This window comes from Variovorax rhizosphaerae, assembly GCF_037889975.1.
GTDB classification, from domain to species: domain Bacteria; phylum Pseudomonadota; class Gammaproteobacteria; order Burkholderiales; family Burkholderiaceae_C; genus Variovorax; species Variovorax rhizosphaerae.
The window spans coordinates 684,564-740,724 of the sequence record NZ_JBBKZT010000001.1 but is presented as its reverse complement, the minus strand read 5'-3'; the positions used below and the strand labels follow the sequence as shown (position 1 = coordinate 740,724).

Genomic DNA, 56,161 nt, shown 5'->3' with positions numbered 1-56,161 from the left:
GGATTTGCAACGCCGCCATGGCACGAGAGGCGCGGTTTCATGTGCTCGTACTCATGAAGCGGGGTACTCATGCGGGGTTCCGCAGGGCGGCCAACAATGATTTGCTGGGGGCGGTCCAGCCGACGATGGCGCCCTGGGCGCGGATCATCTCGACGGCGGCGGCCTTGAATTCGGGAAAGTAGCTTTCGGTGCAGTCTTCGAGCAGGAGGCTGTCGTAGCCGCGGTCGTTGGCTTCGCGCATCGTGGTCTGGACGCAGACTTCGGTGGTGACGCCGGCGAACAAGAGATGGGTGATGCCGCGCTCCTTCAGGGTCACGTGCAGGCCGGTGGCGTAGAAGGCGCCCTTGCCGGGTTTGTCGATGACAAGCTCGCCGTCGATGGGCGCGAGGGCGTCGATGATCTGGTTGCCGGGCTCGCCCTTGATGAGGATGCGGCCCATGGGGCCTTGGTCGCCGATGCGCAGCTTGGGGTTGCCGCGGCCGAGTTTGGCGGGCGGGCAGTCGGAGAGGTCGGGCTGGTGGGCCTCGCGGGTGTGGACGACGAGGCCGCCGGCCTGGCGCCAGGCTTCGAGCACGGCTTGCGTGGCGGGGACGATGGCTTCCAGCAGCTTGACGTCGTTGCCCAGGGTTTCACCAAAGCCGCCGGGTTCGATGAAGTCGCGCTGCATGTCGATGATGACGAAGGCGGTCTTGCTGACGTCGAAGGGGTACGGGAAGGGGGCGGCTTCGATTTGCACTGGGGTCCTTTGGGGTGGTCAGGCGCGCTTGTTCGGGCTTCGGGCGTTCAGGACGCGGCTATTCGAAGTGCGAATGGTTGAGGTGCAGTGACTCTTCGAAGTGCTGCGAAGGTCTGGGGCGCGTCGGCGGGCGGCATGCGAAGTGCTCCGGGCGCCTTCACTGTGCCGGCCCCTTCGGGGCTCCCCTGCAGTGCTCGCGTTCGGCGGGGTCCACATGAACTCGCTTCGCTCAAACAGCATGTGGCCCTGATCCGCCAAACGCTGCGCGCTTCGGCGGCACAGAGGCGGCTCCCGGAGCACTTCGCATACCACCCACCGCCGTGGGCACGCTCGTTGGGATTTGAATGCCTCCCTCTGGCCCCGGGAGAGGGCTGCTGGGATGAGGGCCCGGGCCGTCGACCACCACCGCCCCATGATGATGGTGCTCCCCTCCCCCCATATGCGCACCCAGCACATGCCGCTCCGCCGTAGCCGCATCCGTCTCGTAGACGATGCGGCCCTCGCTCATCACGACGATGCGGTCGGCGAGTTCCAGCAGTTCGTCGATGTCCTCGCTGATCAGCAGCACCGCGCCACCCTTCTCTCGCACTTGCACGATGCGGGTGTGGATCTCGGCGACGGCGGCGAAGTCGAGGCCGAAGACCGGGTTCGCGGCGATCAGCACGTTGATGTCTCCCGCGAGTTCACGGGCCAGCACGGCGCGCTGCACGTTGCCGCCGGAAAGGCTGCGGATCGGCGCGCCCTCGCCTTGCGTCTTCACGCCGTATTCGGTGATCCATTCGCGCGCACGGCTTCGCCACTTGGGGAAGCGCAACAGGCCGCCGCTGGCCAGCGGGGCCTGGTCGAAGTCGCGCAGGGCCATGTTCTCGGCCACGCTGAGGTCGCCGACACAGGCGTTGCGCAACGGCTCTTCCGGCAGGCTGCGGACCTTGAGTCTTCGGTTCTCCTCGCGCTTCGCGTCATAGCGCTGGCCATTGACCGTCACCTTGCCTGAGAGGCGCGGGCGCTGGCCGACGAGTGCCTCGACCAGTTCGCGCTGGCCGTTGCCTGAGACGCCCGCCACGCCGAGGATCTCGCCGGCGCGCACTTGCAGGCTCAGCTCGTGCACCGCGAGCGTGCCGCGGTCGCCTTGAGCCACCAGCTTGTCGACGCTCAAGGAGATCGCGGCATCGGCGGCCACGGGCTTGACGCCGTGGATCGCGCGGCCGGTGAGGGCGGCCTTCTCGCCGTCGTCGCCGAGGGCCAGTTCGGGGGGTGGCGCGTCGCTCTCGCCCATCATCGCGGCGGCGAGTTGCTTGGGACTGGTCTCGGCGACGCTGCAGTGCTTGACGGCCTTGCCACGGCGCAGGACCGTCACGTTGTCGGCGTAGGCCATTACCTCGCGGAACTTGTGCGTGATGATCAAGACCGTGCACTGGCCGCTGCGCGCGAACTCACGTACATGGCCCAGCACTTCGTCGGCTTCCTGCGGCGTGAGCACCGAGGTGGGCTCGTCGAGGATCAGCAGGCGGGGCTTCAGGTAGAGCTGCTTGAGCAGTTCGAGCTTCTGCTTCTCGCCGGCCGCGAGCGAGGATGGCGTCACGTCGAGGTCGAGGGTGAAGGGCGTGGTTGCGAGGAACTCCTTCAGCTCGGCGCGCTTCTGCTTCCAGTCGATCAATGCAGGGGTCTTGCCGCCGGCGAGCAGCAGGTTCTCGGCCACCGTCATGCCCGGCGCCAGCGTGAAGTGCTGGTAGACCATGCCGATGCCGAGCTCGCGCGCGATGATCGGGTTGCTGATGTGCTCCTCGCGGCCATCGATCAGCACCGCGCCCTCCTCCGCAACCTGGAAGCCGGCCACGCACTTCACCAGCGTGCTCTTGCCCGCGCCGTTCTCGCCGAGCAGCGCATGCACTGTCCCGGGCTCGACGCGCATGGTCACGCTGTCCATCGCGGTGAAGGCGCCGAAGCGCTTGGTGAGCTGGAAGGTGTCGAGCGCGAGTGCACCGGTGTTGCGGGGCAAGGCGCCGATGGGTTGGGTGGGGATGTCGTCAGCCATGGTGTCCTTCAGGTCGGATGTCGTTCACGCGACGGCGGCCAGCAGCGCGGCGGAATCGGCATGTGCGCCGAACACGCCGCCCTGCATGGTGATCATCTTGAGTGCGGCCAGGTGGTTGCCGTGGTCGGTGGCCGCGGTGCAGTCCGACAGCAGCAGGCATTCGAAGCCGCGGTCGTTGGCGTCGCGCATGGTGGTGTGCACGCAGACGTCGGTGGTGATGCCGGCGAGGATCAGGTTCTCGATGCCGCGCGTGCGCAGGACCAGTTCCAGGTCCGTGGCGTAGAACGAGCCCTTGCCGGGCTTGTCGATGACGACTTCGCCGGGCAATGGTGCGAGCGCGGGGATGATGTCCCAGCCGGGTTCGCCACGCACGAGGATGCGACCGCAGGGGCCGTCGTCGCCGATGCCCACGCCGTTCGCGCCGATCTGGCGCGAGCGCCAGCGCTTGTTGGCGGGCAGGTCGGCCAGGTCGGGGCGATGGCCTTCGCGCGTGTGGATGATGGTGTAGCCCAGCGGTCGCAAGGCCGCGAGGGTGCGCGCGATGGGTTCGATGGGCGCCTGCACCAGCGACAAGTCGTAGCCCATCACGTCGACGTAGCCGCCCTTGCCGCAGAAGTCGGTCTGCATGTCGATGACGATGAGCGCGGTGTTGTCGGGGCGCAGGTCGCCGTTCCAGGGCCAGGCATACGGCTGTGCGTTGACGTGCCGTGCTGTGTGGATTGCGGTGATGGCGTTCATGCGGGTGTCGTCAGTTCGTCGGGTTCGCGGGGGGCCATGGCGGGGATGTGGGGCACCAGGGGATGCGACTCGATGCCCTTGTAGGCCCGCACCGGCGCGGTGAAGCCGCAACTCGTGCCGTCGACCACTTGCACCTTGTCGCTCCACGGCAGCTTGTAGTTGCCCGTCGCCATGTCCTGCATGTAGGTGTACGGGAAGTCCTGTGCGCCGCCCTTCACCGCGACGTAGCCGCGGTGGTAGAGCTGGTAGATGTTGTTTTCCACGCCCCAGCCGGTACGCGCCTCGCGCACCAGGTCGGGACGCAGTTCGCAGGTGATGATCTCGTCGACGCGGCCGCCGCCTTCGACCATGACCGTGCCGTCGAAGCTGCAGAACATCCCTTCGCCCATCGAGTCGAAGGTGCCGTCGCTGCCGCACATGCAGACGCTGGCGGTGTAGGCGAGGTTGCAGAAGGCGTTGGCCTGGTTGGTGATCCGCCACGCGTGGCGGATCGGTGCGGTGTAGCCTGCTGTGCGGATGATGATCTCGGCGCCCTTGTAGGCTGCCTCGCGCGCCATCTCGGGCAGCATGCCGTCGTGGCAGATGATCAAGGCGAGCTTGCTGCCGTTGGGGCCGTCGCATACCGGCACGCCGATGTTGCCGGGCTCCCAGGGTTCGACCGGAACCCACGGATGCATCTTGCGGTAGTAGAGGCGGATCGCGCCCGTGTCGTCGATGATGAGCCCGCTGTTGTACGGGTTGCCATCGGGGTTGGCTTCCATGATCGAGAAGCAGCCCCAGATGGTGTTGTCGATGCAGGCCTTGCGGAATGCGGCGACCTCGGGGCCATCGAGCGTGCACATGATGTCGGGCGAGGTGTCCATCGACAGGCCGTGCAGCGAATATTCGGGGAACACGACGAGGTCCATCGTGCCCTGGTTGCGCCGCGCCTTGCCGACCAGGTCGACGATGCGCCGCGTCTGCGCCGCGAGTTCATCGGGCGTGCGCACCACCGGCAGTTGCAGCTGCACCAGGCCGATGACGACGCCGTTCGCCGACTTGTTGAGACCGCCGAGGCCGCTCATGGACTGGACTCCATGCGATTCGTTCCGAGCCTCATTCGAAGCGAATGGGGCAACACGAATTGGGCAAGCATCGGACAGGCCTATCTCGTCGAAGAGAGTTCGCCGGGGCTGCCAATGGCCACGCTGCCCGGCTTGCAGGTCAGCACCAGGATTACCAGCGTCAGCACATAGGGGACGGTGTTGAACAGGTGATAGCCCCAGCCCACGCCGACCGACTGCAGCGCCGGCCCGAGCGCGCCCGCGCCGCCGAACAGCAGGGCCGCAACCACGCAACGCAGCGGACTCCAGCGCGCGAAGATCACGAGAGCCACGGCGATCAGGCCCTGACCGCTGGAGATGCCTTCGCTCCAGCTGCCCGGATAGAACAGCGTGAGCGATGCGCCGCCCAGGCCGGCGATCGCGCCGCCGGCGGTCGTGGCCGCGATGCGGATGCCCGACACCGAATAGCCCAGCGCCCGCGTCGCATTGGCCGAGTCGCCCGCCATGCGCACCAGCAGCCCGGCCCGTGTGCGCGCGAAGGCCCACCAGAGGAACACCGCGAGCACCAGGCCGATCGGCACCAGCGCATTCACTTGCAGCGCGGCACGCACGGCCGAGTTGTCGCTCCAGTCGCCGAGCGGAATCGCCGGGATCTGCGGCGCCTGCGGCTGGATCAGCGGCTTGCCGAGGTAAAACGCGAGGCCCGTGCCGAACAGCATCAGCGCGATGCCGGTCGCCACGTCGTTGACGCGGTCCAGCGAGCACAGCAGGCCATGCAGCAACGCCAGCGCCGCGCCGGCCGCCGCGCCGATGAGCACGCCAAGCCAGGGCGACGCAGTGAGGTACGCGCCACCGAAGGCCGACATGGCCGACAGCACCAGCACGCCTTCCAGGCCGAGGTTGATGCGGCCCGATTTCTCGGTGAGGCATTCGCCGAGGCTCACGAACAGGAAGGGTGCACCCACGCGAAGAGCGCCGCCAACGATGCCGGCGATCAGCGCGATCCATTGGTCAGCGGTCATTTGAATCCCTCCGTATCACGCAGCGTGGTGAGGCCTTGCCTGGGGCGGTCATGCGCTCCCCTTCAACAGCTTCGGCTGCATCGGATGCGGCATGCGGTTCCTGATCAGGTTCTTCCAATCCACCAGACGCAAGCCTTCGCTCGCGAGGATCAGCACGAAGGCGATGCCCTGCAGCACCTGAACCGACGCATCGGGCAAGCCGAGGCGACGCTGCAGCAAGCTGCCGGCTGCGCCGAAGCCGCCGAACAGGATCGCCACCGGGATGATGGCGAGCGGGTTGTGCCGCGCGATGAACGCGACCAGGATGCCCGCGTAGCCGTAGCCTGCGATCAGCGAGGCGTTGGCATTGGTGTGCACCGCCGCCACTTCCACCGCGCCGGCCAAGCCCGCGCAGGCGCCACCGACGGCGCACGCGCCAAGGATCAGTTGCGTCGCGGGCAGGCCGACCAGTTGCGCGGTGCGCGGATTGCCACCCACCACGCGCACCGAGAAGCCCGAGGCCGTGACGCGCAGCCACAGCCCCAGCGCAACGCAAGCCACCACGCCGATGGCCAGCCCCCAATGCACGTCGGATCCGAACATGCCACCGATCAGCACGCCTTCATTCAACGGATAGGTCGACGGCTTGTTCAAGCTCGACGGATCGCGCAGCGGCCCTTCGACGATGTGCTTGAAGATGCCGATCGCGATGTAGGCCAGCAGCAGGCTGCTGATGGTTTCGTTGATGCCGCGGTACTGGCGCAGCCAGCCGGCCAGCATGATCCACAGCGCGCCGGCGATGGCGCCGGCAATGCAGACCATCACGGTGCCGATGATGTTGGCCGGCAGCGGCATGGCCCAGGCCAGCGCGGCGCAGGCCAGGCCGCCCAGCACCATCGCGCCTTCGCCGCCGATGATGATGAGGCCGGCGCGCGCCGGGATCGCCACGCACAGTGCGGTGAGCATCAGCGGCGCGGCGCGCTGCAACGTGTTCTGCCAGGCGAACCAGCTGCCGAAGGCGCCCTGGAACAGCGTGGACCAGACGTCCAGCGGACTCACACCGGCAAACCAGACCAGCACGCCGAACACCAGCAATGCCGCTGAGATCGCGATCACCGGCAGCGCTGTTTCTTTCAACCAGGTGGGCATGGCGAATCGCTCAGAGGGAACCAAGAACGCCCTCGACGAGGTAGTTCATTTTTTCCAGTTCGAGGTCGGTCTGCTGCAGCGTCTTCGGCACGACAACCGTGCCCTTGCCGTCCTTGAGACCGGCCGTGAAGATGTCGAACTTGCCTTCGATCATCTTGGCCTTGATGTCGTCGGCCTGCTTCTTCGCGGCGTCGGTGACCATCGGGCCGTAGGCCGACATCTTCACGTAGCCTTCCTTCAGGCCGCCGCGCAGGAAGTTGGGATGCGGCTTGCCGTTCTGCGCCGCGTCGATGATGGTCTTGTAGGCGGTGAGCCAGTTCCATTCGGCGCCGGTGAGGTACGCGTTCGGTGCGAGCTTGGCCTGGCTCGCGTGGTAGCCGCAGACCATCTTGCCGCGCTTGGCCGCGGTCTCGACGATGACCTTCGGGCTGTCGACGTGCATGGTGAAGACGTCGCAGCCCTGGTCGGCCAGGCTGTTGGTGGCTTCGGCCTCCTTCACGGGCATCGACCAGTCGCCGGTGAAGATCACGTTGCAGGTGATGCCGGGCTTGACCGAGCGCGCGCCCAGCGTGAAGGCGTTGATGTTGCGCAGCACCTGCGGGATCGGCTTGGCCGCGATGAAGGCGATCTTGTTGCTCTTCGTCATGTGGCCGGCGATCACGCCGTTGAGGTACTGGCATTCGTCGATGTAGCCGAAGTAGCTGCCGACGTTCGTCGGGTGCTTGCCGGCGGTCCACATGCCGCCGCAGTGCGAGAAGCGCACGTCGGGGTTCTTCGGCGCGAGCGCGAGGATGTGCGGATCGAAGTAGCCGAAGGACGTGGGGAACAACACCTTGGCGCCGTCCTGCGAAATCATGCCGGTCATGGTCTTCTGCACGGCCGCGGTCTCGGGCACGTTCTCTTCCTCGACCACCTTCAGGCCGGGCATCTTCTTGACCTCGGCCGCGGCCTGCGCCTGCGCCTGGTTGTAGCCGTAGTCGTCACGCGGGCCGACGTAGATGACGCCGATGGTCAGCGGCTTCTGTGCGCTTGCCAAGGAGCTCAGGCCGCCGAGCGTGCCGGCAGCGCCGAGCGCGGCGAGGGTCTTGAGGGAATCGCGACGGTTCAGTTGGGACATGTTGGGGCTCCATCAGTTGGAAAGAATCCGGTCTTGGATACAAGACGGTGTGCATAAACCGTACCAACCGGGGCTTTTGCTACTTCAGCGCAGCCACGGGCGCATGCACGACACCCGCCGCCTCCAATGAAGCGGCCACGCGCAGCACGTGGTCCTCGCGCCACGGCGCACCGATCACCTGCACGCCGATCGGCAGGTGCGCATGCGCGCCCCACACCGGAACGGCGCACACCGGCAGGCCGATGCACGAAATTGGTTGGGTCAGGAGCCCCATGTTGGGACGCACCGGCAGTTTCTTGCCGTTGAGTTCGAACCACTCGGCGCCGATGGGCGTGGCGGCGCAGGGCGTGGCGGCCGCGAGCAGGATGTCGAAGCGCTCGAAAACGCGGGCCACCGCTTCGGCATAGGCACGGCGCACGCGCTGGGCACGCGCGACCCATGCGGCAGGCAGCAGCGCACCGGCAAGGAAGCGGTCGCGCGAGAGCGGTTCGAAGTCGTGCGGGCGCGTGCGCAGGTCGTGCAGGTGCAGCGCGGCGCCTTCGGAATTGGTGATGAGGAAAGCGGCGGCTCGGCCAGCCTCGACCATCGGCAGTTCGACCCCGCGGGTGGCACCGAGTGCTTCGGCCACGCGGTCCACCGCCAGGATCGCCTCGGGTTGCACATGCTCGCGGAAGTAGCCGGTCAGCACGCCGATGCGCAAACCGGTGGTGCCCTGCGTGAGCAAGGGCGTCACGGCTTCGATGGCGCGTTGCGCGCAGCCGGGGTCGTGCGGGCCATCGCCTTCCGGGCCCTGCATCGCGTCGTAGCAGAGCGCGAGGTCGCGCGCCGATCGTGCGAAAGGACCGAGGTGATCGAGGCTCGACACGAAGGGATAGCTGCCGGTGCGCGGCAGGCGGCCGAAGGTGGGCTTGAGGCCGAACACGCCGCACAGCGACGAGGGCACGCGGATGGAGCCGTTGGTGTCGGAACCGAGCGTGAGCGGCACCTGGCCGGCCGCCACCGCGGCGCCGGAGCCGCCCGAAGAGCCGCCTGCGATGCGCTTCAAGTCGTGCGGGTTGTGTGCGGGGCCGACGTGGCTGTTCTCGGTCGTGAAGCCGTAGGCGTACTCGTCCATGTTGAGCGCGCCGACCAGCACCGCGCCTGCGGCTTCGAGGCGGTGCACCAGCAGGCCGTCGCGCACGGCGGGGGCGGTGCCGCGCTCGATCTTCGAGCCGGCCAGCGTCGGGAGGCCGGCGACGTCGAACAGGTTCTTGACGGCGAAGGGCACGCCGAGCAAGGGCAGCGCGCGCGTGCGGTCGCCTGTCGCCGAAGCGAGCGATGCATCGGCCTGGGCGGCGCGACGCAACGCGCGCTCGGCCACGACGTCGGTGAAGGCGTTGATGCGCTTGTCGGTGGCTGCGATGCGGTCGAGGCTGGCTTGTACCAGTGCGGTGGCGGTGGTGGCGCCGCTGCGCACTGCCTCGGCCATTGCGGCTGCGTCCTGGGCGAGCAGAGCGTCGGGGTTCGCCGGCGGCGAGTGGGGGCGATCGGAGACGGCGCTGATCGCGCCCCCCGTGCTCGCCATTTCGTGTCCTCGCTGCCCCGCCAAGGCAACGCGAGTCAGCGTGGGGCGACCTGGCGCGGCGCTCATGTCAGCCCCCACGTTGGGCACTTCGTGTCCTCGCGGTCCCCCGAAGGGGCACGAGCTTGCTTGGGGCGGCCCGGCGTTGCACTCATTCCTCGGCCTCCCGCGGCTCGACCGGCGTGAACGTGGTCGCAGCCTCGTCATGCGGCTGCAGCGGCACCGCATCGATGATCGTGGCGAACTCGGAGGCCAGCGTGAAGTAGCGCAGCACACCGGGCCGATGATCCTGCCGCAGACGGATGCCGAGCGCGGCCGAAGCCGCGTCAACGTAGTTCGATACCTCTGCTGGCGTCATTGCGCTTCCCTTCGTGGAACACCGCGGAACCGGCTTTGCCGGGCCGCTGGTGATGCCCCCGGCGAGGGGGTTGGAGGAGCGACACAAAGTGCGCGGATCCTGGGAGAGAAGTCTTTCATCGCCGCACCTCGCGCTGGAAGATGTCCAGGCTCAGCTTCTTCATCGCGACGAAGCTCTGCGAACTCAGCGTGTCGAGCGTGCGCGGGCGCGCGTCGCCGTAGCGCAGGATCTCGGCCACCTTGGTCGGCCGCTTGGTCAGCAGCAGCACCTGGTCGGCGAGGTACACCGCCTCCTCCAGGTCATGCGACACCAGCAGCATCGTGGTGCCGGTCTGGATGAACACCTCCTGCAGCTTCTCGCGGATGAACAGCGTCATCTCGAAGTCGAGCGCGGAGAAGGGTTCGTCGAGGAACAGCACCTCGGGATTCGGCGCGAGCGCCCGCATGATCGACGCGGTCTGCTGCTGCCCGCCGGAGAGTTCGTAGGGGTAGCGGTTCAGGTCGAACTTCACGTCGAAGGACGCGACGAGTTCCGCCATGCGGCGATCCACCTCGGCCTTGCTGCGGCCTTCCAGCTTCAACGGGTAGGCGATGTTGTCGATGGTGCGCATCCACGGGAACATCGCCTCGCGGTAGTTCTGGAACACGTAGCCGATCTTGGTGTCCTTGAGCGACTTGCCGTCGAACAGGATCTCACCCGCGTCGATCGGGATCAGGCCCGCGATCATGTTGATCAGCGTGCTCTTGCCGCAGCCGTTGGGGCCGAACACCGAGACGATGGCGTTCTTGGGAATGTCGAGGTCGAAGTTCTCGTAGAGCGGCCAGCCCGCGAAGTACTTGGTCAGGCCACGGATGGTGATGTGCGTGCCGGTCGGTCCGGGCACGAACACGGGCTTGGGCACATCGGCGTACACCGGGCCGTTGAGGACGACGTCGGAGGTGGCTCTCATCTTCCGCTCCAGTGCACGATGCGCCGCTCGGCGACGAGGAACAGGATGTTGAGCGCGTAACCCAGCGCGCCCGCCGCGAGGATCGCGGCGTACATGCTCTTGACGTTGAGCACCTGCTGCGCATCGATGATGCGGTGGCCGAGGCCCGCGTCGGAGCCGATGAACATCTCCGCCACGATGACGATCACCAGCGCCATCGACACCGCGGAGCGCAGGCCGACGAAGGAAGGCTGCAGGCTCTCCCAGATCAGCACGTCCTTGAACACCTGCCAGCGCGATGCGCCCATCACCTTCGCCGCCATCACGCGCTGCTTGCGCGCGTTGATCACGCCATAGGCGCTGTTGAACACGACGATGAGGAACGCGCCGAAGGCCGCGATCGCGATCTTGTTGATGTCCGACACGCCGAAGATCAGCAGGAACAGCGGGATCAGCGCCGACGACGGCGTGGAGCGAAAGAAGTCGATGAGGAACTCGACGCTGCGATAGAGCCGCTCGTTGCTGCCGAGCAGGACGCCCAGCGGCACGCCGATCACGGCCGCGATGATGAAGGCCTGCACCGTGCGCCACACCGTCACCGCGAAGTCGGTAAGCAGCGGCCCGCCGGCCAGGCCGGTGATGAGCGTCAACACGGTGTCGGCCGGCGCAGGCAGCAGGATCGGCTTGATGAAGCCAAGCCGCACCACCAGGTCCCAGAGGATGAACAGCACGACGGGGCCGATGGCGGGAATCCAGCGTTCCCATTGCGGCGTCTTCGGTACGGCGCTGGCGGCGCCGGTGGCAGCGGGCGGCGCCCAGGGGGCAGCGGCGGTGGCGGCGGGCTCGGCCATGGCTATGCCTTGTAGAGAAGCGTGTCCACGGCGACCTTCTTCTCGAAGATGCCCTTGTCCGTGAACAGGTCGTAGAACTTCTGGAAGTACGCCACGTCGCTCGGCTTGAACTCGTGGTGCAGCATGTATGAAGCCAGCGGCACCTCGGCCGTGAGCGGACCCTCGATGGCGGTGTAGCCCTTCATGTACTGCCGCGCCTCTTCCGGCTTGGTGCGCACCAGCTCGACGCCGCGCGCATAGGCAGCGATGTACTTCTTTGCCGCGTCGGGGTTCTTCTTGATGAACTCGGTGGTGAGGCTGGCCGCGCCGCCGTGCCACGGCGCCATCGGATCGCCGAGGATGTACTTCGCCACCACGCCCGCCTCGATGACGCGCGTGGTGCCATTCATGCGGCCGATGGTGCCGGTGGGCTCCAGCGTGTAGCAGGCGTCGACCTGGCCCGCGACGAGTGCGGCAATGTGCTGGCCGATCGGCAACTCACTCACCATCGCGCCCTTGGCGCCGGCGCGTTCGAGCATGGTCTTGGCCAGCGTGACGTTCTGGATGCCGGGGCCGGAGGCGACTTTCTTTCCTGCGAGGTCGGCGGTGACCTTGACCGGGCTGTCCTTGGCGACGATGAATTCGTCGAGCACGAACTTCGCGTTGCTCGGATTGGTGCAGAAAATCTTGAAGAGCCCCGGCTGCGCGATCTCGCCGATGGCCAGGTTGGCCGAGCCGGTGCCGTTGGAACTGCCGTCGCCGCGGCCCGAAAGCATCGCTTCCATGACCTGCTGCGCACCCGCGAACTTCAGCGGCTCGACATCGACGCCGGCCTCCTTGAAATAGCCGCGCTCGACGGCCGCGAAGAAGGGCAGCCCCGCGGCCACGGGCCAGTAGCCGATGCGGATCTTCGTCGGCGCCTGTGCGCGCACGATGGCCGGTGCGGCCAGCACGCCGAGTCCGGCAACGCCGGCCTGCAGCAGCTTGCGTCGCGAGGTGGAGAGAGAGGTGTTGCGCATTGATGAAGCTCCTGCAGAAATGAATTCGGATGGACGCAGGGATCAACCTGCGGAGGCTTGTCTCGATGCGATGTACCGGCGCCAGCCGCCGTGATGGGTGATGTCTTCCGCGCCTTCGAGCGCCAGCGGCTCGCAGACGAATCCCTGCACGCTGCTGCCGTCGGCCAGCGTCAGCGTGCCGATGCCGAGCGGCGCTGGAATGAGTGCGACGAAGCTGCCGTAGTGCGCAGAGGGCAGTTCCCACACTTCCAGCTTGATCGGGGCGCCGGTGCCGGGCGCGACGCGCAACATGCCGGGCTTGGGTGGCACCGTGCCGGGCAATGCGTAGAGGCGGTAGTCGGGCGAACTTTCTGTTTCCAGCACCAGCCGCGCACCGCGTTCGCGCAACTGACCGTTCAGTGGCATGCCCGACAAGTGGGCACCGACGACCGCGACGCGCACCGTGTCGGCGCTGGCAGGCAACAGTTGCACCATCGGCGGCAGCGCGCGGCCGGTCGCACCGATGGTGAGCCCGGTCGCGTGGTGGAAGCGCTGCCCCAGCTCGGCCAGTTGCAGGTCGCTGGCGCAGGGGCCGATCAGCGTGATGCCGAAGGGCAGCCCATCGGGCCGGATCGAGCTCGGCACCGACAGCGCCGCATAGTCGAGCAGGTTGACGAAGTTGGTGTACGCGCCGAGCTCGCGATTGCGCTCGACCGGATCGGCGCGCATTGCCTCGATGGTGCAGTGGCAGGGCGCGGTCGGCACCAGCAGCACGTCGATGTTGTTCCACATCGGTGCGACGCGCTGGCGGAGCGCACGCAGCTTCACCTGCGCGTCGTAGAGGTCGGCGGCGCTGAAGTCGCGGCCGCCGGCGAGGATGCTGCGCACCGGCTCGATCACCTCGTCCTCGTGCGCGTCGAAGAATTCGCGCACCGCGGCGTAGCGCTCGGCCACCAATGCACTGCCGTAGAGCAGCGATGCGGCCTCGGCCAGCGGTGCGTAATCGATGGCCACGCGCTGGCCTCCCAGCGATTCGAGGCGCTCGATGGCGTCGTCGAAGGCTTCCGCCGAGAGCGCGTCACTGTAGAACTCCAGCTGCGACGGCACCCCGAAGCTGAAGCGCGCCGGCAGCGGCATGCGCCTGAGTTGCAGCGACCGCGAGAACGGGTCTTTCGCATCGAGGCCCATCGCCGCCTGCAGCGCCTTCACCGCCATGCCCACCGTCGGCGCGAAGATGGAAACGCAGTCCACGCTCTGCGCGGCCGGCACCACGCCGTGCGCGCTGATCAGGCCCTTGCTTGGCTTGAGCCCGACGATGTTGTTGAGCCCGGCGGGCACGCGGCCGGAACCCGCCGTGTCGGTGCCGAGCGCGAAGTCGACCTCCCCCGTCGCGACCACATACGCCGATCCCGAACTGGAGCCGCCCGACACATAGCGCGCATCGAAGCTGTTGGGCACCGCGCCGTAGGGCGAGCGCGTGCCGTTGAGGCCGCAGGCGAACTGGTCGAGGTTGGTCTTGCCGACGAGGCTCGCACCGGCATCGAGCAGGCGGCCCACGACGTGTGCATGCTGCTTCGCGGTGCGCCCGAAAGCGGGGCAGCCGGCGGTGGTTTCGACGCCTGCCGCGTCGATGTTGTCCTTGATCGCGAATCGAAGGCCGTCCAGCGCGCCCCGGCCCGTCGCCTGCATCGGCGCGCTGAAGCGCGAAATCCAGGCCGCGGCCGGCGTGGCATCCGTCGTCGAATCGGGCTCGGCGAGCGAGACCTTGTCATGCACCATCATCAAGCATCCTGTCTTGTGTACAAGGCTCGATGCAAACGGCGTGCCAGTCTGCGCGGCTGTTGGCCGGCAGCACGTTTTCGCAAGGCCTGCCTATGATGCGCAACGCCGATTCCGCACGGAGTACGCATGGCCCAACGCTGGACTTTCACGGTGCAAACGCCGCTTGGCGAGACGCATTCGACGTACACGATCACCGACGACGCGCTGTTCTACGAATCCGACGATCCGCTCGCGGGCGACAACGCGACGGTGGGCTGGCGCACCATCCAGGAGGGCAGCACCGCCACAATGCAAGGCATGGGCGGCCGCGGCGGGCCCGACCTGCCGAAATGGGTGCCGACGCAGATGGAGTGGCTGGTGCTCACGCGCAGGGACGATGTCGAAATTGCCTTCATGCGCCGCCTGCCCCCACCCGGCGCCGACCGCGATGCCCTCCTGGCCGCCGTGCGCGAACGCCTCGGCACACGCTGGCTCGGCGAAGGCCTGCCGCTGAAGGAAGCGCAGCAGCGCATGGGCACGCAGTCGCAGGAATGGAGCGGGCTCAAGGTGGCCGGCATCGTCGTCGCCGTGCTCGGCATGCTGGTGCTGGCGATCCTGCTGCTCGCGCTGCTGCTCACGCCCTTCGTGCTGGTTCCCGCGGGGCTCGTGGGCGGCGGATGGCTGCTGCGCCGCGGCCTGCGCATGCTGGGCGATTGCAAGGCTGCGGAGGGCATGGCGGCGGCGAAGGTCGGTCGCGCGCGCGTGGGACTGGTGCATATCGAGGCGCCCGCCGAGACCGCCACGCCGACCCGCGCTGCCATCACCGGCCGCGCGTGCGCCTGGTGGGACGTGGCGGCGTGGGTCTGGTACGAGAGCGACAGCGAAGACAGCGGCGGCTGGCGACGCGTGGCCTCGCGCCACGGCGGCAGCGTCGAGTCGATCGACATCGGCGACGAGACCGGCACCGCGACCGTGTGGCTCAACGGCGCGGAACTGCTGCTGGACCTGCGCAGTTGGGAGTCCGACAAGGACACGCTGCCGCCGCGCGGCATCGCGCTGCTCGACACGCTGGGCTTCCCGTGGCATGGCGGGCAGCGGCTGCGCGTGACCGAGGAGTGCGTGGAGGTCGGCGCCACGCTCTACGTGATCGGCACGCTCGACCTGCGCCGCAATGTGCCGGCGTCGCTGGCGCCTGGCCGGCTGGAGCGCATCGTCGACGCGATCCGCACGGGCGCATGGCGGCGCAATGTCGTGGCGGCTGCGCCCGCATTCATGCGCATCGTGCTGGCGGTGTTCATCGGCTTCATCGACATGCTCACCGGGATCGGCACGGCGCGCATGCGGCCGCGTGCCTCTCGCGATGCGGCACCGCCCGTGCTGCCGCCGGATGCACGCGTCGTGTGGAAGGGCCATGGCGACCGGCCCTTCCTGGTGTCGGACCGCCCCGGGCAAGGCGCGCTCGCGGCACTGCGCAAGCGCGCATGGATCACGGGCGGGATTGGCGCGGCAATCCTCTGCTTCGTTGTCTACGAACTCGTGGCCTGAAGTGCCGCGGCTCAAGTCCTCCGCGGAGCGGTGGCGTGCGGCCTTGCGGCAGGCTTGATCGGCGCCACCCGCGGCGAGCGAGCATTTACGATCGCTGCATGCTCCGCTACCAGACCGTCCCCGTCACCCCGTTCCAGCAGAACTGTTCCATCGTGTGGTGCGACGCCACGAAGAAGGCCGCGATCATCGACCCCGGCGGCGATCTCGACCGGCTGCTGGCCGCCATCGACAAGCTCGGCGTTTCGCTCGAGCAGATCTGGCTCACCCACGCGCACATCGACCACGCCGGCGGCACCGGCGAACTCGCGCGCAAGCTCGCGCTGCCCATCGTCGGCCCGCATCCCGGCGACCAGTTCTGGATCGACGGCCTCGCGCAACAAAGCCGCATGTTCGGCTTTCCGCCAGCCGAGCCCTTCGTGCCGACGCGCTGGCTGGCCGATGGCGACAGCGTGACCCTCGGCGAAGAGACGCTGTCGGTGCGCCATTGCCCGGGCCACACGCCGGGCCACGTGGTGTTCCATTCGGCGAGCGCGCAGCGCGCCTTCGTCGGCGACGTGCTCTTTGCAGGCAGCATCGGCCGCACCGACTTTCCGCAAGGCAATCACCAGCAACTCATCGACAGCATCACGCAGCGGCTGTGGCCGATGGGCGACGCAACCGTGTTCATTCCGGGGCATGGCCCGGAGAGCAGCTTCGGCCGCGAGCGGCGCAGCAACCCTTACGTGAAGAACACCTGATTCAACGCCGTTCGAGGAACGCGGCGGTCTGCTGGTCCACCAGCGACAGCAGATTGCCCATCGCAAGGTGCACATCGACCAGATGCAGCCCCCAGGCCTTGAGCACCACACCCCCGACCGTGACGTCGCCCGCGATGTGGTCGATGCGCTGTTCGGCGGCGCTCGCATGCGTCGTGACGGCCAGGTAGTCGCCCTGCTCGTTGGACACGCATTCGGCCGTGAGCAGGCCGGGCGTGGTCACGAAGGGGGTGTCGATCTTCTGCCCGTTCTTCAGCCATGACGCGATGCGCGACGGCATGCCGACGATGTCGGTGTTGCCGCTGCTGAAGTACGGCATCAGCGCGCCCTCGCCGCCCGCCAGCGCCGCGGGGTTCACGCAGGCCGCGGATTGCCCCGGCTCGGCGACCCGGCCGAACAGGGTCTGTGCGGGCGGTGGCGCATTGGCCCGAAAGCTCGCATAGGCCACCACGCAGCCGGTCTGTCCGGCCTTGCGGCACAGCGGCACGTTCTTGAAAGCGCCGCCCACATCAGCGCCCTTCGGCACTGCCAGGTTGCTGCCCATCAGCAGCGCCGACACCATGCTCGACTGCACCGGCTGGCCATCGATCTCCTCGCGGATCAGGCGCGTGAGCCAGCGCGCGCCCTGGCTGTGGCCGATCAGCACGAAACCGCGGCCCTGGTTGTCGCGGGCCAGGTAGTCATTCCATGCGGCCTTGACATCGCCGTAGGCCAAGTCGCCCTCGGCCGCGAAGTTGCGGCTGGCGGCGGGGGTCATCAACGCGTGCAGCGTCATCTGTCGGTACAGCGGCGCAAAGAGCCTGCAGCGCGAGGCGAAGCGCGCGAACTGTTGATGGACCACCTCGCGTTCTGCAGCGCTCGCGTCGAGTGAGCTGTTCATTGCGCGCTGGCGACTGACGGTGGGGTAGACGTAGAAGCAATCGACCTGTGGCGTGTCGGCGGGCTTGAAGGGCTCGACGGTGAGCGTGCCGTCGGCCTCGACACGCGTGGCCGTCTGGTCGCGGCTGCAGGCGTCGGTGCGGCCGGGGCGGCAGAGCCAGGAGGCGTCGGCCCGGTACTCGACGGCGGCGGGTTGCGCAGCGGCGGCGAGCGGCGCCAGCATGCCCGCCAGCAGCGCGGCGGAGAGGACGAGGAATCGCGTGTCTTTCATGCGCGCACTGTAGTGCGAGGCGGCGGCCTCGCACGACGACATCGCGCCCGCCTCCAGGCGCGCGTGCCGTTCAACCCTTCGGGCTCGCGGCCTTCACCGGTTCGCTCAGCGCCACCGTGTCGATGCGCAAGCCGTCCTCGACCGCCTTGAGCGCGAGGTTGGCCTCGTAGTACTTCTTCTCGCCCAGCAGCCGAGTGGCCTCCGCGACGTTCTTCGCGGTCGCGTCGATCGGCATCAGCACACGGGTGAAGGCGGCGTCCACTTCGGCCAGGCGCAGTTCATCGCGGCCTTCCTTGGCGCGGCCCTTCGAGAAGTGCTCGTTGGCCTTGTCGATGTGCGCACGCTTGGCCGGCGTGTCGATGTAGTTGTCGGCCAGCACGATCTGGCCATCGATGGGAACGAGGTTGGCACGGTCGACCGAGGTGGTGTCCTTGACGACCTTGCCGTCCATGCCGGTCTTGACCTCGACGATGAACATCGGCGCATCCTTCTTCGCTGCGGTCAGCGACGCATTCGCCCTGGCCAAGAGGTCGGTGGCGCCCTTGATGTTGCCGTTGAAGATGTCCATGCGTGCACCGCGCGCGGCACGCACCGCCATGTAGCCGTCCTGCGAGACCTTCATCAGCGCCTGCTCGGCCGTCGGTGCCTTGGCCATCTCGGCGGACTTGGTCATCTCCGCAGGCTTGGCTTGCGGCGCTTGCGCGAGGGCCGCCTGGCCGAACATCGTGAAGCCGACCACCGTCGCGACGGCGACCGGTGCCAGATGGAAGTTGCGTGCATTCATTTTGATTCCCCTGATGGTTCGCGCCCGGTTTGGGTATGGACATGCATCAAGCCTTCCATCACCCTGGTGCCACCGACGCTTTCGTGGACGCCATGGAGGGAAGAATGAACCGGCCAGCTTAGGCAGGACTGAATGCGGGGTTGGCCCGGTCCGCCGAATCATTGAAATGGGCGGTGAGGGACGCCCGAGACGGGATGCGATGCAAGGCGCAAAGCGCAGCGATAGCCACAGACATCGCGAGCATTTGCAACGCCGCAGTGCGCCCGTATCGGTTGGACAGCACCGATACGGTTTCAGTGATTCAGTGGACTAGGAGGCGCGCTTCGACATCTCGCGCTCCCACGCGCGCAAGCCGCTGTTCCAGGCACGCAGGCGCTTGTCGGAGGTGCCGCCGTCGCCGGATGTGGTCGCCAGCAGCTGGTCGAGCAGGATCTCCTGGTCGGCGGTGAGATGGTCCGGGAAGATCGGTTGCACCGTCACCTGCTGGTCACCGCGCGGGCCGCCGCGCGACACCGGAAAGCCATGGCCCTTGAGGCGGTAGGCCACCTGGTCGCGCTTGAGCTTGAGCGACTGCAGGCCAGCCACGGTGGGCACCTGGATCACGCGGTTGGCGATCCATGCGAAGCCGTCGACCGGGATTTCGCAGTGGATGGTGCCGTCGTCTTCGAGCTTGAAGAAATCGTGCTCCGCGAATTCGACGCGAATCTCCAGGTCGGCCGGCGGACTGGCCTTGCTGGCACGCCGTGCGTCGACATGCAGCAGGTCGCCGGGCCGCACGCCGGCCGGGATGCGCACGCCCACCTTGTACGGCTGCGGCGTCGCCTTGCCGACGCCCGCGCAGGCCTTGCAGGGCCGCCGCGCGATGCCGCCGCCGAGGCAGGCGGTGCATTCGTAGTAGCCGGTGGGCCAGCCGAAGAAGGAGCGCTTGGCCGTCGCGCCCGAGCCGCCGCACTGGGCGCAGTTGCCGCCGAGCACCTGGTGCCCCGCACCGGCGCAGACCGTGCAGGTCTCGGTGATCTTGCCCTGCATGACCTTGATGCAGCCGATGGCGGCTTCTTCCAGCGTGAGCTTGACCTTGCGGTAGATGGGGCGGCGATTCGGGCCTGGATCGGCCGCGTTGTCCGCGGCGTGGTGGGCGGCGTTGCCGGCGGCATGGCCGGATGGGTTGTCGGATGGATTGCCGGACGCGTGGCTGGAGGCCCTGCCAGACGATGCATGACCAGACGACGCATGGCCCGCCGATGCATTGCCATGCGCACGCTGGCTCGCCTGGCTGGCGTCCGCCGCCGAAGCGCGTGCGGACTCCTGCGCGGGCTTCCTGGGCTTGGCGCTTTCGGCTGTAGAGGCAGCGCGAGCGGCGGGCGCGGTGCGCGGGCCGGCATTGCGGATCTCCTCGAACGCCCGGTTGATGCGCTGCATGCGGGCCACCGCGTCGGCGCTGCTGTTGCGGTCAGGGTGCCACTGCGAGACCAGCCGGCGCCAGGCCGCCTTGACCTCGCTGTCGGTCGCGTCAGGTGCCAAACCCAGTTCGGCGAATGCGTTGTCGGTGCCCAAGATCCAAGTCCTCGTCCGGGCCAGCCAGTCGGGACGAAATCCCGACACAGGCAACGCCCTCAGGGTGTGAATGTTAGCCGCTGCCCGCGCAAGAAGCGCGCCCGCGAGGCCGGTTTTCTGTCGTTGAAGAGCCCCGAGCACCGGGCCATGCCCAGCCCGCCCCTGCGGGGGGATTGAGTCGAGATGGCAAAGCCACATCGAGTCAAGAGAGCCCCCAGGGCCGGGCTGCGCCCCGCCCGCCCCCCGCGGGGGGATTGAGTCGAGATGGCAAAGCCACATCGACTCAAGAGCTCACTGCGATGCAGATACGACAGGAACAGAATGCGAATGTCGTCATGGCAAGCGACTTGGCGGCGCGGAGGCGATTCCGCAGCTCGTGCGCCGTGTCCGTCTGGAGGTCAACGATGGAACGCTCGACATCTCGTGCATTGAAACGGTGGCTCGGCGTCGGCTTGGGGCTGGCGGTGCTGGCCGGGGCCCTGTTCGTGCCGATGCCCGCAGGCACCACCCGGATCGTGCACGAGGCCGACATCGCGCGGTCACCGGCGGATGTCTACGCCTACGTCACGACGCCTGCCAACTGGCCGCTATGGCACCCGTCCTCGCTGGCCGTGAGCGGCGATGCGGGCCATTCGTTGAATGTCGGCGAGACCGTGGACGAGGATTTCCAGGTCGCAGGGCGGCGCGGACGCGCGACCTGGCGCGTCACCGAGCGCGAGCCCGACCGCCTCTGGCGCATCGCCGGCCAGATCAACGGACGCGACGCCGGCATCGTGAGCTACTCGGTCGCGCCGAACAATGGCGGCGGCACGCGTTTCGTGCGGACCTTCGAATACGGCGCGCACAGCTTGCTGTTCGCGTTCCTCAATGCGGTGACCTTGCGGCAACAGATCGAGGAGGAGTCGGCCAAAGCGGTCCGCCAGCTCAAGGCGACGATGGAACGCGGAAGCTGATAGCGAACGGCGTCGAGAAGGCTTGGAGATTTCTTGGCGGGGGCGCCTGCAGGGAGGCCGGTTCGCAACGGGGGCCGCACGCTCGTGTGGGGACAACCAAGTTGCGGCAGAGGCTGACATTTGCGCGAAGCGCTTGTCATGCCGGGGCCAACACCGCAGACCCGGGATCGGTGGCCGCAGAAGAAAGATTCACACCTTCGTCAGATCACCTTGAAGTGGTGCGTCCCGTCGCGCCCCAGTTGCGCGACCAGGCCGAACTCCCAGTCGAGGTAGGCCTGCATCGCCTCGGCAGGCGCATCGGTGCCTTCGTAGGGGCGGCGGTAGCGGTCGGTGCGCGGCGTGGCCAGGCGGGTGTCGTCCGATTCGGTGGGCTGGCCGGCGGCGAACCATGCGGCGTTACCACCCTCCAGCACGCGCACGTCGGCATCGGGCTGGCCGCGGGCGTCCAGGGCGGCGCGCAGGTCTGAAGCGGCGTAACGCGCGAGCAGGCTGCTACCGCAAGTCAGGACGTAGCGCGAGGCAGGCGGGATGCGGTCGAGCGCCTGCGCGAGTTGCGCGCGGATCGCGAACCAGGCGCCTTCGATGTGGCGCTTCGCGTAGTTGGCGCCGATCGTGAGGTCGATGACGGTGGTGCGTTGCAGGCTGTCGGCCAGTTCGGCCACGCTGATGGTCTGGTGCGGCGGCGTGGGCGGGAGAACGGCGGCGGGCTGGCCCTTCTCGGTGAAGTCGCGGCCTGCGTTGTCGTGGTCGACGACATGGACGCTCCAACCCATCTGCGCGAGCCACGAGGCGGTCATCGGCGCACGCACGCCGTCGTCGTCGATGAGCACGATGCGGGCGCCGCGCACGGGTGCGTGGTGATCAGTCTCTTGCACGAGCTGGCCACCGGGGGCGCTGGCAAAGCCAGCTACGCGGCCGGCCTCGAATTCCTCGGGCGTGCGCACATCGAAGCGGTACAGCGTGCGGCCGGGTTCGCTCAGCGTGGGCAAGGCGTGGAGCTGGATCCAGCGCACGCCGGCGCGTTCGGCCACACGGCGCGCATCGGCTTGCGCTCGTGCCAGACGGATTTCGTTGACCACGCCGGGTGCGCGGCGTGAAGCGCCATGGTCCAGCACCTGCCCGGCCAGCTTCCAGCCGATGGTGCCGTTGCGCAGCGCCGCGACCGGGTTCGGGATGCCCGCATTCACCAGGGACTGCGTGCCGATGATGCTGCGCGTGCGGCCGGCGCAATTGACGATGACCTGCGTTGAAGGGTTCGGCGCGAGCTCGCGCGCCCGCAGCACCAGCTCGGCGCCGGGCACGCTGGTGGCCGTAGGGATGCTCATGGTCTGGTATTCGTCGAAGCGGCGCGCGTCGAGCACCACGACGTCGGCCTTGGCATCGATCAGCGCCTTCACCTCCTGCGCGGACAGCGAGGGCGTGTGGCGCTCGTGCTCGACCAGTTCGCCGAAGGACTTGCTCGGTACGTTGACGTCGCGGAACAGCTCGCCGCCTGCATCGCGCCAGCCGGCCAGGTCGCCTTCGAGGCGGCGCAGGTTCGTGTAGCCGATGGCGGCCAGCGTGGTCGCGGCGCGCGGCACCAGGTCTTCGCCATCGTGTTCACCGTAGAGCACGATGAGCGTGTCGCGCCGCGGGATGCGGCGCCACGCGTCGAGCTCGATGCGCGAGAGCGGCAGGTTGGCCGCCCACAGCGGATGCGATTGGGCGAAGGGGTCTTCCTCGCGCAGGTCGATGAAGGCGGTTTCTTCGCGCGCCAGCAAACGGGCGCGGACGGCGGCGGCGGAGATGGCTTGCAGATGCGGCGCGGCGCGTGTCGGAACGGGCCTGTCGACAAGGAGTGCAGAGTCGGTCATGTGTGGTCGGTCAGACGTGGCTAGGGAGTTCGGCGGAACGGTCCCAGAGGTTGGGCAACACGGTGTTGGAATAGCCGGAGACGAAAGGCTTGCGGCCACCCTCTTCGGGATAGGTATGGCGCCGTACCGCGCCGATGTTGGCGCCGTAGACGTGGATGCTGATCGACACGCGATCGTCGAAGGCGTTGCGCACGCGGTGCACGTCGCCGATGGCGGGCGACACGGCCTCGACCTCGCCCTCGTCGAGGCGCACCTCCTCCGCCTGCGGATACAGCAGGCCGGCATGCGCCGTGTAGCCCCGGCTGAACTCCGCGCCGCGCAGCATGCCGATCAGGCCCCAGACGGTGTGGTCGTGCACCGGCGTGGCCTGGCCGGGGCCCCAGACGAAGCTGACGACCGAGAACCGCTCGGTGGAGTCGGCATGCAGCAAATATTGCTGATAGCGCAGCGGGTCGGGCTGCGCGAAGGCGTCAGGGAGCCAGTCGTCGCGGGCGACCAGCCAGCGCAGCATGGCGCCGCCGTCGCGCAGCACACGGCCTTCGTCGGGGCGGTTGTCGAGCAGGCGGCCGAAGGCGGTGACGAACTCGCGCAGCGGGGTGATGGATGCGAAGGTCATCGGAGTACTCTGTTATTGCGCGCTGCGTTGCGCAGCTTCAGGCGGGCCGGTGCGGCGTCCTTGAGCCCCCACGCTCAGCAGTTTTCGTGTCCTCGCTTCCCCTGAGGGGATGCGAGCTTGCTGGGGCCGGCCCGGCGCGGCGCTCACGCAGGCCGCCGCCACAGTTCCGCATCCGTGATCGCCCGCACGTCCACGCGCACGGGCAGGATGCCATCGCGCGCCGATCGGTCGGCCACATTTTGCAGGGCAACGATGTCGGCCTCGCTTACCGGCCGGCCGGCCACGGTGGAGCGCGCGGTGATGATGCGGGACGACTCGATCGGCAGGCGCGTGAGTTGGGTGTAGGCCTGCGCATAGGCCTCGGGGTTGGCAATGGCCCAGTCGCCGGCGCGCGCGAGGCGGTCGAGGAACTGCACGATGGCCGTGCGCTTGGCCGGGTCGGCGAGCGCGGCTTCGCTGGCGGTGATGAAGCCGAGCGCCGTGTTGATCCCGCGGCCATCGCGCAGGATGCGTCCGCCCTGCTGCGTCGCGATCGTGTAGTACGGATCGAAGATGGCCCAGGCCTCGATCTGCTTCGAGGCGAAGGCGGCCGCCGCATCAGTCGGCAGCACGAATTTGATGGTCAGCTCCTCGCGCTTCACGCCCGCTTCTTCGAGCGCGCCGTAGAGCTGGTATTGCGAGATGCTGCCGCGCGCCGACGAGACGATGACGGTCTGGCCGCGCAGGTCGGCCACGGTGCGGATCTTCGAGTCGCCCTGCACCACGATGCCGAGCGACTCCGGCTTGCCCACGCGTGTGGCGACGATCTTCAGCGGGGTCTTGCCGACCGCAGCGGCCAGCACCGGCAGGTCGCCGGCCATGGCTGTGTCGACCGCGCCGCTGCGGTGCGCCTCGAACAGTGGCGCCGCGCCCTGGAAGTTGGCCCAGCGCCAGGCAAAGGGCACGCCTTCGAGCGTGCGCGAAGCTTCGAACAGGGCGCGCAGGCCGCCGGCCTGGTCGCCGAGGACGAGCGAGGTTTGCGCCTGTGCGAAGGCGGGCCGCGAGACGAGGCTTGCGGTGCCAATGGCTGCAGCAGCTTGAAGCAAGGTACGGCGGGAGAGCTTGGTGTGGTGTGCTGTCATGAGCTTGCTTTTTGCAAGGTGCGCTTTCCGGCGGCGACCAGCACCGCATCGTTCTGCGGCGTATGGATGCGGCCGCACAGCACGTCGCGCAGGTGGCGCTCCAGCGGGTTGTGCCGCGTGAGCCCGTGGTTGCCGCTGAGTTGCAGCGCGAGTTCGACCGCGCGGATCGCGTTGTTCGTCACCGTGTACTTGAGCAGCCCGCTGTCGATGGCCGAGGGCGCGCTGCCGCTGTCGACGGCAGTGGCGGTCTCGTCGAGCAGCACGCGGTTGACGTGCAACAGCGCGTCGATCTCGCCGACATGCTCCTGCATGCGCGGCAGGCTCGCAAGTGGCGCGCCGAGGCCGCTGGGCGCGCGTTGGTTGAGGAAGCCGACGAGCCAGTCGCGGGCGGCCCGCGCCACGGCGTCGTAGAGGCTGCCGAGCAGCACGACCATCCAGGCTTGCTGCGTCGCATGCGCGTCGATGTCGGTCTGGCTGCCGGCATCGGGTGCCCATTCGGCGGGCTTGCGCAGGTCGACCGCATGGGCGAGCGGGATCGCGACGTCCTCGAAGATGACTTCATGGCTGCCCGACGCACGAAGGCCCAGGTGGTCCCAACTTGCGACGACGCGTACGCCTTGGGAATGGCGCGGCACCAGGAAGGTGCCGACACGCGGCTCCGGCTCGTCGGTGCGGCCCCACACGGCAAGCCAGCCCAGCCCTTCGATGCCGGTGGTGTAGAGCTTGTGGCCGTCGATGCGCCAGGTATCGCCCTCGCGCCGCGCGACAGTTGCAGGCAGGCCACCACGTGCGGGTGAGCCGAGCAGCGGTTCCACGCGCAGCGCATTGATGAGTGCGCCGTGCGCCACCGCATCACGTGCCACGCGCTCGCGCAGCGCAATGGGCCAGCGGTTGTCGCTGCGGCCCAGCGCATGGTGCTGCAGGTAAGTCATCGTGAGGATCAACGCGGTGGCCGGTTCGCCCCGTGCGATGGCGGCGATCACACTGCGTGCGTCTTGCAGCGTCGCGCCGCCACCGCCGAATTCACGCGGTGCGACAAGGCCGACCAGGCCATGCGACTGCAGCAACTCGAAGTTGGCATGCGGAAACGCGCCACCGCGGTCGAGGTCCTCGGCGGTGCTGGCGAACTGCTGCGTGAGCTTTTCAAGCAGCGCTGCATCCGGCATGGCGGGCAAGCGGAGATCGGGCGCCGTGCGGCGCAGGGGTAAGGCACTCATGCAGCGACGGTAAGCGTGCATGGCGCGCAGGCGAACGACCGATCCCGCATATCCAAACTCGTTTTTCTGCGTTCGCTTCCGGCGTGGCGGCCGGTACGGTTCACCCTCCTCAACGTCCGGCAGAGCGCATGAACAGTTCCTCCTTCAATCGCCGCGAGTGGCTGCAGGCCGCAGCGGCCTTCGGTGCAGCGGGCCTCGGCGCGACCGCAGCGCAGGCCGCGCCATCGCAACGGCAAGACCTCAGCGGCGTGACCTTGCGCGTCGGTACCTACAAGGGCCTGTGGCGCCCGTTGCTCACCGCATCAGGCCAGGCCGACACGCCCTACAAGATCGACTGGCGCGAACTCAACAACGGCGTGCTGCACATCGAGGCCATCAACGGAGATGCGCTCGACCTCGGCTCCGGCAGCGAAATTCCGGCCGTGTTCGCGGCGCGGCAGAAGGCGCATGTGCGCTTCGTCGCGGTGACGCATGAAGACCTCAACAACCAGGCCACGCTGGCACGCAAGGATGCGCCGATCAAGTCCATTGCCGACTTCAAGGGCAAGCGCATCGGCTACGTGCGCGCCACCACCTCGCACTACTACCTGGCCAAGCAACTGGCCGAGGTGGGACTCTCCTTCAACGACATGACGCCGGTGAGCCTGACGCCGGCCGATGGCCTCTCGGCCTTCGCGCGCGGTGACCTGGATGCCTGGGCAATCTACGGCTACAACGGCCAGCTAGCGCGCACGCAGTACGGCGCACGCACCATCAAGACGGGCGTGGGCTATCTCTCCGGCAATTTCCCGATCTATGCCAACCCGCGCACGCTTGACGATGCGCCACGACGTGCCGCGATTGCGGACCTGCTGCAACGGCTGCAGCGTTCCTTCGCATGGATCAACAGCAACTACCTGGCCTATGCGCGCGCGCAGTCGGCCGAGACGCGCGTGCCGGTCGGCGACATCGTCGAGCTCTTCAACGGCCGCAGCGGCGACTACAGCCTGGCAGCAGTCGACGACAGCGTGATCCGCAGCCACCAGGACGTGGCCGACACCTTCCAGAAGCTCGGCGTGCTCGACGGCCCCGCCAACGTGCGGCCGCTGTGGGACCGCAGCTTCGAAACGATTCTTCGCGCGCACGGGGCCTGACCACCCTCTTCTTTCATCCAAGGAAATCACATGAGCCAACAACACAACGACGTCGAATTCATCGGCATGATCCAGGGCCAGAAGGTCTCGGAGATCCATGCCGCCAAGGGCCCCGCGATCGACCGCGACTACGTGCGCGCCTTCGCGCAAGCGCACGAGCAGGCCGGCTTCGACCGCGTGCTCGTGCCCCATCATTCGACCGGTCCGGATGCGACGCTCACCGTGGCCTTTGCCGCATCGGTGACCGAGCGCATCCATTTCATGCTGGCGCATCGGCCCGGCTTCGTGGCGCCGACATTGGCAGCGCGCCAGTTCGCATCGCTGGACCAGTTCAGCGGTGGCCGGCTGGGTGTGCACTACATCTCGGGCGGCTCCGATGACGAGCAGCGCCGCGACGGCGACTGGCTGAACCATGACCAGCGCTATGCCCGCACCGACGAATACCTCGACGTGCTGCGCAAGGTGTGGACCAGCGACAAGCCCTTCGACCACGAAGGTGCGCATTACCACTACGCCGGTGCCTTTTCCGAAGTGAAGCCGGTGCAGACGCTGAACGGCAAGCCGCATGTGCCGGTGTACTTCGGCGGTGCGTCGGAGGCGGCGATTCCGGTGGCCGGGAAGCATGCGGATGTGTATGCGCTGTGGGGCGAGTCGCTCGACCAGGCGCGCGAGCTGACCACGCGCGTGCGGGCCGAGGCAGCAAAGCATGGGCGGCAGGTGCGCTTCTCGGTGTCGTTCCGGCCGATCCTGGCGGAGACCGAAGAGCTGGCATGGGAACGTGCGGACCGCATCCTCCAAGAGACGAAGCGGTTGCGTGTGGTGCAGGGCTTCGGTCGCGGCGGGCCGCAGCAGAGCGAAGGTGCGAAGCGGCTGCTGGCGGCGGCGGAGAAGGGTCCGCGTGTCGACAAGCGACTGTGGACTGCGGTCGCGCAGGAGATCGGTGGCCGTTCGAACAGCACTGCGCTGGTCGGCACGCCGGAGCAGGTGGCCGATGCGCTGCTGGACTACTACGACCTGGGGGTGACGACCTTCCTGATCCGGGGGTTCGATCCGCTGGAGGATGCGATCGACTATGGGCGTGTGCTGATTCCGCGTACGCGTGAGTTGGTAGCGCAGCGCATCGCGTCACAACGCAAGGCCGCCTGATACGACTCTTTTCTTTCTTCCTCCCTCCCCCACTGGGGGAGGGTCGGGGTGGGGGCACGCGGCACATCTAACGCAGCCATCGCATCCACCGCCCCATGCCCCCATCCCAACCTTCCCCCAGCGGGGGAAGGAGCAAGACAAGGATCTCCCATGAGCGCCGTTCTCTCCATCAATCGCAGCGCATCGACCCGCCTGCAACTCAACCCGAACCCGCAGCAGAAATACTGGTTCGACCCGCCCGAGGAACGCACCAGCGTCGAGGCCGAACGCCGCCACCGGCAGGAGCGCCTCGCAGGCGCTTTCCGCCTGTTCGCGCGCTTCGGTTTCGCGCAAGGCCTCGCCGGCCACATCACCGCGCGCGACCCCGAGCTGACCGACCACTTCTGGGTCAACCCGCTCGGCATTCACTTCTCGCGCATCAAGGTGTCCGACCTGCTGCTCGTCAATTCCAAAGGCGAGACCGTGATCGGCGACAGGCCGCTCAACAAGGCCGCCTTCGCGATCCATGCCGCGATCCACGAGCACAACCCGAAGATCGTCGCCGCCGCGCACACGCATTCGACCTACGGCAAGGCTTGGTCGACGCTGGGCCGCAAGCTCGACACGATCACGCAGGACAGCTGCGCCTTCCACGGCGACGTGGCGCTGTTCGACGACTTCACCGGTATGGTGGTCGACGAGAGCGAGGGCCTGCGCATCGCGAAGGCCTTGGGCGACGGCAAAGGCGCGATCCTCAAGAACCACGGCATCCTGACCGCCGGTCCCACCGTCGAAGCCGCGGCCTGGTGGTACATCGCGCTCGACAACGCCTGCCACACGCAACTGTTGTCAGAGGCGGCCGGCACGCCGCGGCCGATCGCCGAAGCGGTTGCGCAGCACACGCACAGCCAGATCGGCGGGCCCGACGGCGCGCGCCATGCCTTCGAGAGCCTCTATGAAGGCCTGGTCGAAGCCGAGCCTGAACTCCTTCAATAGCAAAGCGGGCACCGCCATGAACACACCTCTTTCACGCCGCGGCGTGCTGGCGCGCGGCGCCGGCGCGGCGGCCGTCCTCGCATCGAGCGGCCTGCTCGCCTCGCGCGCATGGTCGCAGCCGCGCAAGCTCACCTTCGCATGGAACGCGACGGCCTTCTGCCTCTCGCCGGTGGTGGTCGCGCAGGAGCGCGGCATCTTCGAGAAGAACGGCTTGCAGGTCGAGTTGATCAACTACACGGGCTCCACCGACCAGTTGCTGGAGTCGCTGGCCACGGCCAAGGCCGATGCGGCCGTGGGCATGATCCATCGCTGGCTGAAGCCCCTGGAGTCGGGCTTCGACGTGAAGATCGTCGGCAGCTCGCATGGCGGCTGCGTGCGCATGGTCGGTGTGAAGGAGGCCGGCGTGACCGACCTCAAGAAGCTCAAGGGCAAGACCATCGGCGTGTCGGACATCGCCAGTCCTGGCAAGAACTTCTTCTCGATCCTGCTGAAGAAGAACGGCATCGATGCCGACACCGAAGTGACCTGGCGGCAGTACCCGGCCGACCTGCTCGACATCGCGGTCAACAAGGGCGAGATCCAGGCCATCGCCGATGGCGATCCGACGCTCTATCTCATCGAGAAGCGCAACAAGGGCCGCTACGTGGAGCTGGCCTCGAATCTCTCGGGCGAATACAAGGACAAGGTCTGCTGCATCGTCGGCGCGCGCGGCGAACTGGTGCGCAACGACAAGCCGACTGTGGCCGCACTGGTGCGCTCGATCGTGCAGGCGTCGGACTATGTGGCGGAGAACCCGAACGAGTCGGCGAAGCTGTTCGCGAAGTATTCGCCGAAGGTGCCGGTGGAGGACTTGCAGGCGCTGCTCGGGACCTTGACGCACGCGCACCATCCGACCGGCAAGAGCCTGCGCGATGAAGTGGAGTTCTATGCGCGGGACTTCAAGTCGGTGGGTGTGTTGAAGAGTTCGACCGATCCGGTGCGGTTGGCGAACCATGTGTCGGTGGACGTGCTCGCATGACGACGGCTGACAACGTTCTGGGGGTGCCGTTGCAGAGGGCGGCCTCGGCGGCACGGCCTGCCGCGGCACCGCCTCCGCGCGTCCAGCTGGCAACTATTGCGAGCACCGTGCCGGCGTCGCTGCATGAAGTGCCATTCACCGGCACCTGGCGCACCGGCGTGATCGCATCGGTGGCGTGGCTTGCGCTCGGCGCGCTGACGCTCGCATGGCCCAACAAGGAAGTCGGGTTCAGCGACTGGAATTTCACGCGTGAGTTCGGCATCTCGTCACTCGTCGTCGCGGCCTTGGTGCTTGTCATTGCGGTGCTCGGCGCACGCGCGGGTCGCGTCGGGCGAACGCTGCGGCCTGCGGGGCAATGGCTTGTCGTGGCACCGCTGCTGCTGGCGTTGTGGGAAATCGCGACCGCCAAGCTCGGCCTGCTGCCGCCACCCTTCTTCGCACCACCGCAAAGCCTGGTCGACGTGGCCGTGGAAGACTGGCAACGGCTCGGCCTTTCGACTGCGCATTCGTTGCGGCTTCTGGCACACGGCTTTGTGCTCGGCACGCTGGTCGGCTTCGGCACGGGCGTGTGGATCGGCTGGTCGCGCATCGCGGGCTACTGGGTGCATCCGTTGCTGCGCTTCCTCGGGCCGGTGCCTGCATCGGCGCTGTTGCCGCTGGCCTTCTTCTTCGCGCCCTCGAGCTATGCAGCGGCGGTGTTCCTCGTGGGGCTGGCCACCTTCTTCCCGGTCGCGGTGCTGACCTGGTCGGGCGTGGCCTCGGTCAACAAGAGCTACTACGACGTGGCGCGCACGCTGGGTGCGAGCGAATGGTTCCTGGTGCTGCGCGTGGCCATCCCGGCCGCGTTGCCGCAGGTGTTCGTCGGGCTGTTCATGGGGTTGGGCGCATCGTTCTCGGTGCTGGTCACGGCCGAGATGATGGGCGTGAAAGCCGGCCTCGGCTGGTACCTGCAATGGGCGCAGGGCTGGGCCGCCTACGCCAACATGTACGCCGCGCTGCTGGTGATGGCGGTCCTGTGCTCCAGCCTGATCACGCTGCTGTTCACCGTGCGCGACCGCGCGTTGTCGTGGCAAAAGGGGACGGTCAAGTGGTAGCCCTTGCATCACCGATCGAGACATCCCTCGAGACCGGCGCACGCATCGGCGTGCAGAACGTCAGCCACTGGTTCAAGCAGCAGACCGGCGGCGTGCTGCAGGTGCTGGACGACATCAGCATCGACGTGAAGCCCGGCGAGTTCGTCGCGCTGCTGGGGCCGAGCGGCTGCGGCAAGTCGACGCTGCTGCGCCTCGTCGCCGGCTTGGAGCCGGCCACCGCCGGCACCATCACGCAGGACGGCGCGCCGATCACCCGGCCCGACCCGTCCCGCATCGTCGTGTTCCAGGACCCGACGCTGTTCCCATGGCGCAGCGTGTGGGACAACGTGGCGCTCGGCCTGCAGGCGCGCGGGCTGCTGAAGTCGCAACGTTCGCGCGTCGACGATGCGCTCAGGCTGGTCGGCCTGACCGAGTTCGCGAAGAGCTTTCCGCACCAGTTGTCGGGCGGCATGGCGCAGCGCGTGGCCTTGGCCCGCGCGTTGGTGAACGATCCGCAGTTGCTAGTGCTCGACGAACCGCTCGGCAAGCTCGATTCGCTCACGCGCATCGCGATGCAGAGCGAACTGGTCAACCTGTGGCAACGCGCGGGCTTCTCCGCGCTGCTGGTGACGCACGACGTGGAAGAGGCGCTGTTCCTGGCCAATCGCGTGATCATCCTGAGCGACCGGCCTGCGCGCATCACGGCGGAACTGGTGGTCGACCTGCCCTATCCGCGGCATCGCGGACATCCGCGGCTCGCGGAGCTGCGGCATGAAGCGCTGCGGCACCTCGGGCTTGACGCGACCTGGTGACGAAGGCTCGCTGTGCAGCGCCGCTTCGTGCGGCGCTTGTGCAACGACTTCGAACTGAGCCATGAACATCCCGAACGCCGATTGGGTCAACCCGCTGATCCGGCTGCTGGAGGCCGTGCAGTTGGCTGTGCTGCGCCTGCTGTCTTGGGCCGGCATGACGGGCACGAGCGAAGGCCAGCCCGCATGGCCATGGGCCGTGCGGCTGACGGGCGAGAACCTGTTGATCGACCTGGGGCAGGCACGGCGGCTTGCATGGACGCTCGCGCTGCTGGCCATTGCATTCGTGCTGCTGCTGCTCGCGTTGTTCTGGCGTCGGCGTCGATGGTGGCTCGTCGCCACCGTGCCGCTGCTGATGTTGATCGCGCCCTGGCCTGACGCCAGCGTGCTGTTGGCGCCCGCGCAGCCGACCAGCTTTCACCGCTCGCCCACCGGCTTCAGCGCGGCGTCGATCGCGCAGGGCCGCGCGCTGTATGCGCAGGACTGCGTGGCATGCCACGGCGCGGAGGGTCGCGGTGGACCGCTTGCTTCAGCGCAAAGCGTATGGCCACCCAACCTCGCTGGCCCGCTGCTGTGGCGGCGCGCCGACGGCGAAGTGTTGTGGCGCATCCTGCACGGCACGCACGACCGGCGCGGCCAAGCGACGATGCCGGCCTTTGCCGACAGCCTTGAAGCGGACGACGCTTGGGCATTGATCGATTTCATGAAGGCCAACGCCGCGGGCCAGGGCCTGCGTGCAAGCGGTACCTGGGCGCAACCGATTGCACTCCCAGGCATGACGGTGCGCTGCGATGGCCATGCGCCAAGACCGCTTTCCACATGGCGCGGCCAGCGTGTGCGCGTGGTGTTGGCCGACGCATCGACTCCGCTGCCGTTGGAAGACCCGCGACTCGTGACCATCGTCGTCCGCACCGCCACGCGCCTGCATTCAACGCCGACGCCCGAGTGCGAAGTCGACAACGCCGATGCCCGCGACGCCTTCGCCTTGATCGCCGGCACCGACACCCTCCCCGGCCTGCAATTGCTCGCCGACCGCGACGGCTGGCTGCGCGCACGCGGTGCGCCGGGCCAAGCCACATGGTCCGAAGACGACCTGGTCTGCCGGACCGATCTCGCACCCCAAGCCGCGACACGACCACCCGCCAGCGATGGCCTCGGCGCCTTGATCGCACGCATCGACGCCGAGCCCGTCCGCTTCGTCAAGGGCGGCTTCGTTCACTGATCTTTTTCCACCAAGGACCTCTGCATATGACTTCATCCCCTCGCAACACCTCGCGCCGCCACTTCATCGCCGGCACCGCCGCCACGCTCATCGCCTTGCCGACGCTGCATGCGCAAACCCGTCCGGTGCTCAAGGCCGGCGACCAGAAGGGTGGCCTGCGCGCGCTGCTTGAGGCGGCCGGCGGCCTCGAAGGCTTGAGCTATGACATCCAGTGGTCCGAATTCCCCGCTGCCGCGCCGCTGGCCGAGGCACTCAACGCCCAGGCCGTCGACTCCGGCCCCATCGGCGATGCGCCCCTGATCTTTGCGCTGGCCGCAGGCACGCGCGTGAAGGCGATCGGCGCCAACCGCGCCGACTCCTACGGCACGGCAGTGCTGGTACGGCCCGACTCCACACTCAAGACCGCTGCAGACCTCAAGGGCAAGAGCATCGCCACCAACCGCGGCTCCATCGGCCACTACATCACGCTCAAGGCCATCACCTCGGCCGGCCTGAAGCCGGAGGAGGTGAACATCCGCTTCCTCGCACCGGCCGATGCCAAGCTGGCACTCACGCAAGGCTCTGTCGATGCGTGGGCGACGTGGGAGCCCTACACCGCACTCGCCGAAACCAGCCAGCATGCGCGCGTGCTGGTGAGCGGACGCGGCCTGTTGCCGGGCCTCAGCTACCTGGCCGCGACCGATGCGGCGATCGCGTCCAAGCGCCCGGTGCTGCAGGACTTCCTGCAGCGCGTCGTGAAAGCGCAGGTCTGGTCGTACCGCAACGTCGATGCCTACTCGAACACGCTGGCCCGCATCATCGGCATCCCGCCGGAGGCGGCCAAGCTGCAGTTCGAGCGGCGCCAGCAGAAGTGGATCGCGATCGACGCCAAGGTGATCGCGGACCAGCAAGCCACCGCCGACTTCTACGAGCAGGTCGGGCTCATCAAGCAGCACCTCGACGTGCGCGGCACTTTCGATACGGGCTTCGGGACCAGCGCATAAGCGCCGGCCCGAAGGGTGGGTAGATGACTAACCCTTGATATCGAACCTGTCGAGGTTCATCACCTTGGTCCAGGCCGCCACGAAGTCATCGACGAACTTCTCCTTGGCATCCGACCCGGCATAGACCTCCGCAACAGCCCGCAGCACCGAGTTCGAACCAAACACCAGGTCCGCACGCGTGGCAGTCCACCGCGCCGCGCCCGTCTTCCGGTCGCGCCCTTCGAACTCGTCGTTGCCGCCAGCCACCGCCTTCCACTCCGTCGCCATGTCGAGCAGGTTGACGAAGAAGTCGTTGGTCAGCGTGCCCGGCTTCTGCGTGAGGACCCCATGCTTGGAGCCGCCCACGTTCGCCCCGATCGCACGCAGCCCGCCAACCAGCACCGTCATCTCCGGCGCCGTCAGCGTCAGCAGTTGCGCCTTGTCGACCAGGAACACTTCCGCCGGCACGCCGTAGCGCACGCTCGTGTAGTTGCGGAAGCCATCGGCCACCGGTTCCAGCGGCGCGAAGGAATCGACGTCGGTCTGTTCCTGCGACGCATCGGTGCGACCCGCCGTGAACGGCACCTGCACCTCGCGACCCGCAGCCCGCGCCGCCTGTTCCACACCCGCATCACCGGCCAGGACGATCAGGTCGGCCAGCGAGATCTTCTTGCCGCCGGCTCCGTTGAATTCGCTGCGGATGCCTTCCAGCGTCTGCAGCACCTTCGCCAACTGCGCAGGCTCGTTCACGGCCCAGTCCTTCTGCGGTGCCAGCCGGATGCGCGCACCGTTCGCGCCGCCGCGCTTGTCGGAGCCACGGAAGGTGGAGGCCGAGGCCCATGCCGTCGACACCAGTTGCGCCGGCGTGAGGCCCGAGGCCAGCACCTTCTTCTTGAGGGCGTCCACGTCCTGCCCATTGATCAAGGGATGGTCCACCGCGGGCACCGGGTCCTGCCAGATCAGCTCTTCCTTCGGCACTTCCGGCCCGAGGTAGCGCGCACGCGGCCCCATGTCGCGGTGCGTGAGCTTGAACCAGGCACGCGCGAAGGCATCGGCGAACTGGTCCGGATTGGCCAGGAAGCGGCGCGAGATCTTCTCGTAGGCCGGGTCCATGCGCAGCGACAGGTCGGTGGTCAGCATGGTCGGGGCCTTGGTCTTCGACTTGTCGTGCGCATCGGGGATGGTCCCGGCGCCGGCTCCGCCCTTGGCCACCCATTGCTGCGCGCCGGCGGGGCTCTTCGACAGTTCCCATTCGAAGCCGAACAGGTTCTCGAAGAAATTGTTGCTCCACTTCGTCGGCGTGGTGGTCCAGGTGACTTCCAGGCCGCTGGTGATGGTGTCGCCGCCCTTGCCGCTGCCGAAGCTGTTGTGCCAGCCGAAGCCCTGCGACTCGATGCCGGCGGCCTCGGGTTCCATCGCCACATTCGATGCCGGCGCCGCGCCGTGCGTCTTGCCGAAGGTATGTCCGCCGGCGATGAGCGCCACGGTCTCCTCGTCGTCCATGGCCATGCGGCCGAAGGTGTCGCGGATGTCGTAGGCCGCGGCGATCGGATCGGGGTTGCCGTCCGGGCCTTCGGGGTTGACGTAGATCAGGCCCATCTGCACGGCGCCCAGCGGGTTCTCCAGGTCGCGCGAATGCTTCACCTGGCTGTCGTCGTCTTTCACGAGCACGCCATGGGCCTCGTCGACACCCGGTGAGCCCCGGGAATAGCGGACATCACCGCCGAGCCACTTCTGCTCCTGGCCCCAGTACACGTCCTGGTCCGGCTCCCACACGTCGGGCCGGCCGCCGCCGAAACCGAAGGTCTTGAAGCCCATGGTTTCCAGGCCGACGTTGCCCGCGAGGATCATCAGGTCGGCCCAGGAGATCTTCTTGCCGTACTTCTGCTTGACCGGCCAGAGCAGGCGCCGGGCCTTGTCGAGGCTCACGTTGTCGGGCCAGCTGTTGAGCGGCGCAAAGCGTTGCTGGCCGCGTCCACCGCCCCCACGTCCGTCGCCGATGCGATAGGTGCCGGCACTGTGCCAGGCCATGCGTACGAAGAGCGGTCCGTAGTGGCCGAAGTCCGCCGGCCACCAGTCCTGCGAGTCGGTCATCACGTCGGCGAGATCCTTCTTCAGCGCCGCGTAGTCCAGGCTCTCGAATTCCTTTGAATAGTCGAAATCCTCGCCCATCGGGTCCGACTTGGCGGAGTGCTGGTGCAGCAAGTCCACCCGCAACTGCCGAGGCCACCAGTCGCTGTTTGACGTGCCACCACCGGCTGCCTGGCTGAAGGGACACTTTGCCTCGGTCTTCTCATTGGCCATGGAATCAATCTCCTGTTGTGCATGAGGGGGGATTGATTCTGTGGCAGACGCCGCGCGAGGGGAATAGAGCAATTCAATGCCTTCCATAGCGTCCCGCCCAAGGGTTTGTCATCTCCCTGCCAAAGATACTTCCCTCATTTGGAATCAACGAATCGTTCGTTCCAGAAATGAAGCGCGACCGCCAGAATCGGCCCCATCATGAATTTCCAACAACTTCGCTCGGTGCGAGAGGCCGTGCGAAGCGGCTTCAACCTGACCGAGGCCGCGCAGACATTGCACACCTCGCAACCCGGCGTCAGCCGCCAGATCCGCGAACTCGAGGACGAGCTCGGCATCGAGCTGTTCGTGCGCGCCGGCAAGCGATTGACCGGCCTCACCGAGCCCGGCGGCCACGTGCTGCCGATCATCGAACGCGTGCTGATGGAAAGCAGCAACCTGCGCCATGCCGGGCAGGAGTTCGTCGCGCAGCAGAGCGGTGTGCTCTCGGTCGCGGCCACGCATTCGCAGGCGCGCTATGCGTTGCCGGTGGCGGTGCAGGAGTTCCGGGCGCACTACCCCAACGTGCGGCTGCACCTGCACCAGGGCTCGCCGAAGCAGATCGTGCAGATGCTGCTGGAAGGCGAGGTCGACGTGGGCATCGCCACCGAGGCGCTGGCCGACTATCCGCAACTGCTCGCCCTGCCCTGCTACCGCTGGACCCATTCGGTGATCGTGCCGCCGGGGCATGCGCTGCTGGATGCGCCGCTGACGCTGGAGGCGCTGGCGCAGCATCCGCTGATCACCTATGACACCGGGTTCACGGGGCGGACGCGGATCGACGATGCGTTCGTGCAGCACGGCCTCACGCCGAACATCGCGCTGGCCGCGATGGATGCGGATGTGATCAAGACTTATGTGGGGCTGGGGATGGGGGTCGGGATCGTGGCCAACATTGCGTACGAAGCGGAGCGGGATACGCAACTGCGGGCGATCGATGCGGGGCATCTGTTCGGGATCAACCTGACCAAGCTTGCAGTGCGGCGCGGGAGCTATCTGCGCGGGTATGTCTATGCCTTCATCGAGTCGTTTGCGCCGACGTTGACGCGTTCGGTAGTGGACCAGGCATTGAGCGACGAGGCCACGCTGGCCTGACGTGCGGGCGGCACACGCCCGCCGTAACATCGCCGACCTCAAGTCGATGTCGCTTTGCCGGCTCGACTTGATTCCCCTGGGGGCGCGGGCCGGACGAAGGCCCGGCCGTGGGGGCTTGGAGGTAGTCTTACAGCACCACCCGCCGCCGTCTTCCAGACGCATGACGCGTGGGCTTCAAGGATGCACGCATGACGACAAAGAAATCGGCCACGGGCCAAGGCGCCGCAGCGCCCGAACTAATCTCTCAACGCATCGCCGAACTCGGTGACTGGCGCGGGGAGACCCTTGCGCGCATGCGCAAGCTAATCAAGCATGCCGACCCCGACGTCGTCGAGGAGTGGAAGTGGATGGGCACGCCGGTCTGGGAGCACGACGGCATCATCTGCACCGGCGAGTCGTACAAGGACAAGGTCAAGCTCACCTTCGCCAAGGGCGCGCATTTGAAGGATCCGGCCAAGCTCTTCAACTCCAGCCTCGATGGCAACCTCCGCCGTGCGATCGACATCGCGGAGGGCGAGGAAGTGGACGCGACCGCTTTCAAGGCGCTGGTGCAAGAGGCGATCGCGTTGAACAAGCTGAAGCCTGCAAAGAAAACAAAGGCCAAGGCCTGAGCCTTCGGCACTCCGATACAGACCGCGCAACTCTCAGCGCTGCTGCTCCCACTCGCGCACGGTCAGCCGCCAGCGGTGGCTTGGAGCGACTACACCCCCGACACCCCCACCGTCATCCCCCCGCACACATAGAGGTTCTGCCCCGTCACAAATCCGCTCCCCTCACCCAGGAAGAAATCGACCGCCGCTGCCACGTCGTCCGGCTCGCCGAGCCGCTTCACCGGGATGGCCGAAACGATGGCCTGTGTACGGGGCGATGCGGCCGGGTTGACGCGATCGAACAACTCCGTGCGAATCGGACCCGGCGCAACCGCATTGACGGTGATGCCGTGCGCGCCCAGTTCGAGCGCCCAGACGCGCGTCATCCCCAGCAGCCCAGCCTTGCTCGCGGCATAGGCGGTACGCAGTTCCTTGCCCAGCGCAGCGCGCGAAGAGATGTTGACGATCCGCCCGAAGCCGGCCTCGCGCATCCCCGGCAGCAAGGCCTTGGCGCACTGGAAGGCGCAACGCAGGTTGACGGAGATCACCTGCTGGAATTCCTCAAGCGTCTGCTGCTCGATGGGGTTCGGGCACACCACGCCTACGTTGTTGACGAGCCGGGTGATCGGCCCTCCCGCCAGCGCCTGCGCGAGCGCGCGTTCGGTCTCCGCCGGATCACTGAGGTCCGCGCGAATGTCGGCCTTGGGGGACTGGTCGATCACGACCACCGTCCAACCACGCTGGCGACACTGGGCCGCAATCGCAGCCCCGATGCCGGAGGCGCCGCCGGTGACAAGGACGCGCTGCGCCATGTCAGACGAACTTCCCGGTGATGCCGCCATCCACCAGCAGCTCGGTGCCCGTCACATACGACGCCGCATCGGACAGCAGGAAGCCGCAGGCGTAGGCGACTTCCCAGGCCGTGCCCATGCGCCCTGTCGGCACCTGCCGGGCGCGGGCCTGGCGGGCTTCGTCGAGGTCGTCGGCACTGAACTGCGACGCCACGGTGGTGGCGATGCGCGGCGTATCGATCAGCCCCGGCACGACCGTGTTGGCCCGGATGCCGAAGGGCGCATGCTCGAGCGCGACCAGCCGAATGAACTGCTCCACGGCGGCCTTGGTGACGCCATAGGCCAGGTGCGGGTAGCCGAGGTAGCGGTGGGCAGCGATCGACGAGATGGCGACGATCGCGCCACGGCCGCGCTCCTTCATCCCGGGCAGCACGGCCTGGGTCATCAGCAGCAGTCCGCCGACGTTGACCGCATGCACGCGGGCCAGGTCTGCCGCGGAGGTCTGCGCGGGGCCGCCGACCTTGCCGATGCCGACGTTGTAGTGCAGTGCGTCGATCGGGCCGAAGGCATCGCGTGCTTCCCCCACCAGCCGCGACACATCGGCCTCGTCGGAGACATCGCCGACGAGCACGATCGCCTCGCCGCCTTCCTCCTCGATCAGGCGCACGGTTTCGCGTGCCGAGTCGGCATCGCGATCGGCCACGCAGACGCGGGCGCCCTGGCGCGCATAGGTCACCGACGATGCGCGACCGATGCTCCAGCCGGGCCCGGCGGAGCCGCCTCCGGCCACGAAGACGGTTCGGCCGTCCAGTCGCAGCGGCAGGGCCGGTGGGGTGTTGGCGCCGTTCATCGCGGCTGCATCCGGATGGCGCCATCGAGGCGCACGGTTTCGCCGTTCATCATGTCGTTCTCCAGCAGGTGAATCGCCAGCCGGCCGAATTCGGATGGCCGACCCAGCCGTGCCGGAAAGGGGATGGACGCCGCCAGCGCCGCCTTGACCTGGTCCGTCAGCCGAACCAGCGCAGGCGTATCAAACAGTCCCGGCGCAATCGTGTTGACGCGGATGCCGCGCTTCGCGAGATCGCGGGCTGCCACCAGTGTCATGCCGACGATCGCGGCCTTGCCCGCGCTGTACGCGATCTGACCGATCTGGCCTTCATAGGCGGCAACCGATGCCGTCAGCACACAGGCGCCGCGCTGCCCGCTGTCGCCATGCAGTGCGTTTTGCGCCATCTGCGCGGCTGCAAGGCGCAGCACGTTGAAGGTTCCGATGACGTTGAGCTGCGTCACCTCGGAGAACTTTTCCAGCGAGCCCGGCGAGCCGTCCTTCTCGACCAGCCGGATCGGCGCGCCACGACCGGCGCAATGCACCAGCCAGCGCAGCGGTGCGGTGGCAGCAGCCATGGCGATAGCCTGCTGGACATCCGCTTCAGATGTCACGGTGCCCGGCGCGAAGGTCGCCAGCGGGCCCAGGTCGGCGCAGACCTCGGCGCCCTTGGACGTCGGGAGGTCGAGCACCACGACATGCACCTGGCGTCGCACGAGTTCGATGACGGCCGCGAGGCCGAGGCCCGAGGCGCCCCCGGTCACGATCGCCGAGGTGTTTGGAAAGAGGTCAGACATGGTTTTGGGCTGAAGTGAATTTGGGAGCGGTGCGGCCGTCCTCGGTGCGCCGGAAAACGACCTGGACAGGCGCGCCGATGCGCATGTCGGCCTCGGCCATGTCGACCAGGTTGGTCAGCAGGGTCGGGCCTTCGTCCAACTGGACGTACGCGACGGTGTAGGGCGGACTGGCGCGGCGCAGCGTGGAGCACGCATGCACGGTGCCGCGTCCGCTCAGCGGAACCCAATGGGTGTTGGCGCTGCGGCAGAAGGGACAGATGACGCGGGGGTACCAATGCACCTTGCCGCAGTCCGTGCAGGCCTTGCCCAGCAGGCGACCTTCTTCCGCGGCCTGCCAGAACGGCAGGTTTTCCGGATGGGCTGCGACGTAGGCATCGTCGTTCAGGGTGTGCATGTCATTCCCTCCCAAGGATCAGTGTCGAATGAGCGTGCCCCGCGCCGAGCACGAGCCCCGGGCCCGAGGCCAGCGCAAATTTGCAACCGGCCACCTGCACCTCCGGATGGGCCTCGCCACGCAGTTGCCGCACCGCCTCGATGACCTTGGTCACACCGCCGCGATTCTGCGGATGGTTGTTGCAGAGCCCGCCGCCGTCGGTGTTCCACGGTAGCGCGCCCTGGCCGGAGATCAGGTTGCCGTCGGCCACGAACGCACCGCCCTGCCCCTTCTTGCAGAAGCCCAGGTCTTCCAGTTGCAGGATGACCATGATCGTGAAGTTGTCGTAGATCGATGCGTACTGGATGTCCTGCGGACGCAGGCCGGCCGCTTCGAACGCGAGGCGACCCGACACCTGCGCGCCGGTCGAGGTCAGGTCGAGCATGCCGCCATGATTGGTCTGGATGGTCTCGCCGGCACCGAGCACCTTGACCGCAGGCCGATGCAGGCGGCGGGCCACGGCCCTGCTGGTGACCACCAGGGCGCCGCCGCCATCGGTGATGACGCAGCAATCCATCTTGTGCAGCGGATCGGCGATCACGCCCGATGCGAGCACGTCCTCCACCGTCACCTTCTTCGGCAGCAGGGCGCGCGGATTGTGCTGCGCGTGGGTCGATGCCGCCACTTTCACCGCGGCCAGTTGCGCGGATGTCGTGCCGTAGGCATGCATGTGCCGCTGGGCGGCCATGCCATAGATGGGGGCGATGGTCCATTGGCTCGCACTGTCGAAGGCCGCTTCAGGACGGTCCGGGCTCAGCGCCCTCGGCTTCACGCCGACCGACTGGCCGGTACTGCGTGGACGCCCCGCCATGGTGATCAATGCGACCGAGCATTTGCCCGCCGCGATGGCCGTGGCAGCGTGGGACACCAGCGAGATGTAGGAGCAGCCGCCGAGCTCCGTCCCGTCCAGCCAGCGCAGGCGCAGGTTCAGGTAGTCGGCCATCACGAGCGGGGTGCCGCCCGGCACGTCGCCAGCGCAGAAATAGCCATCGACATCGTCGAAGCCCAGGCCGGCATCGGCCAGCGCGCCTGCAGCGCATTCGGCATGCAGTTGCGCGGCCGACTTGTCGGGCGCGTGGCGGGTCGGGTGCTCGAAGGCACCGCAGATGTAAGCACCGAGGTCTTGCATGGCGATGTCTCTTCGTCAGTTGACCGCACGGGCGTCGCTGGCCCAGTGCCGCGCCCGCAGGGCCTTCTTGTCGATCTTGCCCAGCGCCGTGAGCGGCAGCGCCGACACGAGCTCCACGCGCTTGGGCGTGGCCACCGCGCCCTTGGCGAGCCGCACCTCGGCGGTGATCTGCTCTTCGGAGAGCACGCAGCCTTCCTTGAGTTGCACGTAGGCCATCACCAACTCGCCCCACTTGGCGTCGGGGATGCCGATCACGGCGGCTGCGGCCACGGCCGGATTGACGCAGATCGCATCCTCGACCTCCTTCGGGTAGACGTTGAAGCCGCCCGAGATGATCAGGTCCTTTTTTCGGTCGACGATGTAGTAGAGGCCGTCGGCATCCTTGTACGCCACGTCTCCGGTGTGCAGCCAGTCGCCGGCCAATGCCGCGGCCGTCTCCTCGGGTCTGTTGAAGTAGCCGGACATGACGAGCGGACCGCGCACGCACACTTCGCCGCGCTGCCCGTCGGGCACCTCCACGCCGTGCTCGTCCAGCAGGCAGACGCGCAACTGCGGATAGGGCCGCCCGGCGCTCGAGAGCTGTGCATCGGCGAGTTCCGCATGCTCGCGCCGGCCCAGGATCAGGATGTCGTTGGGCGCCTCGGTCTGGCCATAGCTCTGGATCAGGACCGGGCCGAAGGTGGCAAGGGCCTGGCGGATGCGCGTCGGCGAGGCCGGCGCGCCGCTGTAGATCAGCGAGTGGAAGCGCGACCAGTCGACTTCACCGGTGCGGCCGGAATCGAGCAGGCCATAGAGCATCGTCGGCACCATCCAGGTCACGTTGCAACCATGCGTGTTGATCGCAGCGATGACGCCGTCGATGCTGAAGCCGCGCAACAAGGTCACGCATCCGCCCTGCATCAATGTCGGGATCACCAGTGAGCCGGCGCCATGGGAGATCGGCGCGACGCAAAGATAGCGAACATCCGTTGGCCAGTCCTTGGTCGACAGGTCCAGCAGCGCATTGGTGACCAGCGCGCGGCTCGACAGCATCACGCCCTTGGGACGCCCGGTGGTGCCACCGGTGTAGGCCAGGCGGATCACCTGCTCGGAGTCGCCGGTGGGCACGAGGGGCTGCGGCGTGTAGTCGCGGATCGCAGACGCTAGCTCGACGTGGCCAGGCACCTTGCCGATCGACAGCCATGCACGCACGCGCGGGCAGCGCGGCTTCAGCGCCTCGGCCCGTGCCCGGTGGTATTCGTCGACGATGAAGACATCGGCCGTGCTGTCGTTGAGCACGTACTCGTGGTCGGCTTCGCTGCCCGTCGCATGCAGCGTGACCGAACGCAGGCCGCGCAGGTAGATCGCCGCGATGACGGCGAAGACCTCGAAGCGATTGACGCCCAGCTGGGCCACGGTGTCGCCGGGCCGCAGGCCCAGGTCGTCGAAATGCTGGGCGATGCGGCTGATCATGTGGCCCAGTTCGCGGTAGCTCACCGTGGCCTCGTCGTTGGCGAAGGCCGGCCGTTCCGGAAACCTGGCAATCGCCGAGACGATCAGGTCCGCCACCGTGGCGCCGCGGTGCAGGGCACTCGCGATGTTGATTTCATTCGACACTGACATTCCCCGCCTGGATCATCTTTTGCCACTTCACGAGGTCCGTGCGCATGGAGTCTGCGAAGGCCTGCTGGGACAGTTGTGAGGGCGTGAGGCCCAACTCTTCAATGCGCTTGACGGTCTCTGGCGCGCGCAGCACGTCCATGGTGGCCGCCGACACCTTGCTGCGGACGGCCGCAGGCATGCCCGCCGGCCCGAACAACGCAAACCAGCCGACCGGGTCGAAACCAGGGATGCCGAGTTCCTCCAGCGTCGGAACGTCGGGGAAGGTCGTCGATCGGCGCGGGCCGGTGACCGCGAGCACCTTGAGCTTGCCGGCCTGGACATGGGGACGCAGCGGCGCCACGTCGACGAAGGCGCCGTCCACCTGCTGCCCCAGCAAGGCATTCAGCAGCGGCCCCGAGCCGCTGTAGGGCGCATGGACCATGTCCAGCTTCTGCGTCGCGTTGAGCAGCGCGCCGTGCAGGTGCGAGGTGCCGGCGTTGCCGTTGGAGCCGTAGCTCGCCTTGCCTCCGCGCGACCGGACCAGTGCAAGGTACTCCTTGAGCGAGTTGGCCGGCGACGCAACGGGCACGGCGAAGAAGTTCACCGAGGTTGCAAGCTGCGCCAGCGGCGTGAAGTCCTTGAACACGTCGTAGGGCAGGCTCTTGTAGAGGCTGGGCGCCTGGATCAGGGTCGTGATGCCCAGCATCAGCGTGTAGCCGTCGGGCGCCGCCTTGGCGACGAAGGCGCTGCCGATCTGGCCGCCCGCGCCTGGCTTGTTCTCCACGATGACGCCAACGTTCCAGCGCCGCGACAGTTCGGTGGCCAGCAGTCGGGCCACGATGTCCGTCCCTCCACCGGGGGCGAAGGGCACGACGATCGTCACCGGTCGCGTGGGGTAGGTCGTGTCGGAATCGGCCAGTGACAGCATTGGGAACAGGCCACCCGCGAGGGCTGCTGCCGCCAGCGAAATCACGGATCGGCGCCTGGGCTGAAATGCGCTGGGTGTCATGTTGTGGTCTCCTGTGTTGATCGGGTCGTCCAGGCAAATTCTTCCAGCGATGCTTTCAGCGGGCATCCTAGAATGTCCGCTCAGCGGACGTTTCTCTTGGGAGTTTTTTGTGGGCACAACCGGTGAAGACGCCACCCTCGGGGATGAAGGGGTTCGCGCGTTGCAGCGCGGGCTGGCCGTGCTCGACTGCATCCTGGGCGGCCCTCGCACCGGCGTTCGAGTGGTGGAACTCATGCGTAGCTGCGAACTCGGGCGCGCCACGGTCTACCGCGTGCTGGCGACCTTGATCGCCTGCGGATACGTCGCCAGGAACGGGCGCTTTCACTACGTGCGCGGGGCCCGGCTGGAAGCGAGCGCCGCAGCGCCGGTCGACAACCTGGCGTCTAGGCTCGGCCCGGTGCTCCAGCGCATCAGCGAGATCACCGAGGACGCCGCGTTCGCCGTCGTGCGCGAGGGGACGCAGTCGCATTGCATCGCGCGTCACATCGGAACTTTCCCGGTGCAAGTCCTCACCGTGCAGGTGGGACGCCGGCAACCGCTGGGCGTCGGTGCGGCGGGGCTTGCGTTGCTGGCATCCATTGCGCCGGAAGAGGCGGGCGTGATCATCGATGCCAACGCCGCGGCGCTGGCTGCCTATGGCGGCATGACTTCCAAACGTTTGCATCTCCTGCTCAAGGCGACGCGGGAGCGCGGCTGGTCGGTGGTCGGCAACCACGTCGTCGACGACACGCTGGGCGTGGGCATCCCTGTGCCCGGTTCCGGTGGCCAGTCGGTGGCGGCCATCAGCGTCGCAGCGCCATTGCAGCGCATGTCGCAGGCGCGCCAGCACTTCATCGTGAACACGATGCGAAGCACGCTCAAGGCGCTGGTTCCGAAGGGGCTGTAGCGACGCGTTCGTGCGTTGCTCGTGACTCAAACATCTGAGCGTTCCGGGTGAATTCCTGCTGCGCGTCGCATGCGCAAAAAGCGCATTTGGATATCTGGATTGCTTCGAAGCAAAGCGCGTCTTTCAGCAGCTTGCGCCCATAGCATTTGTGCCCCACACGCCACCCGCAGGAGCACCGATACATGAGCACGCAGACCCCGTCCGGCATCGACACGTCATTCAACGCCTTCAAGGTCCGCCGCGTGGCCGGCAACATCGGTGGCGAGGTGCTGGACCTGAAGCTCTCGTCCACGCTGCCCGAGGCCACTCAGGAAGAGATCAATGCTGCGCTGGTCAAGCACAAGGTGCTGTTCTTCCGCGGCCAATCGCAGCTCGACGACGCCGAGCACCAGGCCTTCGGCGCGCGCTTCGGCAAGACCGTCGCGCACCCCACCGTGCCCGCGCCGAATGGCACCAAGCTGTTCGAACTCGACGCCTCCAAGGGCGGCGGCCGCGCCGATTCGTGGCACACCGACGTGACCTTCGTCGATGCCTTCCCCAAGATCTCGATCCTGCGCGGCGTGACGATCCCGGCCTACGGCGGCGACACCGTCTGGGCCAACACCGTCGTCGCCTACGAGCGCCTGCCGGAGAACCTCAAGCGCCTGGCCGATTCGCTCTGGGCCGTGCACAGCAACGACTACGACTACGGCGCCGACCGCGTGATCGTCGAGGAGGAGCGGCTGCGCCATCACCGCAATGTGTTCGTCTCGGCCGTGTACGAGGCCGAGCATCCTGTGGTGCATGTGCATCCGGTGTCGGGCGAGCGCGGACTGTTGCTCGGCCACTTCGTGAAGAAGATCGTCGGCCTGTCGAGCAGCGAGTCGGCGCGCGTCTTCGAGCTGCTGCAGAACCGGGTCATCCGGCTGGAGAACACAGTGCGCTGGAACTGGAAGCAGGACGACGTGGCGATCTGGGACAACCGCGCTACGCAGCACTTCGCGATCAACGACTACGGCAAGCAGCCGCGGCTGGTGCGTCGCGTGACGGTGCATGGCGAGACAGCGGTGTCGGTCGACGGCCAGCGCAGCCGCACGCGCAGCCGGCCCGAGGCGACCAACGACGAGCGCATCGACGAAGTCATCACCGCAACGGCGTAGCTAAGCCCACCCCCGATGCGCCTGCGGCGCCTCCCCCTCGAGGGGGCGCACCCAACGGCCCGGCAAAGCCGGTTCCGCGGGTGCCCACGAAAGGACCGCGCGTCTGAGATGACACACAACTTGTAAAGGCACACGACCATGAACCACAACGATTTCAACAACGGCCGCCGCGGCCTCCTCAAGGCCGGCGCCGCACTCGGCGCAGGCGCCTTCCTCCCCGGCTTGGCCGCAGCCCAAGGCGGCGCGAAGAAGTTCGACGGCGTCACGCTCAACGTCTCCACCTTCAGCGCCGCCTACCCCAAGCTGCTGCAGCAATGGCTCCCCGAGTTCGAGGCGCTCACAGGCACCAAGGTCAACTTCGACGCGCCCTCCTTCCCCGTCTACAACCAGCGCGTCGACCTGGAGCTGTCGACCAAGGGCGCGGCGTACGACGTGGTCAACGTCACCTTCATCTATTCGAGCCGCTGGATCAACTCGGGCTGGCTCACGCCGCTCGACGACTACATCAAGAACCCGAACCTCACGCCCGCCGACTTCGACCTCAACGACTTCCTGCCCGGCGCCCGCGCGCCCGAGACCGGCAAGGACGGCAAGCTCTACGGCGTGCCATGGACGGCCGAGGCGCTGCTCACCGCATCGTCGCGCTTCGACCTCGTGCAGAAGGCCGGCCTCGCCTTCCCCGACACCACCGACGACCTGGTGAAGGTGCTGCGCGCCGTCAACAAGAAGGAGCGCGTGGCCGGCTTCGTCGCCGACAACCACTACGGCTGGACCTTCGTGCCCTACCTGCATGCCTTCGGCGGCGACGTATTCCGCAAGGCGCCCGACGATCTCTTCCCCACGCTCGACACGCCCGAGGCCATTGCCGCCGGCGAGTACTACGCCAACCTGCTGAAGGAGTTCGGCCCCGATGGCGCCGTGACCTACCAGCCCGACCAGGTGACGCAGGCACTCAAGCTCGGCCGCGTGAACTTCACCGATGCGGGCCAATTGCACCTGGCGCAGCTCGGCGACCCGGCCACCAGCAAGACGATCCAGACCGTCAAGTTCGGCCTCATCCCCAAGGGCCCGGCCGGGCGCTTCCCGGGGACTGCGGTGCACGGGCTCGGCATCCCCGCCGGCTCCAAGAAAAAGGAGGCCGCGTGGGCCTTCATCCAGTGGGCCTTGAGCAAGCAGACCACGCGCCGCGCCGTGGCCGCGGGCTATGGCTCGCCGGCGCGCCGCTCCGACATCGACTCGACCGAGTTCCGCCAGAAGCAGGTCATCAACGGCAGCGACCTGGCCAAGCTCTCGCTCGACTCGATCGAGCTGGCCTCGAAGACCGGCCACATGAAGTACCGCACCGTGTCGGTCTATCCGCAGGTCGACCAGCAGCTCAACAAGGCGATCGAGCTCATCGCGACCGGGCAGCTGTCGGCCAAGCAGGCGTTCCAGCAGGCGCAGGCGCAGTCGATCGCGGAGCTGAAACGGGCAGGCCTGAACCTGTGAGCGCGATCGCCGTCGGGCGGACTGGCAACAGTTGGGAGGCGGAGCGCAAGCGCGCCTTCCTCATCGGCCTGTCGCCATCGCTGCTGGTTCTGCTGGCGATCACGCTGGTGCCGGCGGCGGCGCTGCTGGTCGCGAGCCTCACGCCGCTGAGCCTCACCGATCCGGCCAACACCTTCCGCTTCGACGACCCGCTCGGCAACTACCGGCACCTGCTGGAAGACCAGCGCTTCCTGGCGTCGATCGCGGTGCAGTTGAAGCTGTCCATCGTCAGCGTCGCGCTGCAGCTCGGCGTGGGCCTGGGGCTGGCGCTGCTGCTCAATGGCCGGTCGAAGGTGCTCGGCGCCACGCGCACCGTGTTCCTCATCCCGATGGTGCTGCCGCCGATCGTCGTCGCGCTGATCTGGAAGATCATCTACACGCCCGACGTGAGCCCGCTGCATCGCGTGCTGGACGCGGTGGGCCTGCCGGTGCGCTCGCTCATCGCCAACCCCGACACCGCCCTGTGGGCGCTGACCGTGGCCGACACCTGGCAGTGGTTCCCTTTCACCATGCTGATGGTGCTGGCCTCGCTGCAGATGATCCCGGACGACCCGATCGAAGCGGCCAGCCTCGACGGCGCGAACCGCTGGCAACTGTTCCGCTACATCGTGTTCCCGTACATCCGGCCGGTGCTGCTGGTGTGCGGGCTGTTCCGCCTGATCGACAGCTTCAAGGCCTTTCCGCTGATCTACGTGCTGACGAACGGCGGGCCGGGCTCGGTCACCGAGGTCACCAACTACTACGGCTTCATCCAGGCCTTCAACTTCTCCTACTGGGGCTATGCGAGCGCGATTGCGATGGTGATCCTCGCGGGCGTGTTCATGCTGAGCTGGCTGGTCGGAAAACTCGGGTGGAATGATCATGCAGAGCGGTAACTACGCGATTGACGGAGGGATGATCGGCATCGGGCACGACGAAGGTGTCTCGCTGCCTGCCGCACCTGTACCGCTGACCTGGACGGCTCCCCGGCGCCGCACACGCAAGAAGCCCTGGCTGCGCCGCCATGCACGCCCCATCGTCGCGGTGCTGCTCATGCTCATCGTGCTGTCGCCCTTCCTCTGGCTGGTGCAGCTTGCCTTCAAGCCCGCGGCCGACATCTTCGAGGACAGCCTGCTGTTCGTGCCCACGCTCGACAGCTTCAGGAGCCTTCTGCAAGGCAACTTCCTCAAGTCCTTCGGCAACAGCCTGCTGGTGAGCACGTTGTCGACCGGCATGTCCTTGCTGATCGGCGTGCCGGCCGCCTATGCGCTCACGCGCTGGCAGTTCAAGGGCCGCGACCGCATCGCGCTGTGGATTTTGGTGACGCGCATGGCGCCGCCGATCGCATTCACCATTCCGTTTTTCCTCGCGTACCAGTACCTGGGCCTGCAGGACACCGTCATCGGGCTGGCGATCGTGTACCTCACCTTCAACCTGGCCATCGTGATCTGGTTGATGCAGACCTTCTTCGAGGCCGTGCCGGTCGCGCTGGAAGAGGCCGCGTGGATCGACGGCTGCGGCATCTGGCAGGCCTTCTGGCGCATCACGCTGCCGCTCACCGCGCCGGGGCTCGCGGCCACCGCGGTGCTGTGCTTCATCTTCTCGTGGAACGACTTCTTCTACGCGCTGATCCTCACGCGCACCAACGCCATCACGGCGCCGGTCGCCATCGTCAACTTCCTCCAGTACGAAGGCTGGGAATGGACCAAGATCGCCGCGAGCGGCACGCTGGTGATGTTCCCGGTGATCGTGTTCACCGTGCTGGTCCGCACCTACCTCGTGCGCGGCCTCACGGCCGGCGGCGTCAAGGACTGAACGAACGTGTCTTCCTCCATCACCATTCGCAACCTGGTCAAGGACTTTGGCAGCACACCAGTGCTGCGCAACATCGACATCGACATCCACGAGGGCGAGTTCCTCGCGCTGGTCGGGCCCTCGGGCTGCGGCAAGTCGACGCTGCTGCGCATGATCGCGGGGCTGGAGAGCATCACCGGCGGCGAGATCCGGCTGGGCGATGAACTCATCAACGACGTGGCGCCGCGCGACCGCAACATCGCGATGGTGTTCCAGAACTATGCGTTGTATCCGCACATGACGGTCGCCCAGAACCTGGGCTTTGCGCTGCAGATGCAGGGCACCGACCGCAAGGAGATCGACCAGCGCGTGCGCCAGGCCGCCGACATCCTGGGCCTCGACCAGTTGCTCGCGCGCAGGCCCAGGCAACTCTCCGGCGGCCAGCGCCAGCGCGTCGCGATGGGTCGCGCCATCGTGCGCCGGCCCGAGGCCTTCCTGTTCGACGAGCCGCTGTCGAACCTCGACGCCAAGCTGCGCGTGCAGATGCGCACCGAGATCAAGGCGCTGCACCAGCGCCTGGGCACCACCACCGTCTACGTCACGCACGACCAAGTCGAGGCGATGACCATGGCCGACCGCATCGTGGTGCTGAAGGACGGCGTGGTCGAGCAGGTCGGCGCGCCGCTGGCGCTGTACGACCAGCCGCGCAATGCTTTCGTGGCGGGCTTCATCGGGTCGCCGGCGATGAACTTCATTCCGGGGCGGTTGCAGCTGGATGGCGCGTCACCGCCGCATGTGGTGACGGATGACGGGCTGCAACTGCCTCTCGCGCGGCCTGCGCGCGGGGCGCATGGGGACCGCGTGCTGTACGGGGCGCGGCCGGAGCACTTCACGCTGGATGCGAGTCGCGGTGCGGGGGCGGATGTGATCGTGGTGGAGCCGACGGGGTCGGAGACGCAGATTGCGGCGCGCTTTGCGGGGCAGAACGTGATTGCGGCGTTTCGGGATCGGATCAGTGCGAGGCCGGGGGATCGGCTGCCGTTGTGGCCGCTGGGGGAGGCGGCGCATTTGTTTGATGCGGGGAGTGGGGTGCGGTTGAATTGAGGCAGCGCCGGTATGACTGGTCGAACGAATCCACTATGCATATTTGTGCGCCTCCCAATCAAGAATTGAACAGCATAAGCATTGCTACAACGGAGCCAAAAAACCAAGGGAGAAGAATTTGTCGATTTTTCGAGTTTTTCGAAAAACCCCTACGCCCTGCCGGCTCCCATCATCATTCGAATTTCCTTCAATTGTCGTGATCGAATCACCCGATCGACTTTCAACGATTCCCGCATGACCCATTCCTCCACCGAAGTCTAAAAAGAATGCCATTCCCGGAAGAATTTGGGATGGATCGTTAATAGCGCTTTCCGGCGTGATCAATCGAATTCTGGAGGGGTCAAAGTTTGTCACCATAGCGTTTGCCGAGGCTGTTCGAGGCAATGGATTTCCAGTCGAGTACTTCTTTGACGCCTGGTCGAAACACCAATAAACAAACGCGACGGACCAACCGGTACCAACGTGGAGCCCGGCAGATTTTAGATATTCATCGACCATGGGGCCTCGGTTTGAACCCAGCGGATCCTCACGCACACCAACTTGCGAGGCAGCCGCCAAAACCACTTGGTGCTCGAGGAGATTCGGAGTTATTGCCTGAGATTTGGAAGCAAGGTTTGGGGGTAAAGATTGCAGGGGAGACGCCGAAGACCCAGGAGGTCCGACCGGCCTCGGCAAAACGGGAGTGGTATCCGGATTATTTGTTGCCAGAACAATTTTTCCATTTGGATCTTCGATCAATTCGGCTGCCACCAAGAATCTCAGATTGACCATTGCTTCGGAAAGATTTCCAGTGCCAATGGCTTTGATGATCAATTCTGATCGTTGCTTCTGTCGATCCAAGTTCTTTGTGAATTCGAACCTATCGCGCTCGAGCTGGCGGTTGAAATAACTTTGAGCCACTGCGCCAAGGCAGTGCCAAGAAGGCCAAATGCGGCAACAACTGTAGCAGTTGTAAGTGGTGAAGACAAAAAGCGTCTGCCAAAACGATCATTCTCGCGTCGATCCTCAAATTCCTTCTCTCTCAGCAGAAACTCATCCTTTCGTGCGTTTCGTTCCCAAGTAGCCTTGTCTCGTTCCAATTGCAGACGCATTTGATCAAGGTTATTGTCCATGATGCTTCCAGAGAGCCTGAAGTTAACGCTTTCCGAGTTTGCGCTGAAGAACAGGAGCACACCAGAAACCTTGCGGGATCTTCTACCTAAAGTTGATGACGGTGCGCCTTCCGGCAGTGTTTCTTTACTCAGACGCCAGCCGAACCGAGGTGCAAGTGGTATGGGCTTGGCGCCGCCGCGGGGCTCATAGCCTCGCGCCAGCGCGTCACCTTGGGCCGCGCCGGTCCGAAGCCTTTTTGTTCGACGAACCGTTGTCGGACGTCGAAGCCAAGCTGCGCGTGCGGATGCGCACCGAGAGCAAGGCGCTGCGCCAGCGCCTGGGTACCACCACCGTCTACGTCACGCACGACTAGGTCGAGGCATGACCATGGCCGACCGCATCGTCGTGTTGAAGGACGGCGTGGCCGAGCAGGTCAGTACGCCGCTGGCGCGCTGTACGAGCAGCCGCGCAATGCGTTCGTGGCGGGCTTTATCGGGTCGCCAGCGATGAACTTCACACCGGGGCAGTTGCAGGTGGGCCACATCTCCGCCGCATGTGGTGACGGATGGTGACGGGCTGCAGTTGCCGCTCGCGCGGCCCGCGCGTGGGGCACACGGGGACCGCGTGCTTTATGTGGCGCAGCCGGAGCACGCTGGCCGCGAGCCGCGGAGCAGGGGCGGATGTGATCGTGGTGGAGCCGACGGGGTCGGAGACGCAGATCGCGGCACGCATTGCGGGGCAGAACGTGAGTGCTGCGTTTCGGGATCGGGTCAGTGCGAGGCCCAGGGGATCGGTGCCGTTGTAGCCGCTGGGGGAGGCGGCGCACTTGTTTGATGCGGGGAGTGGGAGGCGGTCGAATTGAGTCAACCTTCAACGCCTGCCCGATTGCACGCTTGCAAATTTTTCTGTGCAGGACCAAAAAACCAAATTTGTTCCTTTGTCTTGCGCGAACCAGCGTCAGCTGTCCCACTGACATCGAGCAGAAAAATTTCTTGCCATGTCCCTTCCGATTGTTGCCGCCCCTAGCTTAGGATGGCGCTTTTCTGCTCAAAATTAACAATCGATTGGAGCGCCAAGGTGATCAAGATTTATCAAGTCCGCGAGGTATTCACGCCATCGACCCCAGCGCGCGTGGCTTTCGTTGAAAGAGACTCAATTAACAACAAACTGGTGAACGCCCTGCGAACCCCAGGCAAACAAATTGTCGTCTATGGGCACTCTGGCTCAGGGAAAACGACCCTATTGGTCAACAAATTGCATCAGCTTTACGAACGACACATAACCACACCATGCATGAAGGGCTTGACGTTTGAGCAACTTGTAATGGATGCTTTTGATCAGCTCTCCCCTTTCTATATTTCAGAAAAGTCAGCGGCGAGAAAATCGACTAAAGCCGAGGAACTATCGGTCACGTATAAAATAATATCTGCAAAAATTGGCGATTCATCGACCCTGGAGTCAGGGCAAAAGAGCAACAGGCTGCTGCCTCCGCAACTCACCCCGCAAAATCTTGCTCGATTTATTGGGGAAGCCGATTGTTGTTGGGTTCTCGAAGACTTTCATAAAATTGATGATGCGGAAAAACCAAAGCTTTCGCAACTGATGAAGGTTTTTATGGATATGTCGGATACTTATCCGACATTGAAGATCGTGGCGCTCGGCGCCGTCGATACTGCACGACAAGTTGTAGATTACGACCCAGAACTGAAGAATCGAGTTTCTGAGATCCGGGTAGATCTCATGGAAGAGCGAGAAATTCAGGAAATTATTGAAAAAGGCGAAAAGGCGCTAAACATCAATTTCGGCCTAATCAAGAATTCCATCGCAACATATTCAAGTGGACTTGCGGCAGTCTGTCATCATTTGTGCCTAAATATTTGTGACGCAGCAGAAGTGCAGGAGACTTTTAAAGGCGAAAAGCCATACATAGTTCCACGCACGAGTCTCCCCGAAGCGCTAAAAACATATGTCCAGGAAGCTTCGGACAGCATCAAGAGCTCGTTTGATAAAGCCTTGAAGAAGGAAAGAAAAAGCAAATACAACAACGCGGAATTAATTATAAGAACGCTATGTAAAGCAACGGACGACGGCATGGCCCGAGCGGAACTGTTGGGAAAGATAAGGGAAGGCGAACAGGGATTCCCTAATTCAAATCTCGAGCACTATTTAAAGAAACTTCAGTTGGAAGAATATGGTGCGCTACTAAGATATTCGCCCCTCTCCAACTGCTATTCATTCACGGATCCCTTTTATCGAGTTTTTGCAATGGTTTTTTTCAAAGAAGCCAAGGTTAGCAGGCACGGAGAAATTGTTTCAGCAGAGCTGATTAAGCTCTTGGAGAAACTAGTTCAAGCGCGCCCGGACGATTCGGGATTCGGATTTTCTGCAAGGGTGAAAATTAGGCCGGCGGAGTAGCCATCTGCGCGGCTACATACAGTTTCGATGGGCGGGCGACGGGACGATTTCGCCCGTTCTGATCAGCCCCATCGCCATCGCGTCTCACCGATCCGGCTGCGGCGTCACCCTCAAATATGGCCTCAGCGCCACAAACCCCTTCGGAAACCGCTGCGCAATCTCCACCGGGGTCCAGCACGCTCGGCACGCTCGGCACGATCACCACGTCACCCCCGTCGCGCCAATTGGCCGGGGTTGCGGCCGGTGCTGGCGGGGTAGGTGATGGTGGTGCGGATCACCTTCTTCGGGTCGATGATGAAGACGCTGCGCACGGTCGCGGTGGTGGACGCGTTGGGGTGGATCAGTCGACCTTGATGTTCGACTCCTCGATCACCTTCTTCCATTTCACCGCTTCCTTGTTCGCGAAGGCCGTCGCGTCCTCGGTCGTCCCGCCGGCCGGCTGGATGCTCAGTTCCGCAAGCTTGCTTTTCAACGCGCTGTCGTTCAGCACGGTGTTGAGGCTCTTGTTCAACCGCGCGACGACGTCCTTCGGCGTGCCGGTGGGCGCGAGCAGGATGTACCAGACCACGAGTTCGAAGCCCTTGAGGCCGGATTCAGACACGGTCGGCAGGTCCGCGAACATGGGCGAGCGCTGCTGTGTCGTGATCGCCAAGCTGCGCAGCTTGCCCGCCTTCACGTTCGGCATCGCTTCAGGCGCGAGGATGAGCATGAAGTCGACCTGGCCCGCCATCAAGTCCTGCACGGCCGGCGCGCCGCCCTTGTAGGGAATGTGAGTGACCTCCACGTCCGCGGCCCGCTTGAAGAGCTCGGTCGCCAGATGGTTCGGCGTGCCCGCCCCGGGCGACGCATAGTTTCGCCCCGGGTTCGCCTTCAGGTAGCGCAGGAACTCAGGCACGTTCGTCGCCGGCACCGAAGGGTTGACGGCGAGCATCGCGGGCACGTCGGCAACGCGGCCGATGGCAGTGAGTTCCTTCGAAGCGTCGAACGGAAGCTTGGGGTACAGCACAGGGTTGATGGCCTGCGTCGTCATGGTCGAGAGCAGCAGGGTGTATCCGTCTGCCGGAGCCTTGGCGGCAACGCCGGCACCGATCGCTTCTCCCGCACCCGGCCGATTGTCGATGACGATGGGTTGGCCCAGATCGGCCGACATGCGCTGGCCCAGCAGCCGGGCCAGCACGTCGGTGGTGCCGCCGGGCGCATAGGGCACCACGATCTTGATCGGCCTCGTCGGGAAGTCGTCCGCAGCGCTTGCTGCGCCGGTCGTGCACGCGAAGGCCGCGATCACGATTGCCAAGGTTGTCCATGTCTTCATATTGCCTCTGCTTATGGTTGGGAAATACTGGGTTCGAACGCACCGGCCGCGATGATCTTGTCGATGACGCGGTGCGTCTGCAGCGCCTCGTCGCCGCTGACTGCGGGTGGCCGGCCCTCGGCGATCGCGTCGAGAAAGTCCCGGTGCAGCGCGAGGTGCGCGGCGGGCGAAAAATCCATGA

The 56,161-nt window shown here is 66.4% G+C and carries 53 protein-coding genes and 1 pseudogene (1 of these 54 running past the window's edge); 21 read left to right on the top strand and 33 right to left on the bottom strand.

Annotated features, from left to right (window positions below):
- Positions 1-67: 67 nt before the first annotated feature.
- The 13 genes from WKW82_RS03305 to atzF all read right to left on the bottom strand — a co-directional run bounded on the left by WKW82_RS03305 (position 68) and on the right by atzF (position 14,276).
- Positions 68-736, bottom strand: coding sequence for a cysteine hydrolase family protein (locus WKW82_RS03305; protein ID WP_340340810.1), 669 nt, complete (start codon positions 734-736; stop codon positions 68-70).
- A gap of 229 nt (positions 737-965) precedes the next feature.
- Positions 966-2,771 (bottom strand): ABC transporter ATP-binding protein, encoded by a 1,806-nt coding sequence (locus WKW82_RS03300; protein WP_340340809.1) that lies wholly within the window; start codon positions 2,769-2,771, stop codon positions 966-968.
- 24 nt (positions 2,772-2,795) lie between these two features.
- Positions 2,796-3,509: a biuret amidohydrolase gene (gene biuH, locus WKW82_RS03295; protein WP_340340808.1), complete on the bottom strand. Its 714-nt coding sequence runs from the start codon at positions 3,507-3,509 to the stop codon at positions 2,796-2,798.
- The gene (locus WKW82_RS03290; protein WP_340340807.1) at positions 3,506-4,573 is read right to left on the bottom strand and encodes a formamidase; all 1,068 of its coding nucleotides are present in this window, start codon (positions 4,571-4,573) and stop codon (positions 3,506-3,508) included. The genes biuH and WKW82_RS03290 overlap by 4 nt, the downstream gene beginning before the upstream one ends.
- An 80-nt stretch (positions 4,574-4,653) precedes the next feature.
- A complete protein-coding gene (locus WKW82_RS03285) occupies positions 4,654-5,574 on the bottom strand; it encodes an ABC transporter permease (RefSeq protein ID WP_340340806.1) in 921 nt (306 codons plus the stop codon).
- 48 nt (positions 5,575-5,622) lie between these two features.
- A complete protein-coding gene (locus WKW82_RS03280) occupies positions 5,623-6,702 on the bottom strand; it encodes an ABC transporter permease (protein ID WP_340340805.1) in 1,080 nt (359 codons plus the stop codon).
- A 10-nt stretch (positions 6,703-6,712) separates the two neighbouring features.
- Complete coding sequence (locus WKW82_RS03275; protein ID WP_340340804.1) at positions 6,713-7,819, bottom strand: BMP family ABC transporter substrate-binding protein; 1,107 nt, start codon at positions 7,817-7,819, stop codon at positions 6,713-6,715.
- A gap of 79 nt (positions 7,820-7,898) precedes the next feature.
- Positions 7,899-9,383: an AtzE family amidohydrolase gene (locus tag WKW82_RS03270; RefSeq protein ID WP_340340803.1), complete on the bottom strand. Its 1,485-nt coding sequence runs from the start codon at positions 9,381-9,383 to the stop codon at positions 7,899-7,901.
- 148 nt (positions 9,384-9,531) lie between these two features.
- Positions 9,532-9,738: a DUF4089 domain-containing protein gene (locus WKW82_RS03265; RefSeq protein WP_340340802.1), complete on the bottom strand. Its 207-nt coding sequence runs from the start codon at positions 9,736-9,738 to the stop codon at positions 9,532-9,534.
- Positions 9,739-9,853: 115 nt separating this feature from the next.
- Positions 9,854-10,687, bottom strand: a complete 834-nt coding sequence (locus tag WKW82_RS03260) for an ABC transporter ATP-binding protein (RefSeq protein ID WP_340338546.1) — start codon at positions 10,685-10,687, stop codon at positions 9,854-9,856.
- Positions 10,684-11,517, bottom strand: a complete 834-nt coding sequence (locus WKW82_RS03255; protein ID WP_340340801.1) for an ABC transporter permease — start codon at positions 11,515-11,517, stop codon at positions 10,684-10,686. Before WKW82_RS03255 ends, WKW82_RS03260 begins: the two co-directional genes overlap by 4 nt.
- Positions 11,518-11,519: 2 nt before the next feature.
- Positions 11,520-12,515 (bottom strand): ABC transporter substrate-binding protein, encoded by a 996-nt coding sequence (locus WKW82_RS03250; protein ID WP_340340800.1) that lies wholly within the window; start codon positions 12,513-12,515, stop codon positions 11,520-11,522.
- A gap of 42 nt (positions 12,516-12,557) precedes the next feature.
- Positions 12,558-14,276, bottom strand: coding sequence for an allophanate hydrolase (atzF, locus tag WKW82_RS03245; RefSeq protein WP_422823396.1), 1,719 nt, complete (start codon positions 14,274-14,276; stop codon positions 12,558-12,560).
- A gap of 126 nt (positions 14,277-14,402) precedes the next feature.
- Here atzF and WKW82_RS03240 point away from each other — a divergent pair, with 126 nt between their 5' ends.
- Positions 14,403-15,800 (top strand): hypothetical protein, encoded by a 1,398-nt coding sequence (locus WKW82_RS03240; RefSeq protein WP_340340799.1) that lies wholly within the window; start codon positions 14,403-14,405, stop codon positions 15,798-15,800.
- Between the two features lie 98 nt (positions 15,801-15,898).
- The gene (locus WKW82_RS03235) at positions 15,899-16,537 is read left to right on the top strand and encodes an MBL fold metallo-hydrolase (RefSeq protein ID WP_340340798.1); all 639 of its coding nucleotides are present in this window, start codon (positions 15,899-15,901) and stop codon (positions 16,535-16,537) included.
- A gap of 1 nt (position 16,538) precedes the next feature.
- On the opposite strand, the gene WKW82_RS03230 is transcribed toward WKW82_RS03235, so the two are convergent.
- The 3 genes from WKW82_RS03230 to WKW82_RS03220 all read right to left on the bottom strand — a co-directional run bounded on the left by WKW82_RS03230 (position 16,539) and on the right by WKW82_RS03220 (position 20,043).
- Positions 16,539-17,705, bottom strand: a complete 1,167-nt coding sequence (locus tag WKW82_RS03230; protein WP_340340797.1) for a DUF3089 domain-containing protein — start codon at positions 17,703-17,705, stop codon at positions 16,539-16,541.
- Between the two features lie 70 nt (positions 17,706-17,775).
- Positions 17,776-18,489, bottom strand: a complete 714-nt coding sequence (locus WKW82_RS03225; RefSeq protein WP_340340796.1) for a YfdX family protein — start codon at positions 18,487-18,489, stop codon at positions 17,776-17,778.
- Positions 18,490-18,798: 309 nt separating this feature from the next.
- On the bottom strand, positions 18,799-20,043 hold the full coding sequence (locus WKW82_RS03220) for a DnaJ C-terminal domain-containing protein (RefSeq protein ID WP_340340795.1): 1,245 nt from the start codon (positions 20,041-20,043) through the stop codon (positions 18,799-18,801).
- Between the two features lie 404 nt (positions 20,044-20,447).
- Here WKW82_RS03220 and WKW82_RS03215 point away from each other — a divergent pair, with 404 nt between their 5' ends.
- Complete coding sequence (locus WKW82_RS03215) at positions 20,448-20,996, top strand: SRPBCC family protein (protein ID WP_340340794.1); 549 nt, start codon at positions 20,448-20,450, stop codon at positions 20,994-20,996.
- 200 nt (positions 20,997-21,196) lie between these two features.
- Here the strand turns inward: WKW82_RS03215 and WKW82_RS03210 are convergent, their stop codons facing one another.
- The 4 genes from WKW82_RS03210 to WKW82_RS03195 all read right to left on the bottom strand — a co-directional run bounded on the left by WKW82_RS03210 (position 21,197) and on the right by WKW82_RS03195 (position 25,803).
- Entirely contained in the window at positions 21,197-22,849 is a 1,653-nt protein-coding gene (locus WKW82_RS03210) for a rhodanese homology domain-containing protein (RefSeq protein ID WP_340340793.1), read from the bottom strand.
- Between the two features lie 10 nt (positions 22,850-22,859).
- Positions 22,860-23,465 carry a cysteine dioxygenase family protein gene (locus WKW82_RS03205; protein ID WP_340340792.1) on the bottom strand — a complete coding sequence of 202 codons (606 nt, stop codon included), beginning with the start codon at positions 23,463-23,465 and terminating at the stop codon, positions 22,860-22,862.
- Positions 23,466-23,608: 143 nt separating this feature from the next.
- On the bottom strand, positions 23,609-24,586 hold the full coding sequence (locus WKW82_RS03200; protein WP_340340791.1) for an ABC transporter substrate-binding protein: 978 nt from the start codon (positions 24,584-24,586) through the stop codon (positions 23,609-23,611).
- Complete coding sequence (locus WKW82_RS03195) at positions 24,583-25,803, bottom strand: acyl-CoA dehydrogenase family protein (RefSeq protein ID WP_340340790.1); 1,221 nt, start codon at positions 25,801-25,803, stop codon at positions 24,583-24,585. The genes WKW82_RS03200 and WKW82_RS03195 overlap by 4 nt, the downstream gene beginning before the upstream one ends.
- A 128-nt stretch (positions 25,804-25,931) precedes the next feature.
- On the opposite strand from WKW82_RS03195, the gene WKW82_RS03190 reads away from it, so the two are divergent.
- The 8 genes from WKW82_RS03190 to WKW82_RS03155 all read left to right on the top strand — a co-directional run bounded on the left by WKW82_RS03190 (position 25,932) and on the right by WKW82_RS03155 (position 34,162).
- Positions 25,932-26,936 carry an ABC transporter substrate-binding protein gene (locus WKW82_RS03190; RefSeq protein ID WP_340340789.1) on the top strand — a complete coding sequence of 335 codons (1,005 nt, stop codon included), beginning with the start codon at positions 25,932-25,934 and terminating at the stop codon, positions 26,934-26,936.
- 30 nt (positions 26,937-26,966) lie between these two features.
- Positions 26,967-28,082, top strand: a complete 1,116-nt coding sequence (locus tag WKW82_RS03185) for an LLM class flavin-dependent oxidoreductase (protein WP_340340788.1) — start codon at positions 26,967-26,969, stop codon at positions 28,080-28,082.
- Positions 28,083-28,232: 150 nt separating this feature from the next.
- Complete coding sequence (locus WKW82_RS03180; RefSeq protein WP_340340787.1) at positions 28,233-29,057, top strand: class II aldolase/adducin family protein; 825 nt, start codon at positions 28,233-28,235, stop codon at positions 29,055-29,057.
- 16 nt (positions 29,058-29,073) lie between these two features.
- On the top strand, positions 29,074-30,075 hold the full coding sequence (locus WKW82_RS03175) for an ABC transporter substrate-binding protein (protein ID WP_340340786.1): 1,002 nt from the start codon (positions 29,074-29,076) through the stop codon (positions 30,073-30,075).
- Positions 30,072-31,169 carry an ABC transporter permease gene (locus WKW82_RS03170; RefSeq protein ID WP_340340785.1) on the top strand — a complete coding sequence of 366 codons (1,098 nt, stop codon included), beginning with the start codon at positions 30,072-30,074 and terminating at the stop codon, positions 31,167-31,169. Before WKW82_RS03175 ends, WKW82_RS03170 begins: the two co-directional genes overlap by 4 nt.
- Positions 31,163-31,960: an ABC transporter ATP-binding protein gene (locus WKW82_RS03165; protein ID WP_340340784.1), complete on the top strand. Its 798-nt coding sequence runs from the start codon at positions 31,163-31,165 to the stop codon at positions 31,958-31,960. The genes WKW82_RS03170 and WKW82_RS03165 overlap by 7 nt, the downstream gene beginning before the upstream one ends.
- Before the next feature lie 61 nt (positions 31,961-32,021).
- Entirely contained in the window at positions 32,022-33,179 is a 1,158-nt protein-coding gene (locus tag WKW82_RS03160; protein WP_340340783.1) for a c-type cytochrome, read from the top strand.
- Positions 33,180-33,205: 26 nt separating this feature from the next.
- Positions 33,206-34,162, top strand: coding sequence for an ABC transporter substrate-binding protein (locus WKW82_RS03155; RefSeq protein WP_340340782.1), 957 nt, complete (start codon positions 33,206-33,208; stop codon positions 34,160-34,162).
- 27 nt (positions 34,163-34,189) lie between these two features.
- Here the strand turns inward: WKW82_RS03155 and katG are convergent, their stop codons facing one another.
- Positions 34,190-36,445 (bottom strand): catalase/peroxidase HPI, encoded by a 2,256-nt coding sequence (katG, locus tag WKW82_RS03150; protein ID WP_340340781.1) that lies wholly within the window; start codon positions 36,443-36,445, stop codon positions 34,190-34,192.
- Positions 36,446-36,643: 198 nt separating this feature from the next.
- Here katG and WKW82_RS03145 point away from each other — a divergent pair, with 198 nt between their 5' ends.
- Entirely contained in the window at positions 36,644-37,576 is a 933-nt protein-coding gene (locus tag WKW82_RS03145; protein WP_340340780.1) for a CysB family HTH-type transcriptional regulator, read from the top strand.
- A 188-nt stretch (positions 37,577-37,764) separates the two neighbouring features.
- Positions 37,765-38,187, top strand: coding sequence for a DUF1801 domain-containing protein (locus WKW82_RS03140; protein WP_340340779.1), 423 nt, complete (start codon positions 37,765-37,767; stop codon positions 38,185-38,187).
- 89 nt (positions 38,188-38,276) lie between these two features.
- Here the strand turns inward: WKW82_RS03140 and WKW82_RS03135 are convergent, their stop codons facing one another.
- The 7 genes from WKW82_RS03135 to WKW82_RS03105 are packed head-to-tail and all read right to left on the bottom strand — an operon-like array spanning position 38,277 to position 44,732.
- The gene (locus WKW82_RS03135; protein WP_422823395.1) at positions 38,277-38,978 is read right to left on the bottom strand and encodes an SDR family oxidoreductase; all 702 of its coding nucleotides are present in this window, start codon (positions 38,976-38,978) and stop codon (positions 38,277-38,279) included.
- 1 nt (position 38,979) lies between these two features.
- Complete coding sequence (locus WKW82_RS03130) at positions 38,980-39,807, bottom strand: SDR family NAD(P)-dependent oxidoreductase (RefSeq protein WP_340340777.1); 828 nt, start codon at positions 39,805-39,807, stop codon at positions 38,980-38,982.
- On the bottom strand, positions 39,804-40,580 hold the full coding sequence (locus tag WKW82_RS03125) for an SDR family NAD(P)-dependent oxidoreductase (RefSeq protein ID WP_340340776.1): 777 nt from the start codon (positions 40,578-40,580) through the stop codon (positions 39,804-39,806). The genes WKW82_RS03130 and WKW82_RS03125 overlap by 4 nt, the downstream gene beginning before the upstream one ends.
- A complete protein-coding gene (locus WKW82_RS03120; protein ID WP_340340775.1) occupies positions 40,573-40,974 on the bottom strand; it encodes a Zn-ribbon domain-containing OB-fold protein in 402 nt (133 codons plus the stop codon). Before WKW82_RS03120 ends, WKW82_RS03125 begins: the two co-directional genes overlap by 8 nt.
- A 1-nt stretch (position 40,975) precedes the next feature.
- Positions 40,976-42,142, bottom strand: coding sequence for a thiolase domain-containing protein (locus tag WKW82_RS03115; protein WP_340340774.1), 1,167 nt, complete (start codon positions 42,140-42,142; stop codon positions 40,976-40,978).
- 15 nt (positions 42,143-42,157) lie between these two features.
- A complete protein-coding gene (locus tag WKW82_RS03110) occupies positions 42,158-43,738 on the bottom strand; it encodes an AMP-binding protein (protein WP_340340773.1) in 1,581 nt (526 codons plus the stop codon).
- Positions 43,728-44,732, bottom strand: coding sequence for a Bug family tripartite tricarboxylate transporter substrate binding protein (locus WKW82_RS03105; protein WP_340340772.1), 1,005 nt, complete (start codon positions 44,730-44,732; stop codon positions 43,728-43,730). Before WKW82_RS03105 ends, WKW82_RS03110 begins: the two co-directional genes overlap by 11 nt.
- A 109-nt stretch (positions 44,733-44,841) precedes the next feature.
- On the opposite strand from WKW82_RS03105, the gene WKW82_RS03100 reads away from it, so the two are divergent.
- The 6 genes from WKW82_RS03100 (at position 44,842) to WKW82_RS03075 (ending at position 51,161) form a co-directional block, all read left to right on the top strand.
- Positions 44,842-45,618, top strand: a complete 777-nt coding sequence (locus tag WKW82_RS03100) for an IclR family transcriptional regulator (RefSeq protein ID WP_340340771.1) — start codon at positions 44,842-44,844, stop codon at positions 45,616-45,618.
- 182 nt (positions 45,619-45,800) lie between these two features.
- Positions 45,801-46,757, top strand: coding sequence for a TauD/TfdA dioxygenase family protein (locus WKW82_RS03095; protein ID WP_340340770.1), 957 nt, complete (start codon positions 45,801-45,803; stop codon positions 46,755-46,757).
- A 138-nt stretch (positions 46,758-46,895) separates the two neighbouring features.
- Entirely contained in the window at positions 46,896-48,245 is a 1,350-nt protein-coding gene (locus WKW82_RS03090; RefSeq protein WP_340340769.1) for an ABC transporter substrate-binding protein, read from the top strand.
- A complete protein-coding gene (locus WKW82_RS03085) occupies positions 48,242-49,159 on the top strand; it encodes a carbohydrate ABC transporter permease (protein WP_340340768.1) in 918 nt (305 codons plus the stop codon). The genes WKW82_RS03090 and WKW82_RS03085 overlap by 4 nt, the downstream gene beginning before the upstream one ends.
- Positions 49,146-50,078, top strand: a complete 933-nt coding sequence (locus tag WKW82_RS03080; protein WP_340340767.1) for a carbohydrate ABC transporter permease — start codon at positions 49,146-49,148, stop codon at positions 50,076-50,078. The genes WKW82_RS03085 and WKW82_RS03080 overlap by 14 nt, the downstream gene beginning before the upstream one ends.
- 6 nt (positions 50,079-50,084) lie before the next feature.
- On the top strand, positions 50,085-51,161 hold the full coding sequence (locus tag WKW82_RS03075; protein WP_340340766.1) for an ABC transporter ATP-binding protein: 1,077 nt from the start codon (positions 50,085-50,087) through the stop codon (positions 51,159-51,161).
- An 84-nt stretch (positions 51,162-51,245) separates the two neighbouring features.
- On the opposite strand, the gene WKW82_RS03070 is transcribed toward WKW82_RS03075, so the two are convergent.
- The gene (locus WKW82_RS03070) at positions 51,246-51,974 is read right to left on the bottom strand and encodes a CHAP domain-containing protein (RefSeq protein ID WP_340340765.1); all 729 of its coding nucleotides are present in this window, start codon (positions 51,972-51,974) and stop codon (positions 51,246-51,248) included.
- Complete coding sequence (locus WKW82_RS03065) at positions 51,971-52,273, bottom strand: hypothetical protein (RefSeq protein WP_340340764.1); 303 nt, start codon at positions 52,271-52,273, stop codon at positions 51,971-51,973. Before WKW82_RS03065 ends, WKW82_RS03070 begins: the two co-directional genes overlap by 4 nt.
- Before the next feature lie 367 nt (positions 52,274-52,640).
- Between WKW82_RS03065 and WKW82_RS40600 the strand changes: the two genes are divergently transcribed.
- Both WKW82_RS40600 and WKW82_RS03055 read left to right on the top strand, forming a co-directional pair.
- Positions 52,641-52,763 carry a hypothetical protein gene (locus WKW82_RS40600; RefSeq protein ID WP_422823394.1) on the top strand — a complete coding sequence of 41 codons (123 nt, stop codon included), beginning with the start codon at positions 52,641-52,643 and terminating at the stop codon, positions 52,761-52,763.
- 567 nt (positions 52,764-53,330) lie between these two features.
- On the top strand, positions 53,331-54,668 hold the full coding sequence (locus WKW82_RS03055; RefSeq protein ID WP_340340763.1) for an ATP-binding protein: 1,338 nt from the start codon (positions 53,331-53,333) through the stop codon (positions 54,666-54,668).
- Positions 54,669-54,752: 84 nt separating this feature from the next.
- On the opposite strand, the pseudogene WKW82_RS03050 reads toward WKW82_RS03055, so the two are convergent.
- From WKW82_RS03050 to WKW82_RS03040, 3 genes and pseudogenes are all read right to left on the bottom strand, one after another.
- Positions 54,753-55,045, bottom strand: a pseudogene (locus WKW82_RS03050) (thioredoxin domain-containing protein); the annotation flags it as partial.
- On the bottom strand, positions 55,009-55,818 hold the full coding sequence (locus WKW82_RS03045) for a Bug family tripartite tricarboxylate transporter substrate binding protein (protein ID WP_340340931.1): 810 nt from the start codon (positions 55,816-55,818) through the stop codon (positions 55,009-55,011). The pseudogene WKW82_RS03050 and the gene WKW82_RS03045, both read right to left, overlap by 37 nt.
- Positions 55,819-55,991: 173 nt before the next feature.
- Positions 55,992-56,161 carry the end of a Gfo/Idh/MocA family protein gene (locus WKW82_RS03040; protein WP_340340762.1) on the bottom strand. It continues 856 nt past the right edge of the window, so only the last 170 of its 1,026 coding nucleotides appear in the window; its start codon lies off the right edge, out of view — the gene reads right to left on this strand; it ends in the stop codon at positions 55,992-55,994.

What these genes read in the sequence shown, in the direction of transcription:
- WKW82_RS03300 (WP_340340809.1), bottom strand. Translation starts at nt 2,771, where the DNA reads ATGGCTGACGACATCCCCACCCAACCCATCGGCGCCTTGCCCCGCAAC.
- biuH (WP_340340808.1), bottom strand. Translation starts at nt 3,509, where the DNA reads ATGAACGCCATCACCGCAATCCACACAGCACGGCACGTCAACGCACAG.
- WKW82_RS03290 (WP_340340807.1), bottom strand. Translation starts at nt 4,573, where the DNA reads ATGAGCGGCCTCGGCGGTCTCAACAAGTCGGCGAACGGCGTCGTCATC.
- WKW82_RS03285 (WP_340340806.1), bottom strand. Translation starts at nt 5,574, where the DNA reads ATGACCGCTGACCAATGGATCGCGCTGATCGCCGGCATCGTTGGCGGC.
- WKW82_RS03280 (WP_340340805.1), bottom strand. Translation starts at nt 6,702, where the DNA reads ATGCCCACCTGGTTGAAAGAAACAGCGCTGCCGGTGATCGCGATCTCA.
- WKW82_RS03275 (WP_340340804.1), bottom strand. Translation starts at nt 7,819, where the DNA reads ATGTCCCAACTGAACCGTCGCGATTCCCTCAAGACCCTCGCCGCGCTC.
- WKW82_RS03270 (WP_340340803.1), bottom strand. Translation starts at nt 9,383, where the DNA reads ATGGCGAGCACGGGGGGCGCGATCAGCGCCGTCTCCGATCGCCCCCAC.
- WKW82_RS03265 (WP_340340802.1), bottom strand. Translation starts at nt 9,738, where the DNA reads ATGACGCCAGCAGAGGTATCGAACTACGTTGACGCGGCTTCGGCCGCG.
- WKW82_RS03260 (WP_340338546.1), bottom strand. Translation starts at nt 10,687, where the DNA reads ATGAGAGCCACCTCCGACGTCGTCCTCAACGGCCCGGTGTACGCCGAT.
- WKW82_RS03255 (WP_340340801.1), bottom strand. Translation starts at nt 11,517, where the DNA reads ATGGCCGAGCCCGCCGCCACCGCCGCTGCCCCCTGGGCGCCGCCCGCT.
- WKW82_RS03250 (WP_340340800.1), bottom strand. Translation starts at nt 12,515, where the DNA reads ATGCGCAACACCTCTCTCTCCACCTCGCGACGCAAGCTGCTGCAGGCC.
- atzF (WP_422823396.1), bottom strand. Translation starts at nt 14,276, where the DNA reads ATGATGGTGCATGACAAGGTCTCGCTCGCCGAGCCCGATTCGACGACG.
- WKW82_RS03240 (WP_340340799.1), top strand. Translation starts at nt 14,403, where the DNA reads ATGGCCCAACGCTGGACTTTCACGGTGCAAACGCCGCTTGGCGAGACG.
- WKW82_RS03235 (WP_340340798.1), top strand. Translation starts at nt 15,899, where the DNA reads ATGCTCCGCTACCAGACCGTCCCCGTCACCCCGTTCCAGCAGAACTGT.
- WKW82_RS03230 (WP_340340797.1), bottom strand. Translation starts at nt 17,705, where the DNA reads ATGAAAGACACGCGATTCCTCGTCCTCTCCGCCGCGCTGCTGGCGGGC.
- WKW82_RS03225 (WP_340340796.1), bottom strand. Translation starts at nt 18,489, where the DNA reads ATGAATGCACGCAACTTCCATCTGGCACCGGTCGCCGTCGCGACGGTG.
- WKW82_RS03215 (WP_340340794.1), top strand. Translation starts at nt 20,448, where the DNA reads ATGGAACGCTCGACATCTCGTGCATTGAAACGGTGGCTCGGCGTCGGC.
- WKW82_RS03210 (WP_340340793.1), bottom strand. Translation starts at nt 22,849, where the DNA reads ATGACCGACTCTGCACTCCTTGTCGACAGGCCCGTTCCGACACGCGCC.
- WKW82_RS03205 (WP_340340792.1), bottom strand. Translation starts at nt 23,465, where the DNA reads ATGACCTTCGCATCCATCACCCCGCTGCGCGAGTTCGTCACCGCCTTC.
- WKW82_RS03200 (WP_340340791.1), bottom strand. Translation starts at nt 24,586, where the DNA reads ATGACAGCACACCACACCAAGCTCTCCCGCCGTACCTTGCTTCAAGCT.
- WKW82_RS03195 (WP_340340790.1), bottom strand. Translation starts at nt 25,803, where the DNA reads ATGAGTGCCTTACCCCTGCGCCGCACGGCGCCCGATCTCCGCTTGCCC.
- WKW82_RS03190 (WP_340340789.1), top strand. Translation starts at nt 25,932, where the DNA reads ATGAACAGTTCCTCCTTCAATCGCCGCGAGTGGCTGCAGGCCGCAGCG.
- WKW82_RS03185 (WP_340340788.1), top strand. Translation starts at nt 26,967, where the DNA reads ATGAGCCAACAACACAACGACGTCGAATTCATCGGCATGATCCAGGGC.
- WKW82_RS03180 (WP_340340787.1), top strand. Translation starts at nt 28,233, where the DNA reads ATGAGCGCCGTTCTCTCCATCAATCGCAGCGCATCGACCCGCCTGCAA.
- WKW82_RS03175 (WP_340340786.1), top strand. Translation starts at nt 29,074, where the DNA reads ATGAACACACCTCTTTCACGCCGCGGCGTGCTGGCGCGCGGCGCCGGC.
- WKW82_RS03170 (WP_340340785.1), top strand. Translation starts at nt 30,072, where the DNA reads ATGACGACGGCTGACAACGTTCTGGGGGTGCCGTTGCAGAGGGCGGCC.
- WKW82_RS03160 (WP_340340783.1), top strand. Translation starts at nt 32,022, where the DNA reads ATGAACATCCCGAACGCCGATTGGGTCAACCCGCTGATCCGGCTGCTG.
- WKW82_RS03155 (WP_340340782.1), top strand. Translation starts at nt 33,206, where the DNA reads ATGACTTCATCCCCTCGCAACACCTCGCGCCGCCACTTCATCGCCGGC.
- katG (WP_340340781.1), bottom strand. Translation starts at nt 36,445, where the DNA reads ATGGCCAATGAGAAGACCGAGGCAAAGTGTCCCTTCAGCCAGGCAGCC.
- WKW82_RS03145 (WP_340340780.1), top strand. Translation starts at nt 36,644, where the DNA reads ATGAATTTCCAACAACTTCGCTCGGTGCGAGAGGCCGTGCGAAGCGGC.
- WKW82_RS03140 (WP_340340779.1), top strand. Translation starts at nt 37,765, where the DNA reads ATGACGACAAAGAAATCGGCCACGGGCCAAGGCGCCGCAGCGCCCGAA.
- WKW82_RS03135 (WP_422823395.1), bottom strand. Translation starts at nt 38,978, where the DNA reads ATGGCGCAGCGCGTCCTTGTCACCGGCGGCGCCTCCGGCATCGGGGCT.
- WKW82_RS03130 (WP_340340777.1), bottom strand. Translation starts at nt 39,807, where the DNA reads ATGAACGGCGCCAACACCCCACCGGCCCTGCCGCTGCGACTGGACGGC.
- WKW82_RS03125 (WP_340340776.1), bottom strand. Translation starts at nt 40,580, where the DNA reads ATGTCTGACCTCTTTCCAAACACCTCGGCGATCGTGACCGGGGGCGCC.
- WKW82_RS03120 (WP_340340775.1), bottom strand. Translation starts at nt 40,974, where the DNA reads ATGCACACCCTGAACGACGATGCCTACGTCGCAGCCCATCCGGAAAAC.
- WKW82_RS03115 (WP_340340774.1), bottom strand. Translation starts at nt 42,142, where the DNA reads ATGCAAGACCTCGGTGCTTACATCTGCGGTGCCTTCGAGCACCCGACC.
- WKW82_RS03105 (WP_340340772.1), bottom strand. Translation starts at nt 44,732, where the DNA reads ATGACACCCAGCGCATTTCAGCCCAGGCGCCGATCCGTGATTTCGCTG.
- WKW82_RS03095 (WP_340340770.1), top strand. Translation starts at nt 45,801, where the DNA reads ATGAGCACGCAGACCCCGTCCGGCATCGACACGTCATTCAACGCCTTC.
- WKW82_RS03090 (WP_340340769.1), top strand. Translation starts at nt 46,896, where the DNA reads ATGAACCACAACGATTTCAACAACGGCCGCCGCGGCCTCCTCAAGGCC.
- WKW82_RS03080 (WP_340340767.1), top strand. Translation starts at nt 49,146, where the DNA reads ATGCAGAGCGGTAACTACGCGATTGACGGAGGGATGATCGGCATCGGG.
- WKW82_RS03065 (WP_340340764.1), bottom strand. Translation starts at nt 52,273, where the DNA reads ATGGACAATAACCTTGATCAAATGCGTCTGCAATTGGAACGAGACAAG.
- WKW82_RS40600 (WP_422823394.1), top strand. Translation starts at nt 52,641, where the DNA reads ATGGCCGACCGCATCGTCGTGTTGAAGGACGGCGTGGCCGAGCAGGTC.
- WKW82_RS03045 (WP_340340931.1), bottom strand. Translation starts at nt 55,818, where the DNA reads ATGTCGGCCGATCTGGGCCAACCCATCGTCATCGACAATCGGCCGGGT.